This is a genomic window from Buttiauxella ferragutiae (assembly GCF_022637515.1).
Classification (GTDB): domain Bacteria; phylum Pseudomonadota; class Gammaproteobacteria; order Enterobacterales; family Enterobacteriaceae; genus Buttiauxella; species Buttiauxella ferragutiae.
In genome coordinates this window covers 4,839,524-4,897,194 of sequence record NZ_CP093332.1, presented here as the reverse complement: position 1 = coordinate 4,897,194, position 57,671 = coordinate 4,839,524, and the positions used below count along the sequence as shown (strand labels likewise).

Genomic DNA, 57,671 nt, shown 5'->3' with positions numbered 1-57,671 from the left:
TTTACTCTTGGCAACTTCAGCGTCATTAACATCAATGATACATGCAAGTTACATAATATGTAGATGCTCTATGTCCTTATTACATAATATTTACGAATGTTTCTGCGATTATTCTTATATTGATTAGCCATGTTTATTATATGGTTTTTAACTGCTGGTTAAGATATTTAAGCCAGGATAAAACGCTAAATTAATGACTACGATAATAATAAATAACCGTGCCGTTACTATTGTTGCTTGATTATTACGCAGGGTTGAACATCGATTAAGCGATCATTTTTTGTGGGCTGGTGGAATAAGAAACATAAGATTGGCGAAATAAGAGACAACACTTGCGTGTGGCTAATGAAGTATCACGGAGGGCGTAAACGGTGGATGGCACTGGCGCTTATCCGCCCTACGGTTTTTTTGTAGGTTGGATAAGCGCAGCGTCATCCGACAAAACTAAGCAGGGATTACGACTGGCTTTGCGTCGAGGTTTTTAATACCACGCTTTGATTGTCAATCTTCGCGCTACGTTTTAGCGCATACCCCACAGCGAACACCACGGTGGCACAACCGAGGAACAGTAAGCGGCCCCACATTGGGTTAGGAATTAACACCATCAGTGACAAGCCTGCTGCCATGTAAATCGTCAGGTCGCCCAGCTTGTTACGCTGCATGCGGTCTACGATGTCTTGTGCGTCATCTTCTACACACTCGGTTTCCACATCCTTAAAGAACGCATCAGTCGCGGCGACATTTTTGTCGGCTTGTGGCTTATACAGCAGCGCAGTCAGGCAGAAGAAGCCACCCGTCAGCACCAGATGGGCGACGATAGGAATGATGGTTTTCAGCTCGCTCACTTCACGGCCAGTCAGTTTCTCAACACCAAACCATGACATCACGTACTGCGGCGTGAATACATCAACCACCATCCAGGAAACGCCCAGACCAAAGATTACGGTAGCCCACGGAGCCCAGGAAGGCGTTCTGCGAATCAGCATTCCGAAGAACAATGGCACCAGAATCGGCGATTGCAGCAGCGTGGCAACCTGCATCATCAGGTCGAACAGGCTGAGGTGCTTGAGCGAGTTAAAGAACTGCGCCATGAAGATAACCAGCAAACCGTTCACCAGGCAGGCGATTTGCCCGGCACGCAGTTGCTCTTTATCCGTCGCTTTGCCTTTGCGCACAATCGTTGCGTAGAAGCTACGCACGAAGATACCGGAGTTACGGTTCAGCGCAGAGTCCATCGACGACATGGTGGCGGCAAACAGGCCGGCCATCAGCAGCCCAACCGTTCCCAGCGGCATCGCTTCACGAGCAAACACCAGGTAAACCGCATCACGGGCTTTCGCGCCCAGCTCAGGGTATTGCGCGCCCGCATCAGGGTAAATAATCGCGGTGGCCCACGGTGGGATAAACCAAATCACCGCGCCAATCAGCATCATCAGCAGCGCCATCAGCGCCGCTTTGCTGGCGTTTTTGGAGTCCTTAGCATTCAGGAAGCGGTAGGATTCCTGCATGTTGTTGATACTTTGCAGCTGTTTGACTACGAAGAACAGGAAGGTGCCAACCATCAGTAACGGGTAGTTCATGTCCGGGCCGGTGAAGAAGCCAGACGGGAACTCAGTCACGATATTAGCCGGACCGCCTACAGTCCACAGAGCCACAAGGGCGCAAGCCACGGAAATAACCGCGATAACCAGAGTTTGAATAAAGTCGGATGCCACCACGCCCCAGGCACCACTCAGCATGGAGATTGCCAGTACCGCCAGGCCAGTAATCCAGATAGTGGTAACAATGTCGGCGTTAAATACTGCGGAGGCGAAAACACCGAGGCCGTTCAGCCACACGCCAGCGTTAATTACGCTCAGAGGAATAATGACCCAGGTAAAGAATTGTTCGTTGACCGGGCCAAAGCGGCGACGTACTGCTTCGGTTGGGGTATCGACACGCATTTGACGAAAACGACGCGCGAAATAAAGCCACGCAAATAAATAGGCCACCATGTTGCCAATAAACACCGCCAGCACCGCAAAACCATCCGTAAATGCCTTGCCTGCCGCACCAGTGAAGGTCCAGGCGGAAAACTGCGTCATAAACGCGGTTGCCCCAACCATCCACCACAGCATCTTGCCACCGCCGCGGAAGTAGTCACTGGTACTGTTATTGGCCATTTTTTTGAATAGCAGACTAATGGCGACCATTAATAAGAAATAACCCGCTATTACAATGTAATCGTAAGACATTGTAGTTCCCTATGAGTTATGCCCCTGATACTTCAAGATAGCAATAATGCCATTTGAGTTATTGTGGGTTTTGTTTGAATTGGAAACATTAAACACTCGATTTACATATTTTGAAATATCGTTTTAATATTTATGTGAAATATATGGTAACGATCATGTTTTCGTCTTCAAATGTCCAAAAATAGCTATTTAGCGAAATGATTAATAAAAAGGAGGGGGGAATTAGCGTTAATAAATATCGTGAATGGGGAGGGGTAAATTGAGAATACTCCGCTGTTGAGATGCGGTGACTTTCCCTATCGTTTTCGGAGTTAACATACCATCAGGCTGGCTTATGAATCGATACTCCACCATGCTGCTGCTCGGTAGCCTGACCATGACCACATTTGTCCACGCCGATGCGCTGGATGGTCTGTTTGATAATTCCATTGTCGGCTCTATTTCACAGGCAATTAACGATGCTTATAAGCCGAACAATAACAACGACGACGATCGGCGTTGGGACGACGAAAATCAACGCCGCAACGATGACGACCGACGCCAGTACGAAGACCGCCATCGACAGTTAGAAGATCGTCGCCGTCAACTCGATAACCAACAGCGCCAGTTAGACGACCAGCGCCGCCAGCTCGAAGAAGACGAACGCCGCCTGGATGATGATTACCGGTAGTCTGCGAGCTGGGTTCTGGAATGAGTGTTTGCCGGGCATTTTTCGATTTTGTTGTGTTAGGTTGCGATGATTCTCGGTGGATGACGCCTGCGGCTTATCCCCCCTACAAAACCCAACCTCAAACCCAATCGTAGGTCGGATAAGCGCAGCGTCATCCGACTCCAACACAGGTGCGAAAATGCCCAACTATCGCCGCATGCGGGTCAACGGTGGAACGTGGTTTTTCACCGTCAATCTGCATGACCGCAAAGATGATTTGCTCGTCAGACATATTGAGGAACTCAGGCAAGCACTTGGAAAGGTCAAAGAACGCAATCCTTTCGAAATCAACGCCTGGGTTGTTCTGCCGGATCATATGCACTGCATCTGGACGCTGCCATCCGACGATAGCAACTATTCTCAGCGCTGGCGGGCAATCAAAAAAGCCTTCACGAAATCCCTGCCCGGAAATCCCACCGTCTGGCAAAAACGCTTTTGGGAACACTGCATCAAGGATGATCGCGATTACGCGGCGCATGTCGATTACGTTTACATCAATCCGGTTAAACATGGTTTCGTCAAAACGGCCTGCGAATGGCCTTATTCGTCTTTTCACCGAGATGTAAAACGAGGGCTTTATCCGGCGGATTGGGCGGGGGAAGTGGAAGATTTTAGTGCCGGTGAACGAAAGGCCGGTGGATGACGCCTGCGGCTTATCCCCCCTACAAAACCCAAACCCAAACCCAAACCCAAACCCAAACCCAAACCCAAACCCAAACCCAAACCCAAACCCAAACCCAAACCCAAACCCAAACCCAAACCCAAACCCAAACCCAAACCCAAACCCAAACCCAAACCCAAACCCAAACCCAAACCCAAACCCAAAACCAAAACCAAAACCAAAACCAAAACCAAAACCAAAACCAAAACCAAAACCAAAACCAAAACCAAAACCAAAACCAAAAATCCAAACCCAATCGTAGGTCGGATAAGCGCAGCGTCATCCGACACTAATCCACCCGAATAACCATCCCGTCAAACCCGGCTTCGCACCCTTCGGGTAACGCATTCTCCATCAGCCAGCAATCGAACTGGTGGCTGATATGGGTGAGGACCACACGCGGGCAGCCGATGTGTTTATTTAGCTCAATTACGGTATTCAAATCGCAATGGTTTTTCGGGGTCTGCGTGCGCGGCTCATGGCTGCAATCAATCACCATCACCTGCGGCTTGTTGTTGGCCAGAAACTTCAGCGTTTTTTCCGGCAGGCCTGCGGTATCGCATAACCACGCGACCCGGCTGTGCGGGGTTTCAAACAGATAACCGAGTGTCAGTTTGGAATGGTTGAGCGGCACGGGCGTGACACGCAGCGCTTGCAGGGTAAACCCAACAAACGGTTCAAGCGTGTGGCTGAAATCGAGAATGCCAGGGTGTTTAAACAGATCGTCGCAACCTTGTTCATCGGCAGGGCCGTAGACCGGGATTTTCTCGCCCACGCCCCAGCGCAGCGGAAATAAACCCTGCACGTGGTCCATGTGGTAATGGGTCAGCAAAAACTGCTGAAATTCCGCAGGTTGCCAGTGGTCCATTAAATCGGGAATCCCGGCATCCAGCAGCGTCACCGCTTCGTTAAACTTCACCACTGCGCTGCAAGGCTTACGGCGATATTGCGGATTATTGCGAGCACGCTCGCAGGCGGCACAAAAACAGCCAAAAGCAGGCACCAGTTGTGCACCGCCCGTTCCGCTAAGGGTTAGTGTCAGGCTCATTCAGTGTCTCCACTGGCTTGGTAAACCGAAAATGGGTCTGCTGATACCCTTCGCGCAGATAAAAACGATGGGCGTCCAGGCGTTTGGTGCTGGTGGAAAGCTCGGTCAGCTCAGCTCCGGCAATGCGCGCCTGTTGTTCCGCCCAGGCCATCAGCTTGCTGCCCACGCCGTATCCCCGAGCTTGCGGCATCACCACCAGTTCCTGAATTTCTCCCACCCAATTCACATGGTGCAGATGAAATTGCAGCTGCAAACCCACCATGCCGACCACTTCGCCATTGAGCAGCGCCAGATGGTAATGCACATTGCGTTCTGCGAGGTTTGCCGCAAATCCATTATTAAATGCCTGGCGATCAAACTGGGCCTGTTTGAGTTCGCAAATCAGCCTATATACGGCATCGCTGTCAGCAGCGGTTGCGGGACGTAATTCGACGATATGCTTTACCTCAATGACATCAGACATGGCGCGGTTCCTTCGGACGAAAATGGACGATGTTCGTGTTGCGTCGGTTATTCACCAGACGCATAAACGATAAGACAGACTCTGCCAGACTGCCATCGTTGTTAAGTATCAGACATTCGTCCAAATCCGGTGCGTAGAAGGCGGCACGTTGCAGGCGTTGCTCGATTTGTGGTGCAGTTTCGCGCCCGCGAGCTTCAAGACGCTTGCGCAAAACGTCGGTTGAAACATGCAGACAAATTGGCACTAACGCCTCGCCATAACGCGCTCGCGCCTGTGCTAAATGCTCGCGCGAGCCGTTCACCACCACGTCGAAGCCGGAGTCGAGCCAGATATCCAGCTCGATGCCGATGCCGTAACTTTGGTGATGGGCCTGCCAGCACAGGGCAAACAGACCCTGTTGCTGGCGCTGAGCGAACTCCTTTTCACTCAGCGCGATATGGTTTTCACATCCGGCATCGGCAGCGCGGGTGATGTAACGGTGCGCCACCAGTAGTTGATTATTCTCCTGCTGGCGCAGTGCCGTCAGCAGGCTGTCTTTCCCGGAGCCAGACGGCCCCATCAACCAGACAATTTTGCTCATCAGAACACCCGTATTCCCTGACGCCAGACATGGCCGACGTGAACGTGGTCACCGTGAAGATGCGCCAGTACCATATCGGCACGTTTGCCTTCTGCCAGCACGCCACGGTCATCGAGATTCAATGCGTTGGCCGGGTTGCGCGTCACCAGTGCCACCGCTTGTGGCAGGGTGAAACGGTTTGATTCGTCGCTGGCGACGCGGAATGTAGCATCCAGCAAACTCGCCGGGTAATAGTCGGAAGAGAGAATATCCAGTAGCCCGGCTTGCGCAAGCTGATGCGCCGCGACGTTACCGGAATGCGAGCCGCCGCGCACAATATTCGGGGCACCCATCAACACGCTCATTCCATGCTGATGCGAGGCCTGGGCGGCTTCAAGCGTGGTGGGGAATTCGGCAATCACAATGCCCAGCTCGTGGGATTCTGCAACGTGAGCGCGGGTGGCGTCATCGTGGCTGGCAAGCGCGATATTGCGCGCGCGGCACTCGGCGGCAATCGCCAGGCGGTTGGGCTGTGACCAGCGTTCAGCCAGTGCTAACTGTTCAGCTTCGTAGCTGTCCATGTCGGCATCGTTAAGCTGATATTTCCCCTGGTAATATTCGCGATATTTCACCAGGTTTGCGAACTGGCGCTGGCCTGGTGAGTGGTCCATCAACGACACCAGCGACACGCCGCTACGTTCAATCAACTGCTGGAACAGCGGCAGTGTGGTGTGGTGCGGCAGTTCGCAACGCAGATGCAGGCGGTGCTCGGCGCGGTTCATACCACGCGCCTGGCTGTCCATCACTGCGTTAATCATCTTCTCGAGGTTATCCAGACGGTCGCCACCGTCGCGTACATCGCCCAGCGCCACGGCGTCCAGCACCGTGGTGATACCGCTTGCCACCATTAAGGCATCGTGGCTGCTCATCGCTGAGTGCGCAGGCCAGTCCACTTTCGGGCGCGGGGTGAAGAATTTATCGAGGTTGTCGGTATGCAGTTCGATTAACCCCGGCAGCAACCAGCCGCCTGCGCCATCTTGCGCTTGCGGTAGCTGGCTTGGGCTGTCGGCAAAATTACGAATTACGCCGTCGGCCACTTCCAGCGAGCCGTTAACCACTTCATTTTCCAGCACCAGTTTGACGTTGTTAATGATCATTTTTAGCCTCAACAGTTGCCATATTGTGCAGGCGGTCTGCGACCAGGTTGCGCACGCTTTCGTCGTGGAAAATCCCGACCACTGCCGCACCGCGTGCTTTGGCTTCCAGAATCAAATCCACCACGGCGGCGCTGTTTTTCGCATCCAGTGAGGCGGTCGGTTCATCGAGCAGCAAAATTGGGTAGTCGACGATAAAGCCACGGGCGATGTTCACGCGCTGTTGTTCGCCGCCGGAAAACGTCGATGGTGCCAGGTTCCATAAGCGTTCTGGCACATTCAGGCGAGTCAGCAGCATTGACGCTTTGTCTTCACAGACGTCACGTGAAACACCCAAATCCAGCAGCGGTTGCATCACCACTTCAAGTGCTGAAATACGCGGGATGACGCGCAAAAACTGGCTCACCCAGCCAATGGTCTGGCGGCGCACTGCCAGCACGTCACGCGCTGGAGCCTGCACAATGTCCAGCCACGCGTCGTTATGTTTGACCCAAATATGCCCCTGGTCAGGCAAATAGTTGGCGTACAGCGAGCGTAAAAGGGTGGATTTTCCGCTGCCGGAATGGCCGTGCAGCACCACACATTCGCCGGATTCCACTTCCAGCGAGGCATTCGCCAGCACTGGCAAACGGATACCGTGCTGATGGTGTAACACAAAGGTTTTGCTGAGGTTTTCAACCCGTAATCTGTACATATTGGTTCCTTAAAACGTATGCCATGACGTCGGATGACGGCTTCGCCTTATCCGACCTACAGGTGTGCAGTGTGTATTTTTCGTAGGTCGGATAAGACGCGTTAGCGTCGTCATCCGACAAATGTCAATTTTGCAACACTGATGACACCAGCAACTGGGTATACGGGTGGTGCGGGTCGTCCAGCACGCGGTCGGTCAGGCCGCTTTCCACCACTTGTCCCTGCTTCATCACCAGCAGGCGGTCTGCCAGTAAACGCGCCACGCCCAGGTCGTGGGTGACAATCACTACTGCCAGATTCAGTTCGCGTACCAGGCCGCGCAGCAAATCGAGCAGGCGCGCTTGTACGGAAACGTCCAGCCCGCCGGTTGGCTCATCCATAAATACCAGTTTCGGATGCGTCACCAGGTTGCGGGCGATTTGCAGACGTTGCTGCATGCCACCGGAAAACGTGGTCGGTAAATCGTCGATTCGCGAGGCCGGGATTTCCACCTCTTCTAACCAGCGCTCGGCGGTAGCGCGAATGTCACCGTAGTGGCGCGCACCGGTCGCCATTAAACGCTCACCGATGTTGCCACCTGCCGAAACGTGGCGGCGCAGGCCGTCCATCGCGTGTTGATGCACCACGCCCCATTCGGTGCGCAGCAAGCGGCGGCGGTCGCCTTCGCTCATGTCATATAAAGAAGAATCGAGGTACACCACTTCGCCGTTTTGTGGGGCGAGGCGGGCGGAAATCGACTTCAGCAGCGTGGTTTTACCCGAGCCGGATTCGCCAACAATGCCCAGCACTTCACCCGGGTAAAGCTCGAATGAAACATCGCTGAAGCCTTTGCCCGGCGCGTACAGATGGGTCAGGTTATTGACCGAAAGTAAGGGTTGAGTCATGAACTTGCGGCCTCGCTGTTCTGGCGGCAGAAATCGGTATCGGAGCAGACGAACATGCGGTTGCCCGCATCGTCGAGCACCACTTCGTCAAGGTAACTGTGTTGCGAGCCGCAAATCGCGCACGGCTCTTCCCACTGCTGGACGGTAAACGGATGGTCGTCAAAATCGAGGCTCTCGACGCGGGTATACGGCGGCACCGCGTAGATGCGTTTTTCGCGCCCGGCACCAAACAGTTGCAGCGCGGGCATCATGTCCATTTTCGGGTTGTCGAATTTCGGGATTGGCGACGGGTCCATCACGTAGCGCTCATTCACTTTCACCGGATAGGCGTAAGTGGTGGCGATATGGCCGAAACGGGCGATGTCTTCATACAGTTTCACCTGCATCACGCCGTACTCTTCCAGCGCGTGCATGGTGCGGGTTTCGGTTTCGCGCGGTTCAATAAAGCGCAGCGGTTCAGGGATTGGCACCTGGAAAATCAGGATCTGATCTTCAGTCAACGGCGTTTCCGGGATGCGGTGGCGGGTCTGAATCAGCGTGGCATCGGCAGTGGATTCGGTGGTCGCCACGTTAGTCACACGCTTGAAGAAGTTGCGAATCGATACCGCGTTGGTGGTGTCGTCTGCGCCCTGGTCAATCACCTTCAGCACGTCGTTTTCGCCAATCACGCTGGCGGTAATTTGAATACCGCCGGTTCCCCAGCCGTACGGCATCGGCATTTCACGCCCGCCAAACGGCACCTGGTAACCGGGGATTGCCACGGCTTTGAGGATCGCGCGGCGCAGTGTGCGTTTGGTTTGTTCATCCAGATAAGCAAAGTTGTAGCCGGAGAGTGCCTTAGTCACGATTACGTTCCTTTTGCAGACGTTTAAGCAGTTCCAGTTCGGCCTGGAAGTCGACGTAGTGCGGCAGTTTCAGGTGCGAGACAAACCCCGCGGCTTCGACGTTATCGGCGTGAGCCAGCACGAACTCTTCGTCCTGCGCCGGGCCTGCTACGGTTTCGTCGTAATCCGGTGCTTGCAACGAGCGGTCAACCAGCGCCATGGCCATCGCTTTGCGTTCGCTCATGCCGAACACCAGCCCGTAGCCACGGGTGAAGTGCGGGTCTTCATCAACAGGTGCTACAAAACCGTTGACCATTTCGCATTCGGTTACCAGCAATTCGCCGATGTTGACGGCAAATCCCAGCTCTTCCGGCACAATTTCCATGTCAACATAACCACTGCGAATTTCAGCGGCGAACGGGTGGTTGCGGCCGTAACCGCGCTGAGTCGAATAGGCGAGAGCCAGCAAATAACCTTCGTCGCCACGCACCAGTTGTTGCAGGCGCGATGAACGTGAGCACGGGTATACCGGCGGCTGGCGGGTGATGTCATCGGGTTTTTCGCCGTTATCTTCTTCCGCTTTTGCCAGCCCCTGTTTCGCCAGCAGACTGAAAACGTGCGGTGCAGGTTCGGCGTTGTCATCAGTCGTTTTCAGTTCTGGCGTTTCACCGTTTGCCAGCAAAGTGAAATCCAGCAGACGGTGGGTGTAATCGTACGTCGGGCCAAGTAACTGGCCGCCAGGTACGTCTTTGTAGACCGCGGAAATTCGGCGTTCGAGACGCATCTCCGCGCTGTTCAGTGGCTCGCTCACCGCCAGGCGTGGCAGCGTGGTGCGGTAAGCGCGCAGCAGAAAGATGGCTTCAACCATGTCACCGCTGGCTTGTTTAAAGGCGAGTGCCGCCAGTTCGCGATCCGCAATGCCGCCTTCGGTCATCACGCGGTCGACCGCCAGCCCAAGCTGTTGCTCGATTTGCGCGACGCTCAGCTCACTCAGATTCTGATCGCCACGGCGATTGTGTTCCTGCAATTGGTGGGCGGCGGTAATCGCCTTTTCGCCCCCTTTGACGGCTACGTACATCAGCACACCTCCACGTGAGTGGTGCGCGGGATGGCCAGCAGGCGCTCGCCGCAGGTGAGGATTAAATCAATGCCCAGCGGGAACGGGTGCGGGCGCTCGGTCAGTTCGTCAATCACGCAGTCGGGCAGTTGTGGGGCGATCATCCGTTCTTCGAGAATGCCCGCGCCGGTTAAGCGCAACATGCGGCCGCCGCTCAGGCTCGACACCTGCAAAATCAACGTGGCGCTAGTGTCGGGTGCCACGTCTGTTCCCTGCGCCAGAGCGTTAAGTTGCTCAGCGGTAATGGCGCTATCGGCAACGGCAAACTGTGCGTGTTCCGGCGTCTGGGAAATCGGGGTGTTGGTATGGAAGCGGACGTTTTGCAGCGTGACGTCATTGCTTAACGCTTCGCTAATCCACACCGGAGTGTCGTTGTCGGCAAGCGTCAGCAGCACGCTGGTGGAGGCGATGTTTAGCGGTTTCCAGCCATGTTGCAGTGAATGCAGCGCCACGATAACGCCTGGCTCGCTCATCGCTTTTAGCAGGCGACGGAAGCTCTGTTGGGCGTCCTGCACGGGCAGGTTAAAAGCGGTCATCAGGGTCATGCGTTATCTCCGCGAACCAGAGTGAAGAAGTAGACTCGGCTGCTGTTAATTTGGGTGCGACGGGCGGCCAGGCGTTGCTCGCGGTTGGCGGCTAGCGGTGCAATTAAGGTTTCTTGTAAAGTCTGGAACTGCACTTTTTCTTGCATCAGCGCATCGATGACAGCACAGCGTTCGGCGTGGGCTTTATCGCGCCCTGAAAGGTAGCTGTAACCGTAAGTACCATTGGCAAGCTGAACCACGGCGCGAGTCAGGGTGGCGTCTCCGGCAAAGAAGCGTTGCCCGGTGCCGCCCATGCGCGCCTGGATTTGTACAAGTCCGGTTTCGGACTTGCGAATTACTTGATATTCAGGATTTAGTTTCAGTTCTGCCCAAAGTGCGGCCAGTTCTTGTGGCTGGCTGTGGGCGAGCACGGCCATCCACTGCTGGCGCTGTGCGATGTCAATTTGCGGTGCGTCCATTTAGTGCTCCATGGTGAATTCGATCATGTCGGCGCGGGTCAAGCTGACGGAGTATTCCGCCGGGTTGATTTCGCCTTCACGGTGGTTGAGAGTGCGCACGCAAAGCAGCGGAGCCATGTTGGGGATTTCCAACTGGCGGCTTTCTTTAGCCTGAGCGCGGCGTGCGCTGATGCGTGTTTGGGTACGTTTAAGGCTGATGCCGAGCTGGGTTTCGATGATGTCGTGCAGCGAACCGTGGTTGAACTGTTGCAGCACCGGCCACCACGAAAGATCAGCAAAGTAGTGGTCAATCAGGCACACCGCGATACCGTTGACGCGGCGTAAGGTGCGCAGGTGAATAATGTTTTCACCCTCAGTGACGCCGAGCGCGTCTGCGACATGGCTGGAAGCCGGGCGCAGTACTGCGAGTAAGCGCTCACTGGTGGGGTGGCTTCCCTGGTCGAGCAGGTTCTGGCTAAAGCGGGCTTGCGCATTTAGCGGGTAGTCAAACGGGCGCATCAGCACTAACACACCAATGCCCTGACGGCGCTGCACCCAGCCTTTTTCCACTAACTGATCGATGGCGCGGCGCAGCGTGTGGCGGTTTACGGCGTAGTGTGCAGCCAGTTGGCTTTCGGCTGGCAGGTAATCGCCGCAGTGGTAATTTTTACGCAGCTCCTGCTCTAGCAGCGCGGCGATTTCCTGGTAACGCGTCGGGTAACTGGTCGGATGTCTGGATAAGTGCATTTTCAGTCAATCCTCTGTGTGGCATTTACGGCGGATGACGCTGCGCTTATCCGCCCTACGGAAAAGAGTGGCCATCGTCATCACCTAGATAAAGTGCTTACGCAGTCGTTGCGACATGAAATCCAGCAGGCTGACGGTGACGATGATGATGATCATCAGCGCACAGGTTTGCTGGAACTGGAATCCACGAATCGCTTCCCACAACGTCACGCCAATCCCGCCTGCGCCCACCATGCCGACCACCGTTGCCGAACGGACATTCGACTCAAAGCGGTATAGCGAGTAGGAGATAAGCAGCGGCATCACTTGCGGCAGCACGCCGTAGAGGATTTCTTCAAGTTTGTTAGCGCCGGTTGCGCGGATGCCTTCCACCGGGCCGGGTTCGATGGCTTCCACGGCTTCAGAAAGCAGTTTGGAGAGCACGCCCGTGGTGTGGATGAACAGTGCCAGGACGCCTGCGAAGGGGCCGAGGCCGACGGCGACCACGAATAGCATCGCAAACACCATTTCGTTGATGGCACGGCAAGCGTCCATTAAGCGGCGCATTGGTTGGTAAACCCACCATGGCACCAGGTTGTCGGCACACATCAGGCCGCAGGGAATGGAGATAACGATAGCCAGCGCGGTGCCCCAAACGGCGATTTGCAGGGTGATAAACATTTCCCCCAGGTAATCACGCCATTGGCTGAAATCAGGTGGGAAGAAGTCGGCCGCGAAGGTGGCCATGTTGCCGGAATCTTTAATCAAAGTGAGCGGTGCCATTTCCGCGCCTTGCCAGGAGGCTACGAGGACCGCTAACAAAATCGCCCAGCTCAGTAGCGAGAACCAGCTACGTTTTGGTGCGGCGATTTGAATGGTTTGCTGCATGGAGTGCTCCGTTGGTTTGTGCTTCTTTGCCCTCACCCTCTCCTGAGGGAGAGGGTGAGGGCCTGAGGCGATTACTGAACTGCTTTATTCACGCTGGTCATCGCAGACAGTGCGGCAGTCAAACGATCCAGGTCGCTAAGTTGGTTTTGCAACTCGCTGACCTTCAGAGTTTTGTCTTTCTCATCCATGCCTTTGTTGTCCTTCACACCCTGCATCTGTTTAAACAGCGCCAGCTGGCGAATCGGCACCAGTTGCAGGTCGCTGGATGGACGGAACGGTGCCCAACCCAGGCGGCTCAACATTTCTTTCTCTTCCGGCGTTTTGCCGTAAGTCATAAAGAAGTCGTAGATTTTGTCTTTGGTGTTTTCGGACAGGTTTTTACGCCATACGATTGGGTCGCCCGGAATCAGTGGCGATTTCCAGATGACCTTCAGTTCTTTCAGTTTGTCTGGTGCAGAGGATTTCAGTTTTTCGAGGTTTTCGGTGTTGTTGGTTGCCACGTCGATTTGCTTATTCGCAACCGCCAGGGCGTTGGTTTCATGGCTGGCATTCACCGAACGTTTAAATTCGTTCACCGAAACGTTGTTCTTGGCGAAAACGTAGTAGCCTGGGACGAGGTAGCCAGAGGTTGAGTTCGGGTCACCGTTACCAAACGTCAGGTCTTTACGTTTTGCCAGCAAGTCTTGCAGGTTGTTGACTGGGCTGTCTTTGTTAACAATTAGCACGCTCCAGTAACCCGGAGAGCCATCTACCGCCACGGTCTGCGCAAACACCTGGCCGTTAGCGCGGTCTACCGCTTCCATCGCCGAAAGGTTGCCGTACCAGGCAATATCAACCTTGTTAAAGCGCATGCCCTGAATGATCCCTGCGTAATCCGGTGCGAAGAAAGCGTTCACTTTCATGCCCAGCTTTTTCTCCATGTCCTTCAGGAACGGTTCCCATTGCGGCTTCAGGTTTTGTTGCGATTCGGTGGAGATAATGCCGAAGTTCAGGGATTTTTCTTGTTCATCCGCATGGGCTGCGTTGAACAGGGCGCTAACGCTCAGCAGGCTGGTAAAGGCTAGTGCTTTTACGGCTTTGTAGCTCATGACTGTTCCTTGAGGTAGATGACAAATTTGTTAGGCAGCGACCGCATCAACGCGAGCCATACTGCGGTAAAGATTTCCCAGCCGTTCGTTGTCGAACGCCGAACTGCTTCCGTCGTAAAACACATGGCCCTGGCGCAACGCGACAATGCGTTCGCAGTAGCGTAAGGCGTAATCCACCTGGTGCAGCGTCACCACCACGGTGATGCCATCCAGACGGTTAATGTCGTGCAGTGTTTCCATCACGATGCGTGCGGATTCCGGGTCGAGTGAGGCAATCGGCTCATCGGCGAGAATCACTTTTGCTTGCTGCATCAGAGCGCGGGCAATTGCCACGCGCTGTTGTTGCCCACCGGACAGGGTGGAGACACGTTGATGAGCAAACTGAGTCATGCCGACGCGGGTCAGTGCCTGCAACGCACGTTGGTTTTGTTCGCGGGTGAACCAGTTAAAACAGGTGCGCCAGAACGGCGTGGAACCCAGTGCGCCAATCAGCACGTTTTCCAGTACTGTCAGGCGGTTTACCAGGTTGAATTGCTGGAAGATGTAGCCGGTGTGCGCGCGGCTTTTACGGATGTCGCTTGCCAGACGGCCCGCTTTTTGGACGGTGCGGCCGAGCAATTCAACATGGCAATCGGCTGATTTATCAGAAGTAATCAGGCCGCTAAGATGGCGTAAGAGGGTGGATTTGCCTGAGCCAGACGGCCCCAGCAGAGCGACCATCTCACCTTCGTTGACTTCAAGATCGACGGCATTTAGCGCCTGATGCTGGTTGAAGGTTTTGCTCAGTTTGTTGACGCGAATAATGTTTTGCATCACAAGGCTCCTTAAAAAGTTGCCTCATGGTGCCGATGAAGTGTGACGATTTTGTTAACGTTATATTTCGATATGATGAAGAGTGAGTCACAGCCTGGAAGTCATCAGGCTAATCAACTATTTGTCGTATTGTGAGTCGCTTCGTTTTTGTATTTCCTTACTAGTACCCGTCGGTCATTGGGAAGGCAGCGATGAGCAAGAATATTATTTTTTGTGCCGATGGCACATGGACCGCTCCAGGTGTAGAACCAAAAATTGATGATGAGACTGTAGCCAGTAATGTTTATCAGTTATTTATTGATTTGAAAGGCGTTGTTGACCAGCAGAGTTTGTTGTTAGCCAATGAGCAAGAAAAAGTGCTGACGGATAACAGCGGCAATGTGGTGCAAGTGGCGAAGTATATTTATGGCATGGGCGATCCGCATAATGGCCTGGTAAAACGGTTAAGTGGCGTATTTGGCGCGAATTTGATCGTGCCGATCCTGCGCGGCTACACCTTTATCAGCCGCCACTGGCAAGCGGGCGACAGGATCTATTTGGTGGGGTTTAGCCACGGTGCTTATACCGCGCGGGTACTGGCGGAGATGATCATCGATCGTGGGCTATTAAGCCGTGAAAAGCTGAATTTAAACCTGCGCAATAAAGAAGAAGCCTGGCGCTTTGCCTCATCGGTGTGGGCACAGTATCTGGCCCATTCACCAGAAATGAGCCCCAGTCTGTTAGGCAGCGTGGTACGCGAGTTGCCGGGTTTTTTTTGCGACAGCGTCGACCCAACCTGCATTACGCGTCCGTCTTCCATTGAAGCGGTGGCGGTGTGGGAAACGGTCGGACAGATGGGCATTCCTAAATATTTCAATGACAAGCGTTACAACGTTTTCCGCTTTAATAATACCGAGCTGCATCCAAGGGTCAAATATGGCCTACAGGCGTTGGCGATTGATGAACAGCGCGTCGATTTAGCCCCGGTGCTGTGGGACAACCGCGATCGTATTTTGCAGGTGATGTTTCCCGGTATTCATCAGGATGTCGGCGGGGGGTATGACAATACTGGTGAGGATCGTAGTTTGTCGAATGGCGCGTATTTGTGGATGCACGATGCGCTCGACGATTTGGGGATTAATCTCGCCCCCAGCGACGTCGCGGCTGACCCGCTCGGGCCGCTGCATTGCGACTGGTATCCGCCAACCCGTTATTTGCGCATTTTGCCGCGCCAGCTTCCTCCGCCAGTGACCTCATCAATGATGGTTCACCATTCGGTTATTGAACGGTTGACGGGTGGTTCAGAATTGCCGCAGCAGTCGGCGGTGACCGGGGAATGGCTGGCAGGGCCTTACGTTCCGCAGCCGTTACAGGACTATTTGCACGGGCAGGGCGCAATCCCAATCAGCTGGGCGATTGCACGTTAGGATTAAGGGGCTGGCGCCTGTTATCGCAGGCGGTCGCCCCTAAAACTGATTACATCGGTTTTTCGACGTTTACCATCCACGGAATGCCAAATTTGTCGGTAAACATTCCGAAGCCTTTCGCCCAGAATGTTTCGCTCCACGGCATAGTGACTACGCCACCGGCGGAAAGGTTATCAAACCAGCGTTTTCCTTCAGCAACATCTTGACTGGAAAGACTCAGCGCATAGCCAGCGTGCTTCGCTTTATCGGAATCCATCATATTGCCGTCGCTCATCATCACGTCGCCGCCGCCAATGCGGACGTTAGCGTGCATGATTTTATCGTCTGGCCAGTTAAAACCGCTGTTGCATCCTTCAGCCGACTGATTCTGGTCTTTTGGCATTTCGCCAAACGTCATTTTAAACAGCAGTTCAGCACCCACCGCTTGTTGATAGAACGCGATCGCTTCTTCGCAGGTGCCGTCAAAAAAGATGTAGGGTCCAACAGACATAACTTATTCCTCTTATACACGGAGTGCAGAAGAAGTGTAGTTGCGGCGAGTGGGGCAAGCCAGGCGGGGGGGAGTGGTTTTTCAGCCTCTTGTGGGGGGAGATCTGTAAGCCTCGCGGATTTTCCGTTCACCCGTGCGTTCAGTTACCTCTTTAATTACCGATAACGGTGAACGTATCAAGGGGTTAACGCCAACCCCTTGATAATCCAGGCGCCCGGCAAATCAATCGCCGCTAAAGCGGTAAACACCGTTTTTCACCCAACATTCGGGGTCGTTCGCGATTCGTTCCTGACGATCGCTCTCTCACGTGGCTCCCGGCCACGTGACCCCGACTGAAGGGTAAAAAACGGCGCGATTGAAGCCGGGAACAAGGTCAAAACCGCTCTGGCTTATGACTTTGACCTTGAATTTCGGGTCCGGCTTAAATCGCCTCCATTTTGACTCCAGGTGGCAGGGTCCAGCCGTCGGGAACGGCTGGAGGGCGCGATCGTCTGGAACGAATCGCAACCGACCCTGACACGGAGGCTAAATGGAGGTTTACCGCTTGCGGCGATTTATTTGCCGGGAGTCAGGGTTCTTAGGGTGGCGACGGTGGCCACCCTAAGACGTTCACCGGTTCTGTGGCGACATAAACATTCAATCGCCTGGTGAACGGAACCTTCTCCGAATCAGCAGGAACCGTCCTTCAAAGATGCGTACAAGAGACCGCCTTGGCGATAGGAGAATTTACTTAGTTCTTCTTCACAAACTCTGACTTCAGCTTCATCGGACCAAAACCATCAATTTTACAATCGATATTATGGTCGCCTTCAACCAGACGGATACCCTTCACTTTAGTGCCAATCTTCAGCATTGAAGAGCTGCCTTTCACTTTCAAATCTTTTACTACGGTGACGTTATCGCCATCAGCCAGCAGGTTGCCATTGGCATCTTTAACAATGAGTTGGTCGCTGTCTTGGGCGGGTTCTGCATCATTCCATTCATGCGCGCATTCAGGGCAGATAAACATACCGTTGTCTTCGTAGGTGTATTCAGAATTGCATTTTGGGCAATGAGGGAGTGTCATATTCGTCATCTCTGGAGTCATAGCTTTAAAAATAGCGGTTTCCCGCAAAAGTGGCGAAATTATACATTAAAACCTGGTTTTTGTGTGGATGATTGCCGCTGTGCCTTATCGCATGGGCCAGGAGGAAAACAAAAAGAAATATTTTCACTGCGCAATCAATTGCTAAATTCGCGATGAAAATACACAATTAGTTTATCAAAATGCGTTATTGTATTTTCCTCTGGTTGTCTGATCAGATTTTATCTATATAAATAAAACATCTTTAATATAACATTATCGAATTAATGATTCCTGCGTGTAATTATAAATGCCGGTACTTAATCGGTAAGAAAATAAATGACTTTATAAAAATCCGGATAATTTGATTTAAGGAAGGATTTTTTATGCACACACAAGCAATATTTGAGTTAGGTCAGGAGGCTGAGCGGTTATTGCAACTTGCGCTGCAAAATCTCAATACCTTAAAAACGACCTCTTTTACTACACAGCAAGACGAGAATTATTTTGGGCAATCGCCGACGGGGTCGGTTGTTCCTCCTAAGTTTTGTCCGCGTGGCATTCAGGTGCAGCAGGCGTTGTTGCAAAATGAGCTACGCAAAATCACCCAACATGAAATGGTGTTGGCAATCGTTGGGACGGTGAAAGCGGGGAAATCGACTACCATCAACGCCATTATTGGCACAGAAGTCCTGCCAAACCGTAATCGCCCGATGACAGCGTTACCCACATTGATTCGCCACACGCCTGGTCAGCGTGAACCGGTGCTGCATTTCCCGTACGTGCAACCCATCGAGGAATTAATGCAGGCCTTGCAACTTCGTTTGCAACAAACCGAAAGAGAAACGTTGGGCAGGCATCTGGAAATTGATCGGGATATGGCGGGGTTATTAACCAGAATAACCATGGGGGAATCTTTTGCTAAGCATTATCTTGGTGCCCAGCCTATTTTTCATTGCCTGAAAAGCCTGAATGATTTAGTGCGCTTATCCAAAGCACTGGATGTCGCATTTCCATTTAAAGCCTATGCCGCAATTGAGCATGTTCCGGTCATTGAAGTGGAATTTGTCCATTTAGCTGGAATTAATGAAAGCTATGGACAACTGACTTTATTAGATACTCCTGGCCCAAATGAAGCCGGGCAACCGCATCTGCAAAAAATGCTCCAGGAGCAACTGGCGCAAGCCTCTGCCGTGCTGGCGGTGCTGGATTACACCCAACTGAAGTCGGTTTCTGATGAAGACGTGCGAAAAGCGATATTAGGTGCTAGTTCTTCGGTGCCGTTGTATGTGCTGGTGAACAAGTTCGATCAAAAAGACCGCAATGGCGACGACGAAGCACAGGTTAAGACATTGATTTCAGGCACCTTGATGAAAGGGGTGATTGAGCCAAACCATGTTTTCCCCGTCTCTTCAATGTGGGGATATTTAGCCAACCGCGCCCGTCATGAACTGGCATTGCACGGTATGTTGCCGGATCCCGATGAACATCGCTGGGTGCAAGATTTTGCCGATGCGGCGCTGGGCCGCCGTTGGCGTAGTACCGATCTCATTGATTCAGAGAGTTTGCGCCAGTCAGCCGAATTATTGTGGGAGGACTCGCAGTTTGCCAGCCCAATCAAAAAAGTGCTGCATGCCGCACATGCTAACGCCTCGATGTACGCGCTGCGTTCTGCCTGCCAGAAATTACTGGTCTACACGCAGGGCGCGGAAGATTACCTGAATTTCCGCTGCCAGGGGTTGCGCATTGCCAGTGAACAATTACAGCGCAATATCGCAGCACTTGAAGATGACATGCGTCTGGCGACCGACAGCCAGCAGTCGGCCAGTGCAGTTGCACAAAGCAATGTAAACCAGGCTGTGCAAACGATGGAGGATTTCATCCGCCGTTATGAGCTGCAAATTAATGCCAATATTGCGGACTATTTCCTGCAAGGTACGGTGCCGGAAAAACTCACCCGTCAGGCGTTGTCGTTTGGTACGCGTCGCGGAATCGATTTTGATGCCCGCAATGAAACGCTGAGTTTTGATGATGAACAATCGGCGCAAATTGCGCTACACAGAATCCGTGCTTCATGCGAGGTAATCCTCACCGCGGCGCAGGAAAAGATGACTGAGGAGCTGATGCATCTGTTCAGTTTTTTGGAAGTCGAACTGGCGGATACGCTGCGTAATACCTTAAAACCGATTGAAGCTCGCGTCGCTCAAGGGCTAACCCAGGCCGGATTTCGCACCAATATCAGCCTGCCAGTGTTTCACGTCGGGTTATTAAATTTCAATGCCAATCAGGCATTTAACCAACTGATTGAAGAGCAGGATATTCCTGTCGCACAGTTACGCCGCCCGGCCGGGATGCGTGGTACTGTTGCGCGCTGGCTGAATAGCGACGAATGGGGCTGGGAAGGTTATACCGTGATGCAAAGCCGCTACGTGATTTCCCTGCCTGATGTGCAGCGCAAGCTGAGTGAGCACATTGCCAGCTTCCTGTTGCAGCTCAATCAGACCATGACTGTGCAAATTGAATATGCCGTGAGCGAGGGAATGACGGCCTTCTTTGCTGATTTTTCTCAAGCACTGGACGCCATACATCTGAACCTGCAACAAAGCCTGATAGCACGCCAGCAAAATGAAGATGCGGTCACGGCCTTGCGCCAACAGCTCCAGCAGTGCTTACGCACCACGCGATATATCCATGAGGACACCCGCCTGCTGCGGGATGATATTCAGACGCTATTTACGGTAGAACAACCATGAGCAATTTATTACCTGGAACGCCAACTCGCGCCCTGGAATGTGTCGCTGAAAAATTTGTCGTCGATTTTGCAAAGAATAGTGGTGTCACGCGTGAACCATGGCACAGCCAGCAAAGCAAAGCATTTTATCAGCGGCTGATTGGTGAATTTATCGGCCAGAGTCAGTTGCAAAAATGGGCGCTGGACGAGGTGTTGATGGATACGCCTGAAGTGACGATGGCGATGCTCGGACAGCTTTGTCAGCGGGTGGGGAAAAAGCACCACGCGCTGGTCAAAGTCTATGACAGTGTCACGGCTTTAGTGGCAGCCTCAGTGCGGTTGGCCAACGACTCAACCATCACCCGCCAGCAATTATCTCAAGTGCAGCAGCAGCTTGCGCAGCGTGTGGGTAAACTGGAAACGCAATTACACGGTACGGATTTGACACATTTGGGCATTGTGCATTGCGAGCAGGTTTTCGCCCGTTGGCAGGCCGGACATTACCTCAGTTTCTCCCCCGCCGGGCGCTGTTATGTCGCGCTGCAAGAGTTGTACTGGGGGGCATTTGGCGATGCGGTGCGCTTTGGTCATTCATTGCAGGCTAGCGAGCTAATTGAACAAGTGCGTGCGCTGGCTATCAGCCAATTAGCGCACGATGTGAATGCGTCTGTTCGCACACGTCATTATTACTATGAATGGCTGATGTTTCCGTCCACACCGGAAATGATGGAAAGCAAAGAAGCGCTGGCATGGCTTGGTGACGATTCGGACTGCGAAAAGCAACCCGTGAGCTTTGCGACCACCCAAACCCACCGCGGCGTGTCATTGGGAATGCCACGAATATGTTCCGCAATGCGTTTGGGTAGCGCGATGGTTGATGAAGTTCTGATTAAATAAAAAATGAATACCGCAATTATCCTAAATATATATATTTTGTATTGAATGTGACCAAAGGATGTGTTCACATTTATCATATTGTGAATTTTTATTAAATATTGTGTCTATGCGGGGTCTTTTTAGCGTCGGCATTATTGTTCATGGACGAAATAATTGCGGATTCAAAATAATTGCACCCTTAGTATTTTCACGTTCTGTGTCTTGCTATTTATTCCCCCGGTATTTTCTGCACCGCTTAGCCCTGCGGATCGCGACCTTATTCGCCAGGAACAACAGGGCTTATTGCAACAAAATCAGCAGCAAAGGGAAGAATTACAACGTTCTGTTCCATTACGTCAACCTGCTGTAACTGAACCGGTGACCCGCGCTGGACCCTGTTTTAATATTCATTCCATCAATATCAATAATGCAACACTGCTTTCCGATAAAAAACAGACTGAATTTAAAAAATCTTATATCAATCAGTGTATTGGAATGGATAAGATCACGCAGTTAACGCGAGATATTTCCGACTGGTATATTCAGAAAGGATATATTACCAGCCGTGCTTTTATCACTGAGCAGGATTTATCACAGGGTGAATTAAACATTGCGGTGATGGAGGGGCGGCTTGAGAAAATACGCCTGGAAGGCAGTTCTTCCCGCCAGTTATATATGGCCTTTCCTGGCCTTGAAGGTGAAATCCTCAACCTGCGTGACATTGAGCAGGGCATGGAACAAATCAACCGCCTGCGCAGCAATCCGGTGCAGATTGAAATTCTGCCTGGCAGCAAACCAGGCTATTCCATCGTTAACCTCACCGCGACGCCTGAATTTCCCCTCGGCCTCTCGCTGGGCTTTGATAACAGCGGGCAAAAAAGTACCGGTACTGGCCAGCTTAACGGGGCGCTGACGGGTAATAACCTGCTGGGCATTGCCGATAAATGGTTTATTAGCGGCGCGCGCAGCAGTGATTTTTCTGATTCGCATGATGCACAAAGTGTGCAGGCAGGACTGAGCGTACCTTACGGCTATAACCTGTTTGATTACAGCTACAGCTGGAGCAATTACCTCAGCACCATTAATAACAATGGCTTTGGCTGGGCGTCAACGGGCGACAGCCAGTCACACCGTTTTACCGCCTCGCGGGTGTTGTTCCGCGACGGCGACATCAAAACCGGCGCTTCAGTTGGCCTGACACATCAAATCAGCCGTAACTATCTTAACGATGTACTGCTCGACAGCAGCAGCCGCAAGCTGACCAGCCTGTTGTTTGGCCTGAACCACACGCAAAAAATCTTCGGTGGTGTTGCCACGCTGAACCCCACATTCAGCCACGGCGTGCCCTGGCTGGGGGCGGAAAACGACCACGGTAAAAACGACGCTCTGCCAAAAGCTGAGTTCAAAAAATGGAGCGTCAACGGCAGCTTCCAGCGCCCGGTGGCGAACGATTTATGGTGGCTGACCAGTTTCTACGGGCAGTGGTCACCCGACCGGCTGTATGGCAGCGAACGCCTGACTATCGGTGGTGAAAGCTCGGTGCGCGGTTTTAAAGAGCAGTATTTATCCGGTGATAACGGCGGTTACCTGCGCAATGAACTCAACTATGTGCTGTTCACGTTGCCATTTATTGGCCAGGTCAGCAGCGTCGTTGCCCTTGATGGTGGCTGGCTACAAAAAGATAAACACGACCCGTGGGCATCCGGCACGTTGTGGGGGACAGCGGTGGGGTTATCCAGCACCAACCGTTATTACGCCAGCCAGTTCACGGTGGGAACACCTGTCAAATACCCGGACTGGTTAGCGCCTGATCATCTCAGCATTTATTACCGCATTAGCATTGTTTTGTGAGGCCAAAGATTATGGACAATCATCAGCAACCCGTTTGTTTTGCACAGCGCCTGTTGAGCTACCTGATTTGCGCCTTACTCGCCGGACAGCCTGTTATCCCGGCATTTGCCGCACCGACCCCCGCCAATGGTGCCACCGGAATTGACCAGGCCGGGAACGGGGTGCCGGTGGTGAACATCGCCACGCCCAACGGCGCGGGGATATCCCATAACCAGTATCAGGATTACAACGTCGGCAAAGAGGGCTTAATCCTCAACAATGCCACTGGCCAACTCAACCAGACGCAGCTTGGCGGGATTATCCAGAACAACCCGAACCTGAAAGCAGGCCAGGAAGCGCGTGGCATCATCAATGAAGTGACGGGCGCGAACCGCTCGCAGCTTCAGGGCTACACCGAAGTGGCAGGCAAAGCGGCCAACGTGATGGTCGCCAACCCTTACGGGATCACCTGTAATGGCTGCGGATTTATCAACACGCCGAACGCGACACTGACCACCGGGAAACCGGTACTGGATGCCAGCGGTAATCTGCAATCTCTTGATGTCACAAAAGGTTCTATCACCGTTGAAGGGAAAGGGCTGGATGCCAGTCAGTCTGATGCGTTGTCGATAATCTCGCGTGCCACGGAAATCAACGCGGACATTCATGCCAAAGATTTAACGGTCATTGCCGGAGCCAACCGCGTCACACCTGATGGACGCGCAACGGCAATTGCCGGTGAAGGCGCGGCACCGGCTGTTGCGGTGGACACCGGCGCGCTTGGCGGCATGTACGCCAACCGTATTCACCTGGTTTCCAGCGACAAAGGTGTCGGGGTGAACCTTGGCAACCTGAATGCCCGCCAGGGGGATATTACCCTTGATGCGAATGGCAAACTGACAGTTAAAAACAGCCTCGCCAGCGGTAGCCTGACGGCAAAAGGTGAGAGCGTTGCACTGAGCGGAGAACACAAAGCCAGCGGCGATATCCATGTTAGCGGGCAGGACGTTGCGCTTAACAGTGGCACCTTTGTCAGCGACAACAATATTGTCCTGAACAGTGATGGCAAGCTGAGCTTATCCAGTGCGACGTTGACTGCCGGAAACAATCTTAATCTCAAAGCACATGATTTAACTCAGGATGGCAGCAGCCGCGCTGACGCTGCGCGTGATATCGCGGCTGAAGTCGCCGGGTCGACGGATAACCAGGGCCAGCTGGTTGCCGGAAATAATGTCACTTTAAACAGCGGTGCGTTGTCCAACAGCGGCAATATTACCGCCAATGGTGCCGCACAACTTAACGCCAGCACGCTGAAAAATACCGGCACCGTACAAAGCCAGAAAAACATGGCGATAAACGCCGGTGCTCTGACCAATCAGGGCCAGATGCTGAGCGGCGGTGAGCTGGTTCTCGCCACGCAAACCCTCGAACAAAGCGGCACGCTGAGCGCCAAAGGCCGTGCCAGTATCAACGCGACCAACACGCTGAATAACGCGGCCAGCGGACAAATCCTCAGTGATGACGCGTTAACGGTTATCGCGGGGAATATTCAGCAAAATGGCACGCTGTCGGGCAAAAATGCGCTGACGGTGAAGGCTAATTCCCTGACCACCGCAAACGGCTCGTTGAGCACCAGCCAGGGCAATATTGCCCTGAATGCTGACGATGCCAATCTTGATGGCGAAGTTATCGCGAAGGGCGACCTTGCGGTGCAGGCTCAGCGACTCACCAGCCAACAAAATGCGCAGCTGCAAAGCGATGGTCAGCTTACGCTCAACACCACAGATGCCACGCTGAATGGCACACAAGCTGCCCGTGGCAATCTCGCTATCCGCGCAGATAACCTGTCACATAACGGTAAATCTAATGCCGCTGCTATCAATATTCATGCTGGCAACGTCAACAACAGCGGCTCCCTGGTGGCACCGGAACTCAGCCTCACCAGCCAGACTATCGTCAATACCGGCCTGCTGCAGGGCGACAGGGCATTAAGCCTCTCTGCGCAACTGCTGGATAACCAGGTTGGCGGCTATTTGTACAGTTCGCAAAACCTGGCGTTTAACATTCCCACCTTCACAAACGCCGGTACGCTCAGAACCGATTCCGCGTTGACGTTGAGCGGTAACCAGTTCAATAACAGCGGCGCGTTGATTGCTTCAGCGCTGACGTTGCAGGGTCTATCCCTGACCAACAGTGGACTGTTGCAGGGCACTCAGGCTCTGGATTTAGCCGTTGATAATCTGAATAACCTGGCGGGTGGCACGGTCTGGAGTACACAGGATTTTGTGCTGACGGTTCCGACACTGTTCAATGCCGGGCTTATCACGAGCGACGCCGGGTTGACGCTGAAGGGTAATCAGCTCACCAACAGTGGCGAAATTAACTCTGTGAATATGACGGCGGGCACGGCTCGCGTGACCAATAACGGGCGACTGCTGGCGCAAGAACACCTGCAATTCAAAGGATCAACCCTTGAAAACGGCGGGCAAGTTGCTGCCAAAAACCTGACGATTCAGAGCGATGAGCTCACTAACACCGGCGATCTTCAGGGTGATGCGGCGCTGGATCTCATGGTAAAAAACTTCAGCAACCAGGGCAATATTCTGACCGCGGGTGATTTCTCGCTGGACTCAGATTCCTTCGTGAACGCCGGAACATTGCAGGCAACAGCCATCGTGCTGAATCTCGCGAAGCAACTGACGAATACCCAGACTGGAGTGTTCAATGCAGCGACCACTTTCACGCTGACCACCCAGGAGCTCACTAACGCGGGCGTGATTACCGCCAGTGATTCGAATATTAACCTGTCGAAGCTGACCAACAGCGGCGCGTTGCAAGGGCTGAACCTGCTGACACTGACGACCCGCACCCTTGATAACCAGAATTCGGGTGTGCTTTTAAGCAACGGCAAACTGGTGTTGCGTGCCAGCAGCCTGACGAATGCGGGCCTGATGCAGGGGAAAAATCTGGATCTGGCGAGCGGCGAGTGGATCAACACTGGCAATGCGTTAAGCGAACTGGACGGCACCATCAGGGTGACGAATGACTTTAAAAACCAGGGAAAAATGCTGGGGAAACAAGGGCTGACAATCGACAGTGGCAGCCTTGAAAACAGCGGAATGCTGGTGGCAAACGTGCTTGCTTTCCGTGGCGATTTGATGAACAGCGGGTTGCTGCAAGGCAATCTTGATTTGAGCCTGAAGGGCGAGACGTTCACTAATCAAAACAACGGTCAACTGCTGAGCGGCGGCGCACTGGCAATTGATGGACAGACGGTGAATAACCAGGGCTTGATGCAGGGAAAAAATATCTCCCTGAATGCGCAAGACTGGCAAAACGGTGGTGTTGCGCAGGCGCAAAATAAACTGGATGCCATAACCCGTCACGCACTGATCAATAGCGGTACTTTAGTCAGCCAGCAGGATGCCAGCCTGACCGCAAACAGCATAGTCAACAGTGGCAAACTGGCGGCAAATAACCTCAGTGTTGAAACACAAAACCTCGATAACAACGGGCTGCTGCAAGGCAACAGCACGTTACAGCTTAAAACGCCGATCCTGATTAACCGCAGCAATGGGCAACTGGTGAGCGGCGGGGCACTCATTCTCGCCTTACAAAGCCTGAACAATGCCGGTTTGTTGCAGGTGAACGACCTGCTGACACTGACGGGCAATGAACTGAATAACAGCGGTGATATCGCGGCTAAAAACATGAACCTTGCGCTCAGCGGGCCGTTTATCAACCAGGCTGGCGGACGTTTACTGGCACAGAACGACGCGACACTGAACGGTAATCTCGAAAACGCAGGCCTGGTGGCGGCGAACGATTTGCTGCTTCACGGCGACTCGTTAAGCAATAGCGGCATTTTGCAGGGGAATTTGCTCTCGTTAACCCTGAACGACCTCACCAGCACCGGTTCGCTCATCGGCGTGAACGGCCTCACCGCTCACGTAAATGGCGACATGTTTAACGGCAGCAAAATCTGGAGTCAGAAGGCTGTCGCACTTAGCGCTGGCAATTTTAACAACAGTGGCAAAGTCATCGGGCAAAGCCTGGATTTAAATGCGACAAGCCTGGCGAATGACGGATTGTGGCAGGGCAGCGACTGGCTGAATGCGAACGCAGACGACATCACGACAGGCGCGAATGGCCGTGTTCTTACCGGTGGCATGCTGACTTTCAACGCGCAAAATCTTGCTACAGACGGTCTGCTGCAGGGCGGACAAAACCAGTTCAGCGCGAACAACTGGCGCAACGGTGGCACGGTCATTGCGACCAGCGGCCTGACTGCCAACGTGAATGACACGCTGACTAACAGCGGCGACATCCTCAGCAAAGGTCAGGCAACGATTCAGGCGCAAACCCTGAACAACAACGGGTCGCTGTTGAGCGAAGGCGATATGTCGCTGGCGGGCAGCACGCTCAATAACAACCACGCGATTCAGGGCAAAACCCTCACCGCTCAGCAGAATAAAATCAGCAATCAGGGCACACTTATCGGCCTGAATGCACTGACGTTTTCCGCAGCGGCGCTGGAACTGAACAACGACACGAATGGCCAGTTATTAACTCAGGGCGTGCTGAAAATTAATGGTGGCAATATCGTCAACAGCGGGATCTGGCAGGGGCAATACATCCTGCTGAACGCCAGCAATCTGAATAACAACGGCGCGATTCAAAGTGCCGACGACCTGAGTCTGACGCTTGCCGGCGACCTGAATTCTGGCGCGGGCAGCAAAATCACCGCCAGTGGCAATGCGGTATTACAGGCGCTGAACCTCGCCAATAGCGGGCAGTGGATCGCACAAAACCTGACGCTGCGCGGTACCACGCTGAATAACAACGGCGAGATTAGCGGTGTTAACGGGTTGACCGTGGCGCTCAACGGCGCGTTTACGCAGCAGCAAGACAAAACCCTGTTGACGGGCGGCGCACTGGCATTGAATGCCACTTCGGTGACTAACCTCGGGCGCATTCAGGGCAACAACACACACATCACCAGTGGCTCGCTGGATAACCAGGGGCGTATCCAGGGCAATGATGCGCTCACGCTTGTGCTCACCGGCAACCTGACTAACCGTGCGGCGGGCACCCTCCTCAGCCAGAACGAACTGACCATCACCACGGCGAATTTAATCAACTACGGCATTTTGCAGGGGGCGGGTTCCTCACGCATTGACGCGGCCAGCTCAGCGCAAAACGACGGCAAACTGCTGTTCGCAGGCGACCTGACGTTCAACACTGCAAGCCTGACCAATAACGGCTGGCTACAGGCAACCACGCTGCTACTCAACGCCGCAAACGCAACCAACAGTGGGACGTTGCTGGCAGACCAGCAGATGAGCATGAAGGGGAATAGCCTCAGCAATCAGGGCACCGTGCAGGCCGCGAACTTGATTTCTGACTATCAGGTGTTGACCAACAGCGGGACGTTGCTTGGCAACAACCAGCTCAATATCAACGCCAGTCAGGTCAATCTTCAGGCCGCAGGAAAACTCTTCAGCGGGGGTAATCTGGTACTGAGCAGCACCGGGTTCGATCAGCTTGGCCAGGTGGTGGCGCTCGGTCATTTAACCGTCGACCTGATAAATGCGTTTACCACGCGCAACGTGATGGCGGCGGGCAATGTGCTGACGCTGACCAGTATTGGTGACATCACTAACCAGAGCGTGATGCAGGGCCAGGGGCTGAACATTGGTGCGGGTGGCGTGCTGACCAACAATGGGCAACTCACCGCAGTCAGTGCTGCCAGCAACCTGAGCGGCAACCGTATCAATATGAATGCCACGGGTACGCTGCAATCCGGTGGCGACGTGGCCCTGACCAGCGCCAGCGAGATTATCCTCAACGGTTTCACCGGTACCAGCGGTAGCCTGACCGCGCAAGCCGCCGGCTCCCTGCTTAACACCGGGCTGCTGTATGCGGGCAACAATATGACCCTGCTGGCAAACAGCATCAAAAATACACGTGGCGATATTCTGGCGGGCAACAGCCTGGTGATGCAGAAGGACGCCAGTGGTGCGGTAAGCGCAGAAATCATCAATACGTCCGGGAATATTGAGACAACAAACGGCGATATCACCCTCAATACTGCGCACCTGCTGAATCAGCGCGACGGCCTGACAACATCCACCACCACAACACCTAATCCAGCACAAATCAGCGGGCTGGGTAATGCCACGATTACGCTCCCGTTGAGCCAGCTTCCGGTCGGGAGTTATTACGCAATCACCATTCCTGCGTGGGAAAGGTGTACCGGGGTGGCCAATACGCATTGCGTGACGGTGCCTGCGCAAACGACTTATTACATGAAACCTGAGTTTGCCACGCAGTACTTTGCAGCCAGCCAGACGGAAACAGTCGTTTCCGCCAGTGGAGGTGTGGCCGGAATACGCTCAGGCGGTAATCTGACGATTCACGCTGACCGACTGGATAACAATGCCAGCGTCATTCTCGGCGACGGAAACATTGACCTGACGGGCTCCACGCTGTCAAACCAGTCGTGGCAGGCAGGGACAGATACCGACTCCTGGGTTTATCAAAATGAGAACTCCAGCAGCGGCGACAAAATCGAATTCATCCTTAAAGGCAAAACAACCGAATCTACGCCCGGCGACATTTACCGCTCCGTCATTCAAGCTGGCGGCAATGTCACAGCCAACTTCACCACCGATATCAGCAACACCCTTTCTACGGCGAATACGGGTGGCATCAGCAACACGATTTCTGCGCCAACCCTGAATACGCTGAGCAACCAGAACATTGACAGCGGTGTTCAGAAACAAAGCCTCGCCAGCGCCGATAACCTTACGCCGGGTACGCCGCAGTGGCAGGATCAACTACAAAACGCTATCCAGCAAATCAACGGTGGCGGTAATCTGGATAACAGTTCGGCCGATCTTTCCTCCAGAGATTACGCAGCAGAAGGCAACGCCGGGCTGGGTTCACAAGGCGATCTCGCGGACCCTGCTATGCAAAATGCTGCGCTGGTGAAACCAGGTAGCAGTAGCCTGAACAATCATGCTGGCAAAGCGGTTGATACCAGCGCTTACCCATTGCCGAGCGGCCAGAATGGCTACTTCGTTGTTTCCACAGATCCTAACAGCCCGTATCTGATCACCACCAACCCGAAACTCGATGGTCTCGGCCAGCTTGATCCTTCGTTGTTTGGCGATCTCTACACCATGATGGGTATGAAACCGGGCGAAGCCCCGCGGGAAACCAGCAGCACTTATACCGATCAGAATAAATTCCTCGGTTCGTCTTACTTCCTGGATCGCCTGAACCTGCACCCGGAATACGACTACCGTTTCCTCGGTGATGCGGCGTTTGATACACGCTACGTCAGCAACTTCATGCTGAATCAGACGGGCAATCGCTACATCAATGGTATCGGATCAGATCTTGCGCAGATGCAGTATCTGATGGACAACGCGGCATTTGCACAGCAGTCGCTGGGGCTGGCATTCGGTATCGCGCTTACCCAGGCGCAAATCGCTTCACTTGATAAAAGTATTCTGTGGTGGGAAGCGACGACCATTAACGGCCAGAGGGTGATGGTGCCGAAAGTTTATCTCTCGCCAAAAGATGTGACGGTCAGTAACGGCAGCGTGATTTCCGGTAACAACGTCCAGCTGGCGGGCGGCAACATCACCAACAGCGGTAGTAGCATCACCGCGAAAAATAACCTGAGCATCGACAGCGGCAACAGCATCAGCAACCTCAACAACGGCCTGATTCATGCTGGCGGCAACCTGGGATTGAGCTCGCTGGGCGATATCAACAACATCGGCTCAACCATCAGTGGCAAAACCGTCCAGCTTGAAAGCCTCGACGGCAGCATCAACAACATCACGCAGACCAGCACCTGGAGTCTTGATGCCGGGGGTAAAAATGGCCATGTCGGGATAGTGGATACGACCGTGGGCAACATCGCGTCCATTACCTCACTCGATGCCCTGAGTCTGAGTGCTGGACAGAATATCAACATTACCGGGGCGAATGTGGCCGCGGGTGGCAATCTGCTGATGAATGCCTGGGGCGATATCGCAATAACGGCAAACCAGGTTACTCATGGCTATAGCCAGTCAGGCTTCCGCGGCACTGAGGCGACCAGTACTGAATCCGTGACGCAGCAGGGCAGCACCCTTTCGGCAGGTGGCAACCTGGGGATTCAGGCGGGCAAGGACTTAACCGTCGAAGCCAGTGCCGTCAACGCGGGCAACAATGTGACGCTGATAGCGGGTAATGACCTGAACCTGAATGCGGCGAAAACCAGCGAGTCTGCCAGCAAAGGTAAAGGCGAAAGCCATAGCACCGACAATGCGCGCACCACCATTACCGCAGGCGGCGACCTGGCGCTGGTTGCAGGCCAGGACATCAACAGCCAGGCGGCAGGGCTTGCCGCAGAAGGCAATGTGGCGATGCAGGCCGGGCGTGATGTGAACTTGATGGCGGCAGAAACCACCGAAGGCGGCAGCTATAAAGCGAAGAAAAAGGTCGAAATCAACGAGTCGGTACGCCAGGACCGCACGGAAATCGCCAGCGGCGGTAACACCACGATTGTCGCCGGACGTGATGTGAACAGTGAAGCAGCGCAGGTGCTGGCAAGCGGCGATATCGGTATTGGCGCAGGTCGTGACATCAATCTGGAAACCGCGACAGAAAGCGATTACCACTATAAAGAAGAGACCAAAACCAAAAAAGGATTCCTGAAGAAAACCACCACGCATACGGTGGAGGAAGACAGCGCGACGCGTGAAGCAGGCACCCTGTTGAGCGGGACTAATGTGTCGCTCTCGGCGGGTAACAACCTGCTGGTACAGGGTTCGGCTGTCGTGGGTGACGGGGATGTATCGCTCAGTGCGGGCAAAAATGTTGACATAGTGGCAGCGACGAATACGGATTCTACTTATCGCCTGAAGGAGCAGAAGAAGAGCGGCCTGATGGGCACTGGCGGTATTGGTATCACCGTCGGAACCAACAAATCCCGCCATGAAATGAATGATGAAGGTACCACCCAGAGTCAGAGTGCCAGCACGGTGGGGTCAACGGGCGGCAATGTCAGCATTAATGCCGGTGGCCAGGCGCATATCGGTGGCTCCGATTTAATTGCGGGGAAAGACCTGTCAATCACCGGCGACAGTGTGATTATCGACCCGGGTCATGACAAACGTACCCGCGATGAAAAATACGAGCAAAGCCAGAGCGGTCTGACACTGGCATTGTCTGGAATGGTGGGCAGTGCTGTTAACAGTGCAGTGTCATCTGCCCAGTCAGCGAAAGACGAAAGCGACGGACGCCTGGCGGCGCTGAAAGGTACCCAGGCGGTATTGTCTGGCGTACAGGCAAACCAGGCCGCCAGGATGGATACCGTCAAAGGTAGCGACACGGATAACACCAACACGGTCGGCATCACCCTGTCCTACGGTTCACAGTCGTCAAAATCGAAAACGCACAACGAACAGAATACTGCCAGTGGCTCGACACTGAACGCCGGAGATAACCTTTCGATCACCGCGACAGGTGGTGATATCAGTGTGGCGGGCAGCCAGATGAAGGCCGGTAAGGACGTTTGGCTTGATGCGGCACGGGATGTGAACCTGGTCTCGTCGCAGAACACCCAGTTGCTGGAAGGGAGTAACAAAAGCAGCGGCGGCAACGTGGGCATCGGTATTGGTGTCGGTTCGGGTGGCTGGGGGATCAACGTCTCCGCCAGCGGCAATAAGTCACACGGTAAAGAGAGCGGCAACGGCACGCAGCAGAACGAAACCACGGTGGATGCCGGACGCCAGGTGACGATACGCAGTGGTGAAGACACGACACTTGCCGGTGCACAGGTCAGCGGTAAAAAAGTGGTGGCGGATATTGGTGGTGACCTGACCATCAGCAGCCTGCAGGACAGTGACCGCTACGACAGCAAGCAGGACAGCATCAGCGGCGGGGCCAGTTTCTCCTTTGGCTCGATGAGTGGTTCAGCCAGCCTGAGTGTCAGTAAAGACAAGATGCACAGCAACTACGACTCCGTGGTTGAACAGAGCGGTATTTTTGCGGGTGATGGCGGGTTTGATATCACCGTCGGCAATCACACACAACTGGATGGCGCGGTTATTGCCAGCACGGGAGATAGCAGTAAAAACCACCTCGACACCGGGACACTGGGCTTCAGTGACATCGGTAACAAAGCGGAATATGACGTCAGCCACAGCGGTGGCAGTTTCAGCACGGGCGGAAGTATTGGTAGCCAGTTCGCAGGCAATATGGCGAACACACTGCTGGTGGGGGCTGGCGGCAATGGTGATGCGGAAGGCACCACGAAATCGGCGATAGCCGATGGCAGTATCACTATTCGCGACAAAGACAAACAGCAACAGGATGTGGCAGACCTGAGCCGCGACACTGCACATGCAAACGGCAGCATCAGCCCAATCTTCGATAAAGAGAAAGAGCAAAAGCGGCTGGAGATAGCGCAGACGCTGGGGGAAATCGGCAGCCAGGCGGGCGATATTGCGCGGACTGAGGGTGATATCTGGGCAATAAAAACGGGTAAGGCCGAACTGGCGCAGCGGATACCACCGGTAAAAGAGCCAGAAGCAGGTGCGACGAAAGAAGAATGGGCTGAGTACAACGCTAAACTCGCGAAGACAGACAGCTACATAGCTGCACAGAAAGAATGGGGGACCGGCAGCGCCATTCAGCAGGGTATCAGCGCGGCGACGATGGCGTTGCAGGGGCTGGCAGGCGGTGACCTGAAAGCGGCGATTGCGGGTGGGGCGGCACCATATCTGGCAGAGTGGGTGAAAAAAAGCACCACAGATGATGCGTCACGCGTCATCGCGCATGCCGTAGTCAACGCTGCTCTGGCTGCAGCCCAGGGTAAAAATGCCGCAGCCGGAGCAGCAGGTGCGGCGAGTGGTGAACTGGCGGGTATGATAGCCGTCAGCTTGTATGGACGGGATGCCGATAAACTGAATGAGTCCGAAAAGCAGACGGTATCAGCGCTGGCAAGCATAGCCGCAGGTCTGGCTGGCGGCCTGACCGGAGACAGTTCTGCTGATGCGATGACCGGGGCTATTGCAGGGAAGACGACGGTTGAGAATAACTCACTGAGTGGAGATAAAGCCCGTGAAACGGTGAAACAGGCCGCCGCCAGCATGAAAGACCAAGTGCGTGAAACGTTGGGTAACGGCACGCTCTCAGCCGTCGCTAACAGTATTATCGGCGCGGCAGCCGATTCCGGCGATGCGGTGCTGGGCGCTGCGGACTACGGTGCAGATGCAGCTATGGCACTGACGGCCTGCGCTGTTGGTGATCCTTACTGTAATAAAGCTTTGAGCGACCTGTCCGGGAAGAATCAAGCGGTAGCGGATACTCTGAAAGCACTAATGAGTAGCGATACCTGGTCAGCGGTTGCCGATACTGTTAAACAGGCATCCGAGGGAAATCAGCTTGCGCTGGAAGCGACAGGTGGGATGCTTGCCGGGATTATGTTGCCGGGCAAAAAACTGCCGGACAGTATTGTCGATACTGGAAAATTATCGGCTGAAAAAGAAGCACTAGAAAGAATCGGGCAAAATGCGAAAAATAGTTCAGATTTAAGTGTGAAGCCATCTGGAGCGGTATTACAGCAGCAATCAGTGAAGAAGATTGATGATCTTGCCACTCAATTTAATAATCCAGCAGTACATCCGAAGGACTTCCAGTTAAACATTAATGGAAAAACAATGGTTGCAGATCCACAGTTAAGTTTAGGTGCTCCTGTATTTAAAGGAGCTACTGACGCTGATGTTATGACTTACTTTAAGCAGCTTGCGGGATCAGAGGATATGCCATCAGCTAAGGTGATCCCTGGTAAAGGTACGGTGTATTCGGTAAAAGTCACAGAAGGGCCTTCTGCCGGTAGTACTCTGACATTGAGGGACTTTTCAACATCGGCACAACAAACCGGTGCTAAATGGACTATAGATTTAATGACTCCATCGATAAATGGTGGCAGAAGGGTGGAGGTTAAATTTAAATGATGAAAAATATCAATGACATATATTCATCCGTTATTAAAAGTTCTTATGGATTATCTATGGGGGCTATATGGCAGCATATCAGTGTTGAATGCGCTGAATTATCTGATAATTACTTGTTCAGAAAGGAAGTATTCTTTGTTTTTTTAACTCAATTATTAAATGAGAAGAAAATTAAGTTAGCTACAAATGGTATATTTTTATCTGGTACTGTTGAGCAACAAATACAGACATTACAGGCGGTTTGGCCACCCTATCCAAATGAAGATGAAAACGACGATTTAGATGAATATGGAATGTGGTTTTTGGTTAAGGCTCCTGCGGGAGTAGTGTGGTTAACCCCCGATGGTGGAGAGCTATGGACTTAAATGAATCCCAACCCTCGCGGTTGGGATTTTTTTATCTGTCAGCCGTCAGAACCACTTCCCGACTGGCGGCTTTTTAGCCGTGATCACCGCAATAAAATCAAGGATCTGCTGTTGCTTGCGGCCTGAGAGCTTACAGACCTTCTTCAGCATCTGCATAATCTCCGGCTCTGGCGGCGGGGCCGGTAATGGCTCCTGGGCGGTGAGCACCAGGCAACCGGGCATCACGCGGATCTTCAGTGGTGTACCGGTTGTAAACCCCGCATCTTCCAGCCAGTAGCCCTTCAGGGTAATCGTCGGTGCGGGTTCGTGGGTCTGCCAGTCGCGGATGTAACCCACGGTATAACGGCGTGTTTTTAGTTCTGTTGCTTCAGTTGTGACAACTTCTGACTTAGAATCGTGCTCAGCCATGATTAACTCCGTAATAGTTGGTTATGGTTAGCGGTGATTCAGTGCTCCAACACTGGATCATCGCGTCCTTTATGATTGCTAATCCTTCGCATTTCTTACACGTTGATTAACATCGTGTTTCAAAATCAGTGCTTCCAGTAGTACTTTTGTCACTGACTTTTCCTCCTGAGTGAACTGGTTAACTGCCAGAAATAACGAACGTAATTCATCATCAGGATTTTGTTCAACTTCCTCAAAAACCAGCACATCTGCACTGACTGATAACGCGAGAGATAAATTGCGGATTACCTCAAGCGTGGGCTGAACATCGTCTGATTCATAGCGGCGAATCATCGATATATGACAACTTGCTTTGTCCGCAAGTACAGCCTGCGTCAGCTTTCTGCCCTTACGTAAAGAGGCGAGACGTTTACCAAAGGTCATTTAATATACTCAGTAGTAAATTAGTTTTCGCATCTTAACGTCGATTTCTTATCAGGCATAAATACATTCCAAACAATACCATATGTGGTATTAAAATGAAGTCCTATATGGTTTTTTTTGAAGGGGATTAACGAGCGAAATGGTAGATGCAGTTACATGTAATTGTTAAGCGAACGAGTAATAACTGACTAATAAATAAAACAAATAATAGATGTGTCAGACTTGGTAGTCGCTAAACTTCCACGATTGCAGCTCCACGATCCCTGCAGGCGGTAGCATTGCTGTTTTCCCATCGTATTGACCAGCGCATAAATAGCCGCACTCGTCCGCCAGAACAGCATCAGCAATCTCGAAACCGCCACCGAAAGCGATTACCACTTCAAAGAAGAGACCAAAACCAAAAAAGGGTTCCTGAACAAAACCACCACGCACACCATTGAGGAAGATTACGCCACCTACGAAAAAGGCATTGCACTGAGCGGAAATAACGTCTCGTTCTCAGCGGGTAACGACCTGAACGTGAAAGGTTCTGGTGTCGTGGGTGATGGCTCGGTAACCCTCCAGGCAGGAAATGATGTCAACATCCTGGCAGCCACAGATGAACAGTCGACATATCGTTTCAAGGAAAAGAAAACCAGTGGTCTGATGGGGACGGGCGGGTTGGGTGTCACTATTGGCAGCAAATCTTCCCTCCATGAACGGAATGAAGACGGTACCACCCAGAGCCAGAGTGTCAGCACTATTGGCTCCACAGGCGGTAACGTCAGCATTATTGCCGGTAACACAGCACATATCAGCGGTGCGGATGTGGTGGCGGGTAAAAATCTCAATGTGGCAGCAGGCGAGATTATTGTCGATGCCGGTAATGACCAGCAGCGCCGTAAAGAACGTTATGAACAGAAGCAAAGTGGGGTGACGGTGTCGGTTTCATCGGCCGTGACCGATGCCGTGATGGCTGCCAACGATACCTTCAAACGCGGTGAAGAGGTCAGTGATGACCGCCTTAAAGCGTTGTATGCAGTTAAAACAGCAGAAAATGCGTGGGCCGCAGGCTCTGGCGCTTCCTCAATAGCAGGGGGGGCTGCGCAGGGCAATGTGAACGCAGTGAAAGTGGAAGTCAGCGTCGGATCCAGCAAAAGTCAATTTGAGTCCGAATCGACACAGAATCAGGTGCGGGGCAGCACACTCACGGCTGGGGGCGATGTCACCATGGTGGCGACCGGCGGGAAAGGTACCAGCGGCGACCTGCATATCAGCGGCAGTGGTGTGACGGGTCATAACGTCACGCTGGTTGCGCAGAATGACCTGACCCTGGACGCTGCGACCAACAACAGCGAGCAGACCAGCAAAAATAATAGCAGTGGCTGGAATGCCGGGGTACATGTCTCGCTGGGACAGGAAACCGGGATAGGTGTGTCAGCCAGTGGTTTTCAGTCGAAAGGCAGCGCAGACGGTAAAACCACCGAATATATCAACAGCCGGGTGAATGCCAGCAATGAGCTGAGCATGAGCAGCGGGCGGGACACGATAATTTCCGGTGCGCAGGCTCTGGGCGACAAAATCACAGCCGATGTGGGGCGTGATTTAACCATCAGCAGTCTGCAGGATACGGACGAGTATCACAGCCGACAGAAAGATGTGAGCGGCGGAGCCAGTTTCACCTTTGGTTCGATGACCGGCTCGGCCAGCCTGAATATCAACCAGAGCAAAACTGACAGTGAATACGCCAGCGTCGGCGAGCAGAGCGGGTTATTTGCCGGGGACAAAGGATTAGATATTACCGTCGGCAAACACACGCAGCTGGATGGTGCGGTGATTGCCAGCACGGCGGAAGCCAGCAAAAACAGCCTCGACACCGGGACGCTGGGCTGGAGCAGCCTCGACAACCACGCTGAATACAGTGCCAGCAGCAAGGGCATCAGCGCGGGCGGAGCGACAGGTCAGGACAGCCATGGCGGGCAGATGTTCAGCGGGGGTGGCGTCCCTCATATTGGTATCGGAGCCAGCGATAATGCTTCGGGCATCACGCAGTCAGCCATTGCGGCAGGCACTATTACCATCCGTGATAAGGAACACCAGCAGCAGGATGTGGCGGACCTGAGCCGCGATACGGATAACGCCAATGGTCATATCGATAAAATCTTCGATAAGGAAAAAATCGAGGAGCAGCAGGAGCTGGCGGCGGTGTTCGGGCAGATGGCGAACCAGTATGCCGGTGACCTGGGTGCAGCGATGGGCTGGGCGGCAGATGGCCCGGAGAAAGCGGCTATCCATGGAGTGATAGGTGCGATACAGGCGAGCTTCGGCGGCGGCAATGCGCTGGCGGGTGGCCTGGCGGGAATGGGCAGCGAGGCCCTGGGGCAATTTGTTGATGACTACCTGAGCAGCAATACTCAACTGGGTGTGAATGAAAAAGCGGCGATAACCCAGTGGGCAGCGGCGCTGGGTGGCGCAGCGGTTGGCGGTGTGACGGGGGGCAGTAACGGTGCCATGTCGGGTGCGGCGACGGCGCTGGATTCGGTGCGTTATAACTACCTGGACCATAAAGAAGCTGAGCGCAAAAAGCAGGTAGAACATCAGTTAGCAAACGGCGAGCTGAACCCGGAAGAACGACAGGTACTCCAGCAGGAGCTGGCAGATATCAATGCCACGGATAAAGCGCGTGATGCGTTAATCGGTGATATCTGTACGCAGGGTAATAAAAGCAGCGCAGCCTGTACGCAACTGGTGATAAAGGCGCAGACGGCGCTGGACAGTTACGGTGGTGCAGCGACATATAACCTGTCGTACAAAGATATTTTCCCGAAAGACTACGCGAATGCCGCTGCTATCATGGAAGGGCTGGATGCGGGGAATATCACGCGTGATGCGGCGATTAGCGGTATAGCGCAGAGCACCGGTAAACCGTGGGCAGAAGTTGAAAAAGCCTATGACGATGCGATGCAGTTGCACGGTATCGTGAGTATCATTGCGGGCTACAAAGTGGCTGGTGATGAGTCGGCTCAGGGTGGTAAGGGCAGCGTTAAGCCTGATGCGGCAAAAGGGACGACTGCTGGAAATAAAATTTCGTATGTTGAAGAACCGCCTTATAACCCGGCAGGCACTGGCGGGGCAGCTCAACCATGGTCGACTAAAGGCCGTATAAAATATGTTGAGCTTCCAACGAGTGGAAAAATTCGTTATGTACCGCCTGAAGATTATTCGGCGTCACAACCGTTACCAAGAGGGCCAAATAATGGGTATTTCGATAAGTTTGGTAATGAATGGGTGAAAGGTCCATCCCGCACAGCTGGTCAGGCATTTGAATGGGATGTTCAGTTATCTCGGACAGGCAAGGCGCAGTTAGGCTGGGCAACTCGTGATGGTTCCCACCTAAATATCTCGCTTGATGGGAAAATTACACATAAATGATGAATATGAAAATTGATTTCTACCAAGAGGTTCAGGTTGTTCCTGATGCGAAAAACAGTAAATATGTTGGCCGTAAAGGTGTTGTTTTGGGGATCAGTGAAGAGGATGGGGTTATCTATGGATACGCAGTGATCCTTCATGATAAAGAAAATACAGTTTATTTTGAAAAAGATGATCTCGTGCCTACTGGCGTCGTTTTTAAAAGAGAAGATTTCTACTAATCAAAGAAGATCCCGGCCAGCAAGCCGGGATCGTTCTATCTGCTACTCAACCACAGGCCGGATAACCAATTGCCCCTGCTCCACAGCGACAATAACCGGCGTATCCGTCCCAAACCCCGCCTCTTTTAGCCAGTCGCCCTTCAGGTGCAGGCTGGGGTGGCGTCTGTAAAAACGGCTCATATGGATTCTGTGGCCTTCTTAGCGAAACAGCATCATGTTCTTTAACAACATTATAGAAAACGACTAGTTAATCGAGAAACCAATCTGATTATCCTCAGCGTACCAGCACTTGCAGATCTTAATAAAAACCGTATTGCCGATAACAAGTTACGCGAGGTCACGCCGACGCATGCCACGATGGGGATGGGAATTGCTGTGTTAGGGGCGCTTACGGGAAATATCAATAGCGGTGATTTTGATAAAGAGAACTACAAAGGTAATACTATCGATGCGTTGATCAATCCAACGGATGCCTGGTTTACGCCGAAAGCGAAGCAGAATATCAGCCAGTGGCTGGCGGACAATGGTAATGGGTATACTTACAAGAATCCGCTTTATATTGGTCATGCAACATGGGCACTGATTTATAAAGATGTGGCGGCGACCGATCCGGCCTATCAACTGAAATACAAACTGATTTTTTATAAGCGCCCTGAAGATGGCAATATGTTTTCCGCCTTTACTGTAGCGGAATGCTCTCCAGCGCCTGTAGAAGCGAAGCTATCGGATTGGCGAGCCAATAATTATGCTCGCGTCACTGCCGAGACAGAAAAGTATATGAGCAGTTGTTTGCTTGAGCTTAATAATCAGTTACCGCGCTTGCTTAAGAAATAAATCATCTAATCATATTTTAAAAGGGGAGCTAGCTTCCCTTTTGAGCTAGTACATAAATTTATCCTTGCTATCCGTAAGCGTCAATTTAGTGCCGTATTTTGCCAACAGACCCGTCCTGCTAACTTAGACGTGCGCCTGTACAAACGGGCATCTAACCATGACATCTCAAACCTGGCGTTCCGACCCGCGAAAAGTCCTTCTGCGCCTTCTTTTTCACTATCCCTCTAATCCAAATAACTCATTGATTGATCCCCCTAAAGCTTCAGATAGATCAGCCAATAATGAAACTGATAATCTCAGATTTCATTCTCATAATGCGGTATGGCCTGTTGAGCTAACCCTAATTGTGTTGCCAGTTGTTTTGGGTCAAACATTCCCCCATCATTTAGAAAGAACGTATTTATAAAATCATTAAGATATTGCCTTAATAATTGAACTCCCATTCCTACACATGTAGTCAAAATATGATCTAAATCATTTTTTGGCACTATCGACTCTGACTGTAAATATTTAATAACACCCAAATCAGATATGTTAGAATTTAACCCGCTCCAGATTCATCTCGAAAAATAATAATATAACAACCACATCTGTTCTTCCGGCTTAAATATTATTCCTTTTTACATCAGGATTGACTCACGCAATGAACGCGATAATCGTTGACGATCACCCATTGGCGCGGATTGCTATACGCAACTTGCTCGATACCAACGGCATCACCGTCACCACTGAACTCGACAGTGGCGAGCATGTGGTGCAAACCGTAGAGAAACTCAAACCGGAACTGCTGATCATCGATGTAGACATTCCCGGTCTTAGCGGTATCGAAGTGCTGGAGCAACTCCGCAAACGCCACTACGTCGGTATTATTATTATCATCTCTGCCAAAAATGAGTTGTTCTACGGCAAGCGCAGTGCCGAATACGGCGCGAATGGTTTTGTTAGTAAAAAAGAGGGGATGAATAATATTCTGGCGGCTATTGAAGCGGCAAAAAATGGTTATAGCTATTTTCCTTTCTCTGTTGAGCGTTTTAGCGGTGTGACCCTCACTGAACAAGATAAACTGGATACTTTATCGACTCAGGAAATGAAGGTTTTACGCTACATTCTCAACGGCATTGATTACACCACTATTGCCCACAAAATGAATATCAGTAATAAAACGGTAAGTACTTATAAAACCCGTTTAATGGAAAAGTTAGATTGCTCATCATTAATGGAACTCTATGATTATGCGCAAAGAAATAAAATTGGCTAATAAGATGCAGTCTCGTTGGTTTATTTATTTGATGATGTTTTTTTGCCTGAGTAGTTTTTCTTCTTCTGGCGCCACACAGGTTATTGAGCTTAAAAGTAATTACCAGCCTGCGGTGCTGGATATTCGGTTAAGTACAGAAGACAGGTTATGGCTCGAGCGCAAAAAAACGCTGACTGTCGGCACCTGGTTGCCGGAAGTTTCCCCTATTGATTATGAAAGTACTGGGGGGATATATCAGGGTGTTAATGCCGATTACCTGGCTCTTCTGCAGAAAAATCTGCATATTAAAATTATTATTAAACAATATGATAGCGAGAAAGAGGCTCTTGCGGCACTGTCGAAAAACGAAGTCGATACGCTGCTGACTCAGTTAACTGCCCACAAAGAAACGCCGAGTTCTTTGCTGACAACGTCTGCGTTGATCAAAACCTGGCCGACACTGGTGACGTCACTTAAAAACACTTTGCTGCCGCTAAAAACCAGCAAAGAGGTGACTGTTGCTTGCGTGCGCGATTGCTCGTTTGCCGATGTTGTTAAGGTGGCGTTCCCGAATGCCAGAATGACTTATTACGATAATGACTACCAGGCGATGTCATCGGTGGTGTCCGGTAAAAACCAATATTTTATTGGTAATAACGTGACTACCGGGAATTGTATTTCTAAATACTTTTCACAATCGCTGGTGATTACCCACTATTTTAACAAGCAAGAACAATACAATTACTTTATTACCAGCAACCGTCAGCCGCTGTTGCGAAATATCCTTGAACGTTTTATTGCCTCAATCAGCAATGAAACCCATATGCGGATGATGCAGAACTGGCTAAACCGCGGCAATCTTTCCTATCTGAATTCACCTGGCCCATTTAGCCAGGAAGAGCAAAACTGGCTGGAGAAGCACCGCACTGTCAAAGTGCTCATTAATCCCAACTATCCACCGTTTACGCTGATCGACAAGGAAGGCGAGTTACGCGGAATCATGGCTGATTTACTCAATATTATTCAGCTGCAAACCGGTCTTGAATTTCAGCCGGTGATGATGAGTTCCGACCCAAAAAAGGCACCAGAGCAGTGGGACATGATCCCCGCCACCACGCTGAATAATACGCCGCAGAACACCTCGCTTAGCGATCAGTTGATGAGCCTCTCGTTCGTTATTGTCACCGCGCATCACGAAAATGCTGACCGCTTGCTGACCAAACCACTGCGCATTGCCGTAGCGCTGGGGGATGTTTTGGTTGCTGATTTACATCAGCGATACCCGCTGGCGACTCTGGTTGAAACGGAAAATGTCGGTGAGGCAATGAAAATGGTCGAGGAGGGTAAGGTCGATGCGGCGATTACCACCGAGCTATCCGCCCGTTACATGATTGACCATTATTACCCGCAAAACATGTACTACATGCGCCTGCCGGGGATGCCGAGCGGTTCGCTGAGTTTTGCGATAGCCTCCGATGAACCCGAACTGAAGTCGATTATCAGTCAGTCGCTGCAAGCGATTCCTCCGCGCGACATTCTGCAAATGACGGAAAAGTGGTCGAAAATTTCCAGCGTACAGAAAGATACCTGGAACCTGTACAGCAAGCAGTTCTATCAACTGGTGGTCTTCGCGATGGTGCTGATAGCCATTAGCCTTGGCTGGGGGCTGTCGCTGTCGCGTGAAGTGCGCAAAAGAAAACAGTCGCAACGGCAACTCGAAGAAGAATTGCAGCTTAAAGAGACGCTCTCCCATGAGCTGGAGGCCGAGAAAGATAAAGCGATTCAGGCCACTAAAGCGAAAAGCCGTTTCCTGGCGAGTATGAGCCATGAGCTGCGTACCCCGGTGAGTTCGATTGTGGGCTTTTTAGAATTGCTGTCGAGCTCGGATCTCAACGCCAGTCAACGCAAAGAAGCGATAGCACTGGCAGGGGCAACTGCACAATCGCTGCTGGGGTTGATCGGCAAGATTCTTGATGTCGATAAAATTGAGTCTGGTAAATACCAGATAGCACCGCAATGGACTGATTTATCACAGCTTATCAATCTACAGTGCCACTCATTTGACGCGCTGGCCAGGCAGAAAGGTGTTGAGTTGCGTTGTATCAGCCATCTGGCGGCGGACGCTCAGGTGCTGATTGATCCACAAGCCTGGCGGCAAATTCTCACCAATCTGGTCGGCAACGCGCTGAAGTTTACCGAAAAAGGGCATATTGAGGTCTTATCCCGTCTGACAGAAGTTGAGGATAAGCATGGGACTCTGGTGGTGACGGTCAGCGACACCGGATGCGGGATTAGTGCCGAAGAGCAGGAGACACTATTCCACCGTTACGTTCAGGCAGGCCAGGGGCGTAAACAGACAGGCTCCGGGCTGGGGCTGGTTATCTGCAAAGAGCTGGTGACGCTGATGGGCGGCACGCTGGAACTCAGTAGCCAGCAGTCGCAGGGCACCACTTTCACGATTACGTTGCTGGTTGAAACTGCACAGAAGAGGCTTACGCCGACCCATAACACCCCGGCCGCATTGTCGCCATTACCGCGTTTGTCGATTCTGATTGCGGACGATAACCCGACGAATCGCCTGCTGTTAAAACGCCAGCTGAATGCCATTGGTTACAACGTGGATGAAGCCTGCGACGGTGAGGAGGCGGAAGCGAAAATCGCCAATAACGCGTACGATTTGTTGATAACTGACCTGAACATGCCAAAAAAAGATGGGCTGGCGCTGACGGCATCTTTGCGTCGCCAGAATATGCGGCTGCAAATCTGGGGGCTGACCGCCAGTGCGCTTTCGCAATCACGCGATCAATGCCTGCAAAGCGGTATGAATCAGTGCCTGTTTAAACCGGTTTCGATTCAGACGCTGACTCACGAGTTGAGCAAACTCGATAGCGGGCGCACATCGCTGTGTACTACACGACATTTGAAGCTGAGCATTCTGACCGAGAATACTGGGGGTGACAGGAAGTTGATGAACGAGATTCTGGAAACCTTCCGCGAAGCTTCAGCCAATGATTTACAGGTCGCAGTGCGTTCAATAGAGCAGGATGAACCGCAAATGTTTTTGCATGCGTTGCATCGTTTGCATGGTTCGGCACAGATTCTGGAAATCACCGCCCTTCAGGCGTTGTGTGAACCTTTCGAATCACGTCGTCATAGTTCGTTACCACTTGAGGAGCGCCAGCAAACGTTAGAAAAAATTACGGCAGTCATGCGGGAAATTGACGTGGAGATTGATAGTTTGATAAGCCACTAAAAATGGTGGATGACGCTGGCGCTTATCCCCCTACGAAACCGGAACTGGAACCGAAATCGTAGGTCAGATAAGCGCAGCGTCATCCGACGTCCAGCACGATAATTTTAGTTGCTGGCAGCGAACATTTCGCTATCAACAACGATGCCGTCCTCAGCACCCTTCAGTACCAGATTCGCTTCGTAGTATTTACCATCTGCCAGCATTTTTTGTGCCTGAGCTACCGCTTTGCGGGTCTGGTTCAGTGGCATAAGATATTGATTTTCCATCACGCCAATCCCCGCCAGACGTAAAGTGTCCATCGCACCTTTTTTATCGCCTTTAGCCAGTTTTTCATTGGCAGATTTGATCGCACTCTCTTTTGCTGGAGTCGCAACATAGTCTTCAGACAGGGCAACTGTGGCGTTAATGATGACGTACTGGTCGTCAATCATCTTCGCTTTGGCGTCGGTTTTGACAAATTTCTTCCAGTCGATGCTGTCATCTTTTAGCAGTGTTGCTGCGTCATCAGTCAGTTTTTTAGCACTGGCCGGTTCGCCGTGGAACAGCGCCAGGCGAGCAAGCTGAATATCACGCATGGCATTCGCGCCCTGAACGGCAACCTGCATCACATCAGCCGCTTCTTTTTGGATTTGTGCAGTGGCCGCAGCAGTTTGTGCTGGAGTCGTTGCTGTTGCAGCGAATACCGGTGCAGAACTCATCATGGTTGCCAGTACGCCTGCCAGAATTAATTTTTTCATTATCGTCTCCTTAATAAAATGGGTGTTAATCACCAACCCAGACAGAATAGGAAATAACAAAACGAATGAAAATCAGAGCGCGGAATGAATATTGCAGGAGCTGTCTGACACTTGTCAGATTATTGAGTCAGACGTCAGATTGAGCGTATGAAGACAGGGCTTCACTCTTATTTACTCCGTTTGCTAGCTGGCCTTACTATTTTAACCAATAACTAGTTGGTCAATAACGATATGGCGGAAATAAAATGTTTATATTTAATCAATATCGACTGAAAGCACTGAGTGAGGCTTCATGTCTTCATTATAGAAAACATGCGCTGGTGATGGCGGTGCTACTGTTTATTTGTGGTACCTGCTGTCTTATTTATCCTTTTATGGCCGGGATGTACCTCAGCTATATCATCGGCATGATGTTTATGGTTTGCGGTTTTTATACTCTTTATAGTCTGGTGGTATTTCGTTCACGCCACTGGCGTTCTAAATTTGTCAGCGTGATATTTGCCTTAGCCTGGCTGTTGTTGGGCTTCAGTTTTGTCATCCATCCTCTGATTGGCATGACGTCACTGTCGCTGGTATTTAGCTGTTTCTTCATTGTTGGCGGGGTTTCACGCATCGTTTCCGGCTTCACTATGCGTGGTAACGCGGGGGCGATCACCAACATTATTATCGGTGTTTTAGACCTGCTGATTGCCGTTGTCTGGCTCAGTTTGAACCCTGAACAATCCTATTTATTTACCACCGCTTTCATTGGCGTGGAGATGATCTTCAGCGCTGCTGGATTTATCGCGCTGCGCAGGAATTTGACGCCAGCGAAGCACAAGAAATTGAACCTTAACGATACACCAAAAACAGTGGAGTAAATGATGAATATTAAAGCCTATGTCTCGGTAATTATTGCTGCTGCCGCTTTTTCAGCCACTATGAATAGTGCTTTCGCTACTCAGGAAACGACACCACAAAATATGACCTGCCAGGAGTTTATGGATATGAATCCTAAATCTATGACCCCAGTCGCCTTTTGGGTAGTGAATAGAAATACAGATTTTAAAGGTGGCGATTATATCCATTGGCATGAAGTTGAAACCGTGTCAGTACCCAGGATATTTAAACAGTGTCAAAAAACACCGAAAGCAAAATTAGGTGAGCTGACCCAAAGCGTTAAGTAATTCCATATTCACTCTTAATTGAATTATCAACTTAAGTGATACCCATAGAGGATTTATTATGACCACACTTATTCAGCCAGTCGAAAATGAAAATGACGATGTTTATGCTTCGATAGAGTTATCTACCGCACTGCCTAAAAACGCATTTCCGGTCAACGAAAGTAATCCACGCAATGTTTTTCATGCTATTCATGATGAATTAATGCTGGATGGTAATTCCCGCCAGAACCTGGCGACTTTTTGCCAGACTTGGGTGGATGACGAAATCCGCCAGCTGATGGATCTTTCCATCGACAAAAACATGATTGATAAAGATGAGTACCCACAGACTGCTGAGATAGAGCAGCGTTGCGTGAACATGCTCGCGGACCTTTGGCATTCTCCGTCAGCCACCGACACCATGGGCTGTTCCACTATCGGTTCTTCCGAAGCCGCGATGCTGGGCGGTCTGGCGCTGAAATGGCGCTGGCGCAAACACCGTGAACTGGCAGGAAAATCTACCGATAAGCCAAATATGGTGTGCGGCCCGGTGCAGATTTGCTGGCATAAATTCGCCCGTTATTTTGACGTGGAGCTGCGCGAAGTGCCGCTGGAAGGCAACCGTCTGATGATGACAGCCGAAGAAGCGCTGAAATATATCGACGAAAACACCATTGGCGTAGTGCCAACTTTGGGGATTACCTTCACCTGCCAGTACGAGCCAGTGAAAGAGATTCACGATGCGCTGGATGATTTGTTTGAGCGCACAGGGCTGGATATTCCGATGCACGTTGATGCCGCCAGCGGTGGCTTCCTGGCGCCATTCTGCGCCACAGAAATCGACTGGGATTTTCGTCTGCCACGTGTGAAATCTATCAACGCGTCAGGTCATAAATTCGGCCTTGCACCGCTCGGTGCCGGTTGGGTGGTATGGCGTGAAAAACAAGATCTGCCAGAGGAACTTGTTTTTAACGTTAACTACCTCGGCGGCAATATGCCGACCTTTGCGCTGAACTTCTCACGTCCTGGTGGGCAAATTGTCGCTCAGTATTACAACTTCCTGCGCCTGGGTTGCGAAGGTTATCGCAAAATTCACATGGCCTGTTATCACACCGCCCAGTATCTGGCGCGTGAAATCGCCGCTATCGGCCCATTCGAGGTTATCTATGATGGCAACCAGCAAAATGGCATTCCAGGACTGACCTGGACGCTAAAAGCTGACCAACGCAATTGTGGCTACACGCTGTACGATCTGGCTGACCGTTTACGGAGCCGTGGCTGGCAGGTGCCTGCTTATTCCATGCCGACTCACCGCGAAGATCTAGTGGTGCAGCGCATTCTGGTGCGCCATGGCATGAGTACCGATTTGGCCGAATTATTGATAAGCGACCTGAAACGCACGCTCGCAGCACTGGAAAAAAATCCTGTCACGCATTCGCTGACTGCCGAGGAAGCGGGCGGCTTCAACCACGCATAAACCCCTTTCTTATCAATCAACCAGAGAGCCTGTTTGTTACGGCTCTCTTATTTAATCGTGAATGAACATCGGCAGGTGGTTCAAACCTGCTGATGTGGAGAGGATTATGTCCAGTACAACGACGAGTGCCCCTGCAAAGTCGCTCACTTTGCTCGGTTTTTTTGCCATTACTGCTTCAATGGTGATGGCCGTTTATGAATATCCCACTTTTGCCACTTCAGGTTTTAGCCTGATTTTCTTCCTGCTGATGGGCGGGATTTTCTGGTTTATTCCCGTTGGTCTGTGTGCCGCTGAAATGGCCACAGTTGAGGGCTGGCAAGAAGGTGGTTTGTACGCATGGGTTTCCAATACGCTCGGGGAACGCTGGGGTTTTGCGGCGATCTCTTTTAGCTATTTGCAAATCGCCATCGGTTTTATCCCGATGCTCTATTTTGTGCTCGGTGCTCTCTCTTACATCCTGAGTTGGCCTGCGTTAAATACCGACCCGCTGGTGAGAACTGTAGCGGCGGTGGTTATTTTGTGGGGGCTGGCGCTGACTCAATTTAAAGGGACACGCTATACCGCGATTATTGCCAAATTCGGTTTCTTCTTTGGGATTTTGTTCCCGGCGATTGTCCTGGTGCTGCTGGCTGTGGCGTGGCTTTATCATGGGCAACCGCTGGCGATTGAGATGTCAGAGAAGACCTTCTTCCCTGATTTTTCGCAGATTGGCACGTTAGTGGTGTTTGTGGCGTTTGTGCTCAGTTATATGGGTGTTGAAGCCTCGGCAACCCATGTCAATGAGATGAATAATCCAGCGCGTGATTACCCGCTGGCGATATTCCTGCTGGTCATTGCCGCCATTGTGCTGAGTTCCATTGGTGGGTTGTCTGTCGCCACCGTGATTCCGCACGATGAAATCAACCTTTCGGCTGGCGTGATGCAGGCTTTTAGTACCCTGATTAGTTATTACGGGCCTGAATACGAGTGGGCGATTCGCGCTATTGCTGCGCTGTTGATGCTGGGCGTGTTGGCCGAGATTGCCTCGTGGATTGTTGGCCCATCGCGCGGCATGTTAGTCACCGCACGGGATGGTTTATTGCCTTCGCGTTTTGCCAAAGTAAATAAAAATGGTGTTCCAGTAGCGCTGGTGATTTCCCAGTTATGCATCACTACTCTCGCACTGGTTGTCCTCACTAATACTGGTGGCGGCAGCAATATGTCATTCCTGATTGCTCTGTCGCTGACGGTGGTGATTTATCTGTGTAGCTACCTGATGCTGTTCCTCGGATACATTCAGTTGGTGCTTCATCAACGTGACAGAGCACGTGACTTCCAGATTCCTGGCGGTAAAGCCGTTAAGTTGGTCGTCGCCTGTTCTGGCCTGCTGGTTTCAGTGCTGGCGTTCTTTGTTTCGTTTATTCCACCGAGTTCTCTGCCTGGCAGCAGCGCCCATGATATTTATGCCGGTCTGCTGATTATCTGCTTCGGTCTGGTGTTTATTCTGCCGTTTATCGTTTATATGTTCCGCGATAAATCGCAGAGAAGACAGGCTCCACATCTCACACCTGTGACCGTGGAAAATGCTCCGGCAGGGCACTTTGCGGTTCACCCGAAAGCTCGCCCATCGCATTACCCTGAAAAATAAAGTCACTGTCGTGCCATTCGCACTGCCGCAAAGTGTGGATGGCACTATCGCTATTTTTCGCTATTAACGGATAATGGCCGATTCTGAAACGACAGTTTATTTTTGGGTAAGGGAAGGGGCGTGAGTAATAACGTTTCGCTGTTTACTAATAAGAAATTCGCATGGATGGGAGCCGCTTTTTGTTGCTTGTTATGGGGAAGTGCTTACCCGGCAATTAAAAATGGTTATGACATTTTTCAGATAGCGACCGACGATTTAGCGGGCAAAATTGTTTTCGCCGGTTATCGTTTTGTCATCGCGGGGCTTTTATTGCTGGCGTTCGCGATGCTGCAAGGCAAGCCGATTGCGCGTTTATCCCGCCATCAGTTTTCGCAGCTAGCGTTGCTCGGTGTTACGCAAACTGCCATTCAATACATCTTCTTTTACATTGGCCTCGCCTATACCACCGGCGTGAAAGGCTCAATTATGAATGCCACTGGCACTTTCTTTAGTGTCCTGCTGGCGCATTTTATCTATCAAAACGACAAGCTCAGTATTAACAAAGTGGTGGGCTGTGTGCTGGGGTTTGCCGGTGTGATGGTGGTGAACTTCAACAGCCAGTTGATGGACTTCAGTTTTAGCTGGATGGGTGACGGTTTCGTGGTGCTGGCAGCGTTTATTCTTTCTGCCGCTTCGCTGTATGGGAAGCGCATTTCGCAAACCATCGACCCGACTATCATGACAGGCTGGCAGTTGGCCATCGGTGGCGTGGTGTTGACTGTTGGCGGCTACGCAAGCGGCGGGCGGCTTGAGTTTCATGGCCTGGAGTCGGTGGCGATTCTTGGCTATCTGGCGTTGCTGTCCTCCGTGGCCTTTGCGTTGTGGAGCTTGCTGCTCAAACACAACCGCGTGGGAATGATTGCGCCGTTTAACTTCTTGATTCCGGTATCGGGTGCGGTGCTTTCAGCCATCTTCTTGCAAGAAAGTATTCTCGAATGGCGTTACGCCCTGGCGCTGGTGCTGGTGTGCTTTGGGATATGGCGAGTGAACGTGACGCGCAGATAGTTTACAAAATCGTCAAATGCAGGCCATTATTTATCCATCTTTTACCGATAAAGGGCCTGCAAATGACCAGACTGACCGCAAAAGATTTCCCTCCTGAATTACTCGAATACTTCGATTTCTACGTCCACGGAAAAATCAGCAAACGTGAGTTTCTCGACATTGCGGGGAAATTTGTGGTCGGCGGGCTTGCGGCGGCGGCACTGGGGACTTTGCTGACGCCAAATTATGCCTTCGCACAGCAAGTGGAATTTACCGACCCGGATATTGTGGCTGAATATATTCGCTACCCCAGTCCGCAAGGGCATGGCGAGGTGAGGGGGTATATGGTGCGCCCGGCAAAAGCGGCGGGTAAAGTGCCTGGCGTGGTGGTGGTGCATGAAAACCGTGGGCTTAATCCCTACATCGAAGATGTGGCGCGGCGTGTTGCCAAGGCAGGATTTATCGCGCTGGCACCGGACGGTTTAAGTTCGGTCGGCGGTTATCCGGGCAATGATGAAAAGGGGCGCGAGCTGCAATCGCAGGTTGATCCCACCAAACTGATGAATGATTTCTTCGCCGCGATTGAGTTCCTGATGCACCACGATGCGGTGACAGGGAAAGTCGGGATGACTGGTTTTTGTTACGGCGGCGGTGTCGCTAATGCTGCGGCGGTGGCGTATCCGGAATTAGCTGCAGCGGTTCCGTTCTACGGACGCCAGCCAAAAGCGGAAGATGTGCCGCGCATCAAAGCGCCATTATTGCTGCATTATGGGGAGCTGGATTCGCGCATTAACGAAGGATGGCCTGCTTATGAGGCGGCGCTGAAAGCCAATCAGAAAGTTTATGAAGCGTATATTTATCCGGGTGTGAATCACGGTTTTCACAATGATTCGACCCCGCGTTATGACAAAGCGGCGGCGGATCTTGCGTGGACGCGGACTATTGCCTGGTTTAATCAGTATTTGGTTTAGAGGGGATACCCTCACCCCGGCCCTCTCCCCCAGGAGAGGGGGAAAACCGAGGCAATCTCGGTCGGCTCCCTCGCCCTCAGGGAGAGGGTTGGGGTGAGGGTTGTTTTAGGCCTGACTCACCACCCTCGCACCCAGCACCACCCCATTCTTACCAGTGCGCTTAATCAAATACATCGACTCGTCGGCACGAATTACCGCATCGGCAAAATTGTCGTTGGCCCAGGACTCATTAATGCCAATTGATGCGCCGACAGTCGCCGAACCGTTGCTCAACTCAAATGGCGTGATAGCGGCATCCAGGCAGCGCTGGGCAGTGGTTTGGATTGCTGCACTCTCCAGCGTCCACGGCATCAGCAGGATAAACTCATCGCCACCGATTCGCCCAATGGTCACTTCTGGCGGGCAGGCTTCGGACAACCGCTGGCTGAGCTGCAACAGAACTTCGTCGCCGCTGCGATGCCCCAGGGTATCGTTAACGTTTTTGAAATCATCAAGGTCGATAAAAGCCACTGATAGCGGGCCGAGTTTTTTTAACAAATCAAACTGTGCATGCAGCGAGTGGCGGTTAGCAAGACCGGTGAGCGGATCGTGGTTGGCGAGCTTCGCCAGCTGTTCCTCGTACTGCTTTTCTTTGGTCATGTCGATGTGGGTACCGGTGACTTTCAATGGCTTACCGTCATCGCTCCATTCGGTCACTCGTCCACGGTCTAGCACCCAGGTGATGGTGCCATTTTTAGCCTGCATACGGTGCAGCGCTTCGTACCAGGGGGCTTTGCCTTCGAGATGGTTATAAAACGCGGCGAGCACCATTTCTTTGTCTTCAGGGTGCAGATGGTCACGCCACACATCAAAATGAGCGCTAAGTTCTTTGGGCCGATAACCCAGCATGGAACCCCAACGGCGGTTGAAAATAACCAGTTTGCCGCTGCTAATATCAAGTTGCCACAAGCACAAACCTGTCCCGTCGAGCGTTGCACTCAGCTTGTTGCGTGAGTCATGCGCAATTCTCTTGAGACGGGCATTATGCTTTTTGAGGTTCTGGATCTGTTGCCTGAGGATCTCTTCTGACATTGACCATATTTATGTTCAAATAATATCCATTTTTAACAGCTATTAATGAGTTGTAAATATGGCGCAGAAAAAATCGTGCTAGTTCCACTGTTGTTGTGAGGTTGAAACGCTTTTTCTCTTCTCAACCGGTATTAAAGAGAAAAAGACACCGCTAAGCATCGCGGCGAGCAGAATCCAGGATGTCGGTGAAAAGACGCTGTCCATTACCAGGCATTCGAGTAGCACGGCAATAACCGGAAAACAGATAAATACCAACGAGGTACTGAACGTCGATATACGTTTTTGCAGCGAGAAATAACACAAAATTCCGAACACCCCAGCCACAATGCCAAGGTAAATAATCGAGGCAAAAGACAGCCAGGTAATATTTTCAATCAGCGGTTTTTCCACTATCACACCAATCAGCGTGAGGATTAACCCTGCGGCAAGGCACGGCAGCGCGTTAAATGTGGAAAGCGAAACCTGGCAACTGCGCTTCTTGCATTGAACGTACATGAAAGCATGGATGAAAACGGCAAGAACGACGGCTAATGACCCTTTCCAGTTGTTGCTCAGGCTCATCCTGGCTTCTTCTCGCAGCAAGCAAAACAGTGAGAGTAGCGCCAGCATCGAACCCATGAGTTGTAACAGGCTGACAGGGGCGTTGAGCACTACGATAGAAATCAGCAGAACGGCAACCGGCAACACGGCAAAGATAATTGCCGCACTGCTGGCATCGACGTACTGCTCACCGTAAAGCACCAGCGTGAAGGGCAGGCAGTAACAGAACAGGAACACACAGAACTGGAAAATACGGTGGCCTGGTGGGAATAACAGCGATGAACGAGTGATCTTCAATAGCCACAAGAGGAGTGGCGCTGCGCTTAAAAAGCGCAGGCCGGTGGCAAAAATCGGTGGCATGCTGACTAGCGCGAATTTCATCGCCAGCCAGGTGCTACCCCACGTCAGAATAACGACGGCGAAAAGTGTCAACATTTTGGCTTTCTGCATGGGGTGGCTCCTTTTTTCACCTCAAATTAATGATCGATATACAGGTAGTGCATCCAGCTGGTCATACGCAGCAAGATTTTGCGGATAATGGAAACGTGTTCGAAATAATCCGAATACACGGCAACTTGTCCCATGGTACCGGCCGGTAAACGTTCTACATCTTTGACGTTGTTAAGCTCAATTTCTGCATAGATGCCGTCGAGTTTGGGATCCAGACTTAAACCTTGTAAGTAGCCTTGTGCCTGATAGCTACTGTTGGCGATCGCCGGCATGATTTGTTTCACTTTCCCTTTCACGACACTGCCTGGCAGGCCGTTGAACACGACCTCGGCTTCATCACCCGCGGTTAAACGCAGGGCAGAGTTTTGGCGGAAAACGGCATAAACGCTGGTTTTCTGGTCAGGGACGAACACCATCACTGGGCGCAGCGGTATCGGGCGCACGAACATGCCTGGTTTCAGGAACAGTTGCGTTGCGTAGCCATCGCTAGGGGCGCGAATAACGGTTTTCTCAAGGAAGTATTCTGCTTCTTTGAGGTTGGACTTCAAGCGGTACACTGTCGCGTTTTCGCCGTTAACCAGCGCACTCAGTTCTGCCGCTGTTTGGTCGCGCTTCGACAGGGAAGAACGCCATTGCGCCTGCGCTGCCAGATAGGTTTGCTGTGCGCGAACCACTTCCTGGTCAGTAAACGGGCTTTTCATTTTGTCCTGGCTGCCATTGCGGTAACGGTCAGCATCTTTCATGGCTAAATCGCGTTGTGCTTTTACCTGGGCAATATCGGCATTTTCGGAAGCCAGGCGCGCTTGCAGCATTTCAACGTTCTTTTCTGCGCTTTCGATTTCACCTTTGATTGACTCGACTTTGGCCTGGTAGGCGGTCGGGTCAATACGGAACAGGAAATCCCCTTTTTTCAGCATCTCATTAGATTTAGCGGTCACTTCGACCACCGTACCCGATACTTCAGGGATAATAGGTACTGTCACGGTAACCATCTGAGCACGTTCAGTGTAAGGATGGTTGTAATTCATTAATAACAGCAAGGAGCCAATAAGAATAATCCCACCCAAAACTGCAGTAGGAACGCTCCATTTATTTAATGGAATTTTGAAGAATTTAAATATACCGACACAAATTGCGGTATATGTAAGAATAAGTAATAAATCCACAATGAATCCTGCTCAATAATTCGGTTACTGGTGGTTTGCTGTATTATTTTTGTGCTGAGCTTCCAGTTGAGCCAGACGTTCACGTAACGCCTCTAACTCATGGTTTTTAGTCGCAAATCCCCAACCACGATCTTCGCGATATAGCATCGCCCAGATCCACAAAAACGGCCAGATTGCGTGCAGTGTGAATAAACTCACCCAACCTGCAGCATGAATAGCATCTTGATGTGGATGATTGCGATGCACCGCGATTTCATAAGGAATATCGTGCACAACAATAACGCCATAGAAAAGCGTCAGTCCCACAAATATAAGAGCGCCTAAGGCAAGGTAGTCCAGGATCATAGTTTGGTGCTCCGTGATTAAATGTCCGGAGACACTAATGAGAAGGTGTGCGCGGCACCACTTTTAATTTGTTTAAATTTAAATTTTTGGCGATTTTTTAATTGCACAAAACCACAATAATGTGCAAGAGGAAAAATAAGAAATTACACTTCTTTTCATCATAGAAATAGTTGTAAAAAATGTGCAAAAAGGTGTTTTAGTTTTTCAATACATGGTTGTATGTAAGCAGCAAACACTTCAGAGTAGCGCTCCCCCGCTAGATCTTTGGCGTGGTATATACTTCAAGGAACCTGCATGTATAGTGAGTCATCTCAGGAAAAAAAATGATTATACCTCCTCCCACACGACCCGAAGCCGCCATCCAGCGCCTGCTGACCGCCCTTGAGCCCTATGGAACCCCCATGGAGATCATTCCTCGTAAGCGGATTAACTGGGAATATAAAGATGTCCCGCAGTTCTACGTCTTCAAGAAAGGCGAAATTTCTGTGCTGCGCGCAACGGATGGTTTAGTTATTGCTACGCTCTCCGGGCAGAATTTGTTCGGTATTGCGGAGAGTATCCAGCCTTTACGTAGCCATATTCTGCGTGCAGAAACCGATTGCACCATGCTACGTATGGATGCCAGCCAGGCGCATGAAATAATAAGTCAGCAAGACCTTTGGAAAGATGTGGCTATTATTCTTGCTTACTACACCACCTACCTCTGCTACCGCGATTCTGTCGTCGTGCAGCAACGCACTTATTCCATTATTCGTGGTCATCTTATTGAGATGAGCCGCTTGCCGGAAGAATCTCGATTAAGAACTTCAATTCTTGATTACATTCAGGAAAGAACGCACTTATCACGTAGCAGTATTCTGAATGTCATGTTTGCTTTAAAGAATGGCGGTTACATTGACATTCGCCGTGGAGGTTATTTACTGGAAGTCATCAATTTGCCTGAGAAATTCTAAAGCACGCTAATTATTGTTGTGATATTGGTTTTGTGGGTGTGTTATGCAATGATTTAACCTAGTTCTTTTTCATTTAAAATTAAATGAAGTTCAAATTCCTTCTTGCAAGGAATATGAATATCATCCGTCGCTTAAATATTAATACCATTGAGCAATCTCCCAGCAGCGACTTCAAGGATTATGATGAAAAAGACTCTTATTGCGTTAATCGCACTCAACGCCTTCGCAGTAACGAACGCCAATGCCGCAGCCGATACCGATACCTGGTATGGCGGTGCTAAATTAGGTTGGTCACATTATTTCGATGGCAATGGTGACAATGATTTCAATGATAACGTAAGCAACGCGACCGACTTTGAAACCAGCAGCGACAATGTTGGCGGTGGCGTATTCGCAGGTTATCAAATTAATCCGTGGTTGGCTGTTGAAGGCGGCTACGACTATCTCGGCAATATGCAGATCCAAGGCAACAACGGCGTAGCCGGTGCCAAAATGGGTTCTCAGGGCTTGCAGCTTTCTATGAAAGCTAGCTACGGTTTCACTGATAACTGGGATATCTATGGCCGTGCCGGTGCATTTGCATACCGTGCTGAAGCTGAGCAAAATGGCGATTCTAAGTTTGATACTGGCGTGCGCCCACTTGCCGCTGTCGGTACTGAATATGAGTTCAATGACAACTGGGCTGGCCGCGTGGAATACCAATGGGTTGGCAACGTGGGTAACTCCAACCAAATTGGCGTGAGTTCTGATGTCAG

General features: G+C 51.7%; 45 protein-coding genes and 2 pseudogenes (1 of these 47 cut by a window edge). 21 read left to right on the top strand and 26 right to left on the bottom strand.

The window, feature by feature from the left end:
* Window positions 1–455: 455 nt before the first annotated feature.
* Window positions 456–2,234, bottom strand: coding sequence for a sodium:solute symporter family protein (locus tag MNO13_RS22605; RefSeq protein WP_237931152.1), 1,779 nt, complete (start codon window positions 2,232–2,234; stop codon window positions 456–458).
* 334 nt (window positions 2,235–2,568) lie between these two features.
* Between MNO13_RS22605 and yjdP the strand changes: the two genes are divergently transcribed.
* On the top strand, window positions 2,569–2,904 hold the full coding sequence (gene yjdP, locus MNO13_RS22600) for a DDRRRQL repeat protein YjdP (protein WP_133523034.1): 336 nt from the start codon (window positions 2,569–2,571) through the stop codon (window positions 2,902–2,904).
* Window positions 2,905–3,082: 178 nt separating this feature from the next.
* Window positions 3,083–3,586, top strand: coding sequence for an REP-associated tyrosine transposase (locus tag MNO13_RS22595; RefSeq protein WP_241939336.1), 504 nt, complete (start codon window positions 3,083–3,085; stop codon window positions 3,584–3,586).
* A 307-nt stretch (window positions 3,587–3,893) separates the two neighbouring features.
* Here the strand turns inward: MNO13_RS22595 and phnP are convergent, their stop codons facing one another.
* From phnP to phnC, 14 genes are all read right to left on the bottom strand, one after another.
* Window positions 3,894–4,652 carry a phosphonate metabolism protein PhnP gene (gene phnP / locus MNO13_RS22590; protein WP_241939335.1) on the bottom strand — a complete coding sequence of 253 codons (759 nt, stop codon included), beginning with the start codon at window positions 4,650–4,652 and terminating at the stop codon, window positions 3,894–3,896.
* On the bottom strand, window positions 4,630–5,115 hold the full coding sequence (gene phnO / locus MNO13_RS22585) for an aminoalkylphosphonate N-acetyltransferase (RefSeq protein WP_121814502.1): 486 nt from the start codon (window positions 5,113–5,115) through the stop codon (window positions 4,630–4,632). Before phnO ends, phnP begins: the two co-directional genes overlap by 23 nt.
* On the bottom strand, window positions 5,108–5,695 hold the full coding sequence (gene phnN, locus MNO13_RS22580) for a ribose 1,5-bisphosphokinase (protein ID WP_133523032.1): 588 nt from the start codon (window positions 5,693–5,695) through the stop codon (window positions 5,108–5,110). The genes phnO and phnN overlap by 8 nt, the downstream gene beginning before the upstream one ends.
* Window positions 5,695–6,831 carry an alpha-D-ribose 1-methylphosphonate 5-triphosphate diphosphatase gene (phnM, locus tag MNO13_RS22575; RefSeq protein WP_064541082.1) on the bottom strand — a complete coding sequence of 379 codons (1,137 nt, stop codon included), beginning with the start codon at window positions 6,829–6,831 and terminating at the stop codon, window positions 5,695–5,697. The genes phnN and phnM overlap by 1 nt, the downstream gene beginning before the upstream one ends.
* Window positions 6,821–7,522 (bottom strand): phosphonate C-P lyase system protein PhnL, encoded by a 702-nt coding sequence (gene phnL, locus MNO13_RS22570; RefSeq protein WP_064541079.1) that lies wholly within the window; start codon window positions 7,520–7,522, stop codon window positions 6,821–6,823. The genes phnM and phnL overlap by 11 nt, the downstream gene beginning before the upstream one ends.
* Before the next feature lie 124 nt (window positions 7,523–7,646).
* Window positions 7,647–8,405 carry a phosphonate C-P lyase system protein PhnK gene (phnK, locus tag MNO13_RS22565; RefSeq protein WP_064541076.1) on the bottom strand — a complete coding sequence of 253 codons (759 nt, stop codon included), beginning with the start codon at window positions 8,403–8,405 and terminating at the stop codon, window positions 7,647–7,649.
* On the bottom strand, window positions 8,402–9,250 hold the full coding sequence (gene phnJ / locus MNO13_RS22560; RefSeq protein ID WP_064541073.1) for an alpha-D-ribose 1-methylphosphonate 5-phosphate C-P-lyase PhnJ: 849 nt from the start codon (window positions 9,248–9,250) through the stop codon (window positions 8,402–8,404). The genes phnK and phnJ overlap by 4 nt, the downstream gene beginning before the upstream one ends.
* Entirely contained in the window at window positions 9,243–10,307 is a 1,065-nt protein-coding gene (locus tag MNO13_RS22555) for a carbon-phosphorus lyase complex subunit (RefSeq protein WP_133523031.1), read from the bottom strand. The genes phnJ and MNO13_RS22555 overlap by 8 nt, the downstream gene beginning before the upstream one ends.
* Complete coding sequence (phnH, locus tag MNO13_RS22550) at window positions 10,307–10,891, bottom strand: phosphonate C-P lyase system protein PhnH (protein ID WP_064541067.1); 585 nt, start codon at window positions 10,889–10,891, stop codon at window positions 10,307–10,309. The genes MNO13_RS22555 and phnH overlap by 1 nt, the downstream gene beginning before the upstream one ends.
* Window positions 10,888–11,349: a phosphonate C-P lyase system protein PhnG gene (gene phnG / locus MNO13_RS22545; RefSeq protein ID WP_241939334.1), complete on the bottom strand. Its 462-nt coding sequence runs from the start codon at window positions 11,347–11,349 to the stop codon at window positions 10,888–10,890. The genes phnH and phnG overlap by 4 nt, the downstream gene beginning before the upstream one ends.
* On the bottom strand, window positions 11,350–12,075 hold the full coding sequence (gene phnF / locus MNO13_RS22540) for a phosphonate metabolism transcriptional regulator PhnF (protein WP_064541062.1): 726 nt from the start codon (window positions 12,073–12,075) through the stop codon (window positions 11,350–11,352).
* 84 nt (window positions 12,076–12,159) lie between these two features.
* A complete protein-coding gene (phnE, locus tag MNO13_RS22535) occupies window positions 12,160–12,942 on the bottom strand; it encodes a phosphonate ABC transporter, permease protein PhnE (protein WP_064541059.1) in 783 nt (260 codons plus the stop codon).
* 71 nt (window positions 12,943–13,013) lie between these two features.
* Window positions 13,014–14,030 carry a phosphonate ABC transporter substrate-binding protein gene (gene phnD / locus MNO13_RS22530; protein ID WP_064541056.1) on the bottom strand — a complete coding sequence of 339 codons (1,017 nt, stop codon included), beginning with the start codon at window positions 14,028–14,030 and terminating at the stop codon, window positions 13,014–13,016.
* Between the two features lie 30 nt (window positions 14,031–14,060).
* Entirely contained in the window at window positions 14,061–14,843 is a 783-nt protein-coding gene (phnC, locus tag MNO13_RS22525; protein WP_064541053.1) for a phosphonate ABC transporter ATP-binding protein, read from the bottom strand.
* A 191-nt stretch (window positions 14,844–15,034) separates the two neighbouring features.
* Between phnC and MNO13_RS22520 the strand changes: the two genes are divergently transcribed.
* Window positions 15,035–16,249, top strand: coding sequence for a phospholipase effector Tle1 domain-containing protein (locus MNO13_RS22520; RefSeq protein WP_121814497.1), 1,215 nt, complete (start codon window positions 15,035–15,037; stop codon window positions 16,247–16,249).
* A 49-nt stretch (window positions 16,250–16,298) separates the two neighbouring features.
* Here the strand turns inward: MNO13_RS22520 and yjdN are convergent, their stop codons facing one another.
* Complete coding sequence (gene yjdN, locus MNO13_RS22515) at window positions 16,299–16,739, bottom strand: VOC family metalloprotein YjdN (RefSeq protein WP_064541045.1); 441 nt, start codon at window positions 16,737–16,739, stop codon at window positions 16,299–16,301.
* Between the two features lie 730 nt (window positions 16,740–17,469).
* The gene (locus MNO13_RS22510) at window positions 17,470–17,805 is read right to left on the bottom strand and encodes a zinc ribbon domain-containing protein YjdM (protein WP_034492586.1); all 336 of its coding nucleotides are present in this window, start codon (window positions 17,803–17,805) and stop codon (window positions 17,470–17,472) included.
* A 383-nt stretch (window positions 17,806–18,188) separates the two neighbouring features.
* Between MNO13_RS22510 and MNO13_RS22505 the strand changes: the two genes are divergently transcribed.
* The 5 genes from MNO13_RS22505 to MNO13_RS22485 all read left to right on the top strand — a co-directional run bounded on the left by MNO13_RS22505 (window position 18,189) and on the right by MNO13_RS22485 (window position 35,624).
* The gene (locus MNO13_RS22505; protein ID WP_241939333.1) at window positions 18,189–20,555 is read left to right on the top strand and encodes a dynamin family protein; all 2,367 of its coding nucleotides are present in this window, start codon (window positions 18,189–18,191) and stop codon (window positions 20,553–20,555) included.
* On the top strand, window positions 20,552–21,430 hold the full coding sequence (locus MNO13_RS22500) for a diguanylate cyclase regulator RdcB family protein (protein WP_064541033.1): 879 nt from the start codon (window positions 20,552–20,554) through the stop codon (window positions 21,428–21,430). Before MNO13_RS22505 ends, MNO13_RS22500 begins: the two co-directional genes overlap by 4 nt.
* A gap of 201 nt (window positions 21,431–21,631) precedes the next feature.
* A complete protein-coding gene (locus MNO13_RS22495) occupies window positions 21,632–23,260 on the top strand; it encodes a ShlB/FhaC/HecB family hemolysin secretion/activation protein (protein ID WP_241939332.1) in 1,629 nt (542 codons plus the stop codon).
* A gap of 11 nt (window positions 23,261–23,271) precedes the next feature.
* A complete protein-coding gene (locus MNO13_RS22490) occupies window positions 23,272–35,259 on the top strand; it encodes a hemagglutinin repeat-containing protein (protein ID WP_277881124.1) in 11,988 nt (3,995 codons plus the stop codon).
* Window positions 35,256–35,624: a DUF596 domain-containing protein gene (locus MNO13_RS22485; RefSeq protein ID WP_241939331.1), complete on the top strand. Its 369-nt coding sequence runs from the start codon at window positions 35,256–35,258 to the stop codon at window positions 35,622–35,624. The genes MNO13_RS22490 and MNO13_RS22485 overlap by 4 nt, the downstream gene beginning before the upstream one ends.
* Window positions 35,625–35,669: 45 nt before the next feature.
* Here the strand turns inward: MNO13_RS22485 and MNO13_RS22480 are convergent, their stop codons facing one another.
* Both MNO13_RS22480 and MNO13_RS22475 read right to left on the bottom strand, forming a co-directional pair.
* Complete coding sequence (locus MNO13_RS22480; protein ID WP_241939330.1) at window positions 35,670–36,032, bottom strand: SymE family type I addiction module toxin; 363 nt, start codon at window positions 36,030–36,032, stop codon at window positions 35,670–35,672.
* A gap of 78 nt (window positions 36,033–36,110) precedes the next feature.
* Window positions 36,111–36,455: a helix-turn-helix domain-containing protein gene (locus MNO13_RS22475; protein ID WP_064541016.1), complete on the bottom strand. Its 345-nt coding sequence runs from the start codon at window positions 36,453–36,455 to the stop codon at window positions 36,111–36,113.
* A gap of 345 nt (window positions 36,456–36,800) precedes the next feature.
* Here MNO13_RS22475 and MNO13_RS22470 point away from each other — a divergent pair.
* Window positions 36,801–39,866, top strand: a pseudogene (locus MNO13_RS22470) (hemagglutinin repeat-containing protein); the annotation flags it as partial.
* 5 nt (window positions 39,867–39,871) lie between these two features.
* Window positions 39,872–40,087 (top strand): Imm31 family immunity protein, encoded by a 216-nt coding sequence (locus MNO13_RS22460; RefSeq protein ID WP_208111332.1) that lies wholly within the window; start codon window positions 39,872–39,874, stop codon window positions 40,085–40,087.
* Window positions 40,088–40,129: 42 nt separating this feature from the next.
* Here MNO13_RS22460 and MNO13_RS22455 read toward each other — a convergent pair.
* Window positions 40,130–40,267, bottom strand: a pseudogene (locus tag MNO13_RS22455) (SymE family type I addiction module toxin); the annotation flags it as partial.
* 195 nt (window positions 40,268–40,462) lie between these two features.
* Here MNO13_RS22455 and MNO13_RS22450 point away from each other — a divergent pair.
* Entirely contained in the window at window positions 40,463–40,921 is a 459-nt protein-coding gene (locus MNO13_RS22450; protein WP_241939329.1) for a hypothetical protein, read from the top strand.
* A 296-nt stretch (window positions 40,922–41,217) separates the two neighbouring features.
* Here the strand turns inward: MNO13_RS22450 and MNO13_RS22445 are convergent, their stop codons facing one another.
* A complete protein-coding gene (locus tag MNO13_RS22445) occupies window positions 41,218–41,409 on the bottom strand; it encodes a hypothetical protein (RefSeq protein ID WP_241939328.1) in 192 nt (63 codons plus the stop codon).
* 155 nt (window positions 41,410–41,564) lie between these two features.
* On the opposite strand from MNO13_RS22445, the gene evgA reads away from it, so the two are divergent.
* Together evgA and MNO13_RS22435 are read left to right on the top strand one after the other, a co-directional pair.
* Window positions 41,565–42,179 (top strand): acid-sensing system DNA-binding response regulator EvgA, encoded by a 615-nt coding sequence (gene evgA / locus MNO13_RS22440; RefSeq protein WP_064540988.1) that lies wholly within the window; start codon window positions 41,565–41,567, stop codon window positions 42,177–42,179.
* A 4-nt stretch (window positions 42,180–42,183) separates the two neighbouring features.
* Complete coding sequence (locus tag MNO13_RS22435; protein WP_241940096.1) at window positions 42,184–45,411, top strand: ATP-binding protein; 3,228 nt, start codon at window positions 42,184–42,186, stop codon at window positions 45,409–45,411.
* Between the two features lie 104 nt (window positions 45,412–45,515).
* Here MNO13_RS22435 and MNO13_RS22430 read toward each other — a convergent pair whose 3' ends face one another.
* Complete coding sequence (locus MNO13_RS22430) at window positions 45,516–46,148, bottom strand: YfdX family protein (RefSeq protein WP_064540985.1); 633 nt, start codon at window positions 46,146–46,148, stop codon at window positions 45,516–45,518.
* 245 nt (window positions 46,149–46,393) lie between these two features.
* On the opposite strand from MNO13_RS22430, the gene MNO13_RS22425 reads away from it, so the two are divergent.
* The 6 genes from MNO13_RS22425 to yghX all read left to right on the top strand — a co-directional run bounded on the left by MNO13_RS22425 (window position 46,394) and on the right by yghX (window position 52,391).
* Window positions 46,394–47,008 (top strand): DUF308 domain-containing protein, encoded by a 615-nt coding sequence (locus MNO13_RS22425; RefSeq protein ID WP_133522943.1) that lies wholly within the window; start codon window positions 46,394–46,396, stop codon window positions 47,006–47,008.
* 60 nt (window positions 47,009–47,068) lie between these two features.
* On the top strand, window positions 47,069–47,314 hold the full coding sequence (gene hdeB / locus MNO13_RS22420; protein ID WP_370090874.1) for an acid-activated periplasmic chaperone HdeB: 246 nt from the start codon (window positions 47,069–47,071) through the stop codon (window positions 47,312–47,314).
* A gap of 58 nt (window positions 47,315–47,372) precedes the next feature.
* On the top strand, window positions 47,373–48,770 hold the full coding sequence (gene gad, locus MNO13_RS22415) for a glutamate decarboxylase (RefSeq protein WP_064540979.1): 1,398 nt from the start codon (window positions 47,373–47,375) through the stop codon (window positions 48,768–48,770).
* A 106-nt stretch (window positions 48,771–48,876) separates the two neighbouring features.
* Window positions 48,877–50,397 carry a glutamate/gamma-aminobutyrate antiporter gene (gene gadC, locus MNO13_RS22410; protein ID WP_064540976.1) on the top strand — a complete coding sequence of 507 codons (1,521 nt, stop codon included), beginning with the start codon at window positions 48,877–48,879 and terminating at the stop codon, window positions 50,395–50,397.
* Between the two features lie 165 nt (window positions 50,398–50,562).
* Entirely contained in the window at window positions 50,563–51,441 is an 879-nt protein-coding gene (locus tag MNO13_RS22405) for a DMT family transporter (protein ID WP_064540997.1), read from the top strand.
* A gap of 62 nt (window positions 51,442–51,503) precedes the next feature.
* Window positions 51,504–52,391: a YghX family hydrolase gene (yghX, locus tag MNO13_RS22400; protein ID WP_133522945.1), complete on the top strand. Its 888-nt coding sequence runs from the start codon at window positions 51,504–51,506 to the stop codon at window positions 52,389–52,391.
* Window positions 52,392–52,496: 105 nt separating this feature from the next.
* Here yghX and MNO13_RS22395 read toward each other — a convergent pair whose 3' ends face one another.
* The 4 genes from MNO13_RS22395 to MNO13_RS22380 form a co-directional block, all read right to left on the bottom strand.
* Window positions 52,497–53,462: a sensor domain-containing diguanylate cyclase gene (locus MNO13_RS22395; protein WP_064540972.1), complete on the bottom strand. Its 966-nt coding sequence runs from the start codon at window positions 53,460–53,462 to the stop codon at window positions 52,497–52,499.
* A gap of 78 nt (window positions 53,463–53,540) precedes the next feature.
* On the bottom strand, window positions 53,541–54,452 hold the full coding sequence (locus MNO13_RS22390; protein ID WP_064540969.1) for a DMT family transporter: 912 nt from the start codon (window positions 54,450–54,452) through the stop codon (window positions 53,541–53,543).
* 26 nt (window positions 54,453–54,478) lie between these two features.
* Window positions 54,479–55,618 (bottom strand): HlyD family secretion protein, encoded by a 1,140-nt coding sequence (locus tag MNO13_RS22385; protein WP_064540966.1) that lies wholly within the window; start codon window positions 55,616–55,618, stop codon window positions 54,479–54,481.
* Between the two features lie 24 nt (window positions 55,619–55,642).
* Window positions 55,643–55,963 carry a DUF3302 domain-containing protein gene (locus MNO13_RS22380; RefSeq protein WP_064540963.1) on the bottom strand — a complete coding sequence of 107 codons (321 nt, stop codon included), beginning with the start codon at window positions 55,961–55,963 and terminating at the stop codon, window positions 55,643–55,645.
* A 323-nt stretch (window positions 55,964–56,286) separates the two neighbouring features.
* On the opposite strand from MNO13_RS22380, the gene MNO13_RS22375 reads away from it, so the two are divergent.
* Complete coding sequence (locus MNO13_RS22375; protein ID WP_064540960.1) at window positions 56,287–56,916, top strand: winged helix-turn-helix transcriptional regulator; 630 nt, start codon at window positions 56,287–56,289, stop codon at window positions 56,914–56,916.
* 183 nt (window positions 56,917–57,099) lie between these two features.
* Window positions 57,100–57,671, top strand: the 5' portion of a protein-coding gene (ompA, locus tag MNO13_RS22370) for a porin OmpA (protein WP_064540958.1). Its footprint extends 484 nt past the window's final position; only the first 572 of its 1,056 coding nucleotides appear in the window; the start codon lies at window positions 57,100–57,102; its stop codon lies off the right edge, out of view.

Bases quoted from the DNA above. Each gene is read 5' to 3' on its own strand.
- MNO13_RS22605 (WP_237931152.1), bottom strand. From the start codon at position 2,234: ATGTCTTACGATTACATTGTAATAGCGGGTTATTTCTTATTAATGGTC.
- yjdP (WP_133523034.1), top strand. From the start codon at position 2,569: ATGAATCGATACTCCACCATGCTGCTGCTCGGTAGCCTGACCATGACC.
- MNO13_RS22595 (WP_241939336.1), top strand. From the start codon at position 3,083: ATGCCCAACTATCGCCGCATGCGGGTCAACGGTGGAACGTGGTTTTTC.
- phnP (WP_241939335.1), bottom strand. From the start codon at position 4,652: ATGAGCCTGACACTAACCCTTAGCGGAACGGGCGGTGCACAACTGGTG.
- phnO (WP_121814502.1), bottom strand. From the start codon at position 5,115: ATGTCTGATGTCATTGAGGTAAAGCATATCGTCGAATTACGTCCCGCA.
- phnN (WP_133523032.1), bottom strand. From the start codon at position 5,695: ATGAGCAAAATTGTCTGGTTGATGGGGCCGTCTGGCTCCGGGAAAGAC.
- phnM (WP_064541082.1), bottom strand. From the start codon at position 6,831: ATGATCATTAACAACGTCAAACTGGTGCTGGAAAATGAAGTGGTTAAC.
- phnL (WP_064541079.1), bottom strand. From the start codon at position 7,522: ATGTACAGATTACGGGTTGAAAACCTCAGCAAAACCTTTGTGTTACAC.
- phnK (WP_064541076.1), bottom strand. From the start codon at position 8,405: ATGACTCAACCCTTACTTTCGGTCAATAACCTGACCCATCTGTACGCG.
- MNO13_RS22555 (WP_133523031.1), bottom strand. From the start codon at position 10,307: ATGTACGTAGCCGTCAAAGGGGGCGAAAAGGCGATTACCGCCGCCCAC.
- phnH (WP_064541067.1), bottom strand. From the start codon at position 10,891: ATGACCCTGATGACCGCTTTTAACCTGCCCGTGCAGGACGCCCAACAG.
- phnG (WP_241939334.1), bottom strand. From the start codon at position 11,349: ATGGACGCACCGCAAATTGACATCGCACAGCGCCAGCAGTGGATGGCC.
- phnF (WP_064541062.1), bottom strand. From the start codon at position 12,075: ATGCACTTATCCAGACATCCGACCAGTTACCCGACGCGTTACCAGGAA.
- phnE (WP_064541059.1), bottom strand. From the start codon at position 12,942: ATGCAGCAAACCATTCAAATCGCCGCACCAAAACGTAGCTGGTTCTCG.
- phnD (WP_064541056.1), bottom strand. From the start codon at position 14,030: ATGAGCTACAAAGCCGTAAAAGCACTAGCCTTTACCAGCCTGCTGAGC.
- phnC (WP_064541053.1), bottom strand. From the start codon at position 14,843: ATGCAAAACATTATTCGCGTCAACAAACTGAGCAAAACCTTCAACCAG.
- MNO13_RS22520 (WP_121814497.1), top strand. From the start codon at position 15,035: ATGAGCAAGAATATTATTTTTTGTGCCGATGGCACATGGACCGCTCCA.
- yjdN (WP_064541045.1), bottom strand. From the start codon at position 16,739: ATGTCTGTTGGACCCTACATCTTTTTTGACGGCACCTGCGAAGAAGCG.
- MNO13_RS22510 (WP_034492586.1), bottom strand. From the start codon at position 17,805: ATGACACTCCCTCATTGCCCAAAATGCAATTCTGAATACACCTACGAA.
- MNO13_RS22505 (WP_241939333.1), top strand. From the start codon at position 18,189: ATGCACACACAAGCAATATTTGAGTTAGGTCAGGAGGCTGAGCGGTTA.
- MNO13_RS22500 (WP_064541033.1), top strand. From the start codon at position 20,552: ATGAGCAATTTATTACCTGGAACGCCAACTCGCGCCCTGGAATGTGTC.
- MNO13_RS22490 (WP_277881124.1), top strand. From the start codon at position 23,272: ATGGACAATCATCAGCAACCCGTTTGTTTTGCACAGCGCCTGTTGAGC.
- MNO13_RS22485 (WP_241939331.1), top strand. From the start codon at position 35,256: ATGATGAAAAATATCAATGACATATATTCATCCGTTATTAAAAGTTCT.
- MNO13_RS22480 (WP_241939330.1), bottom strand. From the start codon at position 36,032: ATGGCTGAGCACGATTCTAAGTCAGAAGTTGTCACAACTGAAGCAACA.
- MNO13_RS22475 (WP_064541016.1), bottom strand. From the start codon at position 36,455: ATGACCTTTGGTAAACGTCTCGCCTCTTTACGTAAGGGCAGAAAGCTG.
- MNO13_RS22460 (WP_208111332.1), top strand. From the start codon at position 39,872: ATGAAAATTGATTTCTACCAAGAGGTTCAGGTTGTTCCTGATGCGAAA.
- evgA (WP_064540988.1), top strand. From the start codon at position 41,565: ATGAACGCGATAATCGTTGACGATCACCCATTGGCGCGGATTGCTATA.
- MNO13_RS22435 (WP_241940096.1), top strand. From the start codon at position 42,184: ATGCAGTCTCGTTGGTTTATTTATTTGATGATGTTTTTTTGCCTGAGT.
- MNO13_RS22430 (WP_064540985.1), bottom strand. From the start codon at position 46,148: ATGAAAAAATTAATTCTGGCAGGCGTACTGGCAACCATGATGAGTTCT.
- MNO13_RS22425 (WP_133522943.1), top strand. From the start codon at position 46,394: ATGTTTATATTTAATCAATATCGACTGAAAGCACTGAGTGAGGCTTCA.
- hdeB (WP_370090874.1), top strand. From the start codon at position 47,069: ATGAATAGTGCTTTCGCTACTCAGGAAACGACACCACAAAATATGACC.
- gad (WP_064540979.1), top strand. From the start codon at position 47,373: ATGACCACACTTATTCAGCCAGTCGAAAATGAAAATGACGATGTTTAT.
- gadC (WP_064540976.1), top strand. From the start codon at position 48,877: ATGTCCAGTACAACGACGAGTGCCCCTGCAAAGTCGCTCACTTTGCTC.
- MNO13_RS22405 (WP_064540997.1), top strand. From the start codon at position 50,563: ATGGGAGCCGCTTTTTGTTGCTTGTTATGGGGAAGTGCTTACCCGGCA.
- yghX (WP_133522945.1), top strand. From the start codon at position 51,504: ATGACCAGACTGACCGCAAAAGATTTCCCTCCTGAATTACTCGAATAC.
- MNO13_RS22395 (WP_064540972.1), bottom strand. From the start codon at position 53,462: ATGTCAGAAGAGATCCTCAGGCAACAGATCCAGAACCTCAAAAAGCAT.
- MNO13_RS22390 (WP_064540969.1), bottom strand. From the start codon at position 54,452: ATGCAGAAAGCCAAAATGTTGACACTTTTCGCCGTCGTTATTCTGACG.
- MNO13_RS22380 (WP_064540963.1), bottom strand. From the start codon at position 55,963: ATGATCCTGGACTACCTTGCCTTAGGCGCTCTTATATTTGTGGGACTG.
- MNO13_RS22375 (WP_064540960.1), top strand. From the start codon at position 56,287: ATGATTATACCTCCTCCCACACGACCCGAAGCCGCCATCCAGCGCCTG.